At 65.9% G+C, this 56,333-nt stretch carries 49 protein-coding genes and 2 pseudogenes (1 of these 51 running past the window's edge); 31 read left to right on the plus strand and 20 right to left on the minus strand.

What is annotated here, in order from left to right:
• A pseudogene (locus ACP7EY_RS18900) lies at positions 1-318 on the minus strand (NADH-quinone oxidoreductase subunit L); the annotation flags it as partial.
• Between the two features lie 97 nt (positions 319-415).
• Between ACP7EY_RS18900 and ACP7EY_RS18905 the strand changes: the two are divergent.
• Positions 416-1,306, plus strand: a complete 891-nt coding sequence (locus tag ACP7EY_RS18905; protein ID WP_426196348.1) for a LysR family transcriptional regulator — start codon at positions 416-418, stop codon at positions 1,304-1,306.
• 324 nt (positions 1,307-1,630) lie between these two features.
• Here the strand turns inward: ACP7EY_RS18905 and ACP7EY_RS18910 are convergent, their stop codons facing one another.
• Both ACP7EY_RS18910 and ACP7EY_RS18915 read right to left on the minus strand, forming a co-directional pair.
• Positions 1,631-2,410: an EAL domain-containing protein gene (locus ACP7EY_RS18910; protein WP_426196350.1), complete on the minus strand. Its 780-nt coding sequence runs from the start codon at positions 2,408-2,410 to the stop codon at positions 1,631-1,633.
• A gap of 35 nt (positions 2,411-2,445) precedes the next feature.
• The gene (locus ACP7EY_RS18915; protein ID WP_426196351.1) at positions 2,446-2,859 is read right to left on the minus strand and encodes a BLUF domain-containing protein; all 414 of its coding nucleotides are present in this window, start codon (positions 2,857-2,859) and stop codon (positions 2,446-2,448) included.
• Between the two features lie 378 nt (positions 2,860-3,237).
• Here ACP7EY_RS18915 and ACP7EY_RS18920 point away from each other — a divergent pair, with 378 nt between their 5' ends.
• Complete coding sequence (locus tag ACP7EY_RS18920) at positions 3,238-3,804, plus strand: recombinase family protein (protein ID WP_426196353.1); 567 nt, start codon at positions 3,238-3,240, stop codon at positions 3,802-3,804.
• A gap of 34 nt (positions 3,805-3,838) precedes the next feature.
• Here the strand turns inward: ACP7EY_RS18920 and ACP7EY_RS18925 are convergent, their stop codons facing one another.
• On the minus strand, positions 3,839-4,981 hold the full coding sequence (locus ACP7EY_RS18925) for an acyl-CoA dehydrogenase (protein WP_426196355.1): 1,143 nt from the start codon (positions 4,979-4,981) through the stop codon (positions 3,839-3,841).
• Between the two features lie 300 nt (positions 4,982-5,281).
• Here ACP7EY_RS18925 and ACP7EY_RS18930 point away from each other — a divergent pair, with 300 nt between their 5' ends.
• The gene (locus ACP7EY_RS18930) at positions 5,282-7,333 is read left to right on the plus strand and encodes an ATP-binding protein (protein ID WP_426196357.1); all 2,052 of its coding nucleotides are present in this window, start codon (positions 5,282-5,284) and stop codon (positions 7,331-7,333) included.
• Positions 7,334-7,342: 9 nt separating this feature from the next.
• On the opposite strand, the gene ACP7EY_RS18935 is transcribed toward ACP7EY_RS18930, so the two are convergent.
• From ACP7EY_RS18935 to ACP7EY_RS18945, 3 genes are all read right to left on the minus strand, one after another.
• The gene (locus ACP7EY_RS18935; RefSeq protein ID WP_426196358.1) at positions 7,343-8,902 is read right to left on the minus strand and encodes a methyl-accepting chemotaxis protein; all 1,560 of its coding nucleotides are present in this window, start codon (positions 8,900-8,902) and stop codon (positions 7,343-7,345) included.
• Positions 8,903-9,092: 190 nt separating this feature from the next.
• Positions 9,093-9,530 (minus strand): NUDIX hydrolase, encoded by a 438-nt coding sequence (locus tag ACP7EY_RS18940; protein ID WP_426196359.1) that lies wholly within the window; start codon positions 9,528-9,530, stop codon positions 9,093-9,095.
• Positions 9,527-13,177: a PAS domain-containing protein gene (locus ACP7EY_RS18945; protein ID WP_426196360.1), complete on the minus strand. Its 3,651-nt coding sequence runs from the start codon at positions 13,175-13,177 to the stop codon at positions 9,527-9,529. The genes ACP7EY_RS18940 and ACP7EY_RS18945 overlap by 4 nt, the downstream gene beginning before the upstream one ends.
• 257 nt (positions 13,178-13,434) lie before the next feature.
• On the opposite strand from ACP7EY_RS18945, the gene ACP7EY_RS18950 reads away from it, so the two are divergent.
• Both ACP7EY_RS18950 and ACP7EY_RS18955 read left to right on the plus strand, forming a co-directional pair.
• Positions 13,435-14,481: a methyltransferase gene (locus ACP7EY_RS18950; RefSeq protein WP_426196361.1), complete on the plus strand. Its 1,047-nt coding sequence runs from the start codon at positions 13,435-13,437 to the stop codon at positions 14,479-14,481.
• A 159-nt stretch (positions 14,482-14,640) separates the two neighbouring features.
• Positions 14,641-15,009: a hypothetical protein gene (locus tag ACP7EY_RS18955; RefSeq protein ID WP_426196362.1), complete on the plus strand. Its 369-nt coding sequence runs from the start codon at positions 14,641-14,643 to the stop codon at positions 15,007-15,009.
• Position 15,010: 1 nt separating this feature from the next.
• Here the strand turns inward: ACP7EY_RS18955 and ACP7EY_RS18960 are convergent, their stop codons facing one another.
• The gene (locus tag ACP7EY_RS18960) at positions 15,011-16,237 is read right to left on the minus strand and encodes a DUF2863 family protein (protein ID WP_426196363.1); all 1,227 of its coding nucleotides are present in this window, start codon (positions 16,235-16,237) and stop codon (positions 15,011-15,013) included.
• A 262-nt stretch (positions 16,238-16,499) separates the two neighbouring features.
• On the opposite strand from ACP7EY_RS18960, the gene ACP7EY_RS18965 reads away from it, so the two are divergent.
• The 11 genes and pseudogenes from ACP7EY_RS18965 to ACP7EY_RS19015 all read left to right on the plus strand — a co-directional run bounded on the left by ACP7EY_RS18965 (position 16,500) and on the right by ACP7EY_RS19015 (position 25,365).
• Positions 16,500-17,999 carry a DUF4331 domain-containing protein gene (locus tag ACP7EY_RS18965; RefSeq protein ID WP_426196364.1) on the plus strand — a complete coding sequence of 500 codons (1,500 nt, stop codon included), beginning with the start codon at positions 16,500-16,502 and terminating at the stop codon, positions 17,997-17,999.
• Positions 18,000-18,033: 34 nt separating this feature from the next.
• The gene (locus tag ACP7EY_RS18970) at positions 18,034-18,303 is read left to right on the plus strand and encodes a hypothetical protein (RefSeq protein WP_426196365.1); all 270 of its coding nucleotides are present in this window, start codon (positions 18,034-18,036) and stop codon (positions 18,301-18,303) included.
• An 86-nt stretch (positions 18,304-18,389) separates the two neighbouring features.
• Complete coding sequence (locus ACP7EY_RS18975) at positions 18,390-19,592, plus strand: hypothetical protein (protein WP_426196366.1); 1,203 nt, start codon at positions 18,390-18,392, stop codon at positions 19,590-19,592.
• Positions 19,589-20,761 (plus strand): HupE/UreJ family protein, encoded by a 1,173-nt coding sequence (locus tag ACP7EY_RS18980; RefSeq protein ID WP_426196368.1) that lies wholly within the window; start codon positions 19,589-19,591, stop codon positions 20,759-20,761. The genes ACP7EY_RS18975 and ACP7EY_RS18980 overlap by 4 nt, the downstream gene beginning before the upstream one ends.
• Positions 20,762-20,948: 187 nt before the next feature.
• Positions 20,949-21,056, plus strand: a pseudogene (locus tag ACP7EY_RS18985) (IS5/IS1182 family transposase); the annotation flags it as partial.
• A gap of 10 nt (positions 21,057-21,066) precedes the next feature.
• The gene (locus ACP7EY_RS18990; RefSeq protein ID WP_426196370.1) at positions 21,067-21,996 is read left to right on the plus strand and encodes a hypothetical protein; all 930 of its coding nucleotides are present in this window, start codon (positions 21,067-21,069) and stop codon (positions 21,994-21,996) included.
• Complete coding sequence (locus tag ACP7EY_RS18995; protein ID WP_426196372.1) at positions 21,920-22,363, plus strand: transposase; 444 nt, start codon at positions 21,920-21,922, stop codon at positions 22,361-22,363. Before ACP7EY_RS18990 ends, ACP7EY_RS18995 begins: the two co-directional genes overlap by 77 nt.
• Before the next feature lie 26 nt (positions 22,364-22,389).
• Entirely contained in the window at positions 22,390-22,596 is a 207-nt protein-coding gene (locus tag ACP7EY_RS19000; RefSeq protein ID WP_426196374.1) for a hypothetical protein, read from the plus strand.
• Between the two features lie 174 nt (positions 22,597-22,770).
• Positions 22,771-23,181: a hypothetical protein gene (locus tag ACP7EY_RS19005; protein ID WP_426196376.1), complete on the plus strand. Its 411-nt coding sequence runs from the start codon at positions 22,771-22,773 to the stop codon at positions 23,179-23,181.
• 406 nt (positions 23,182-23,587) lie between these two features.
• Entirely contained in the window at positions 23,588-23,869 is a 282-nt protein-coding gene (locus ACP7EY_RS19010; RefSeq protein WP_426196377.1) for a DoxX family protein, read from the plus strand.
• A 203-nt stretch (positions 23,870-24,072) separates the two neighbouring features.
• A complete protein-coding gene (locus ACP7EY_RS19015; protein ID WP_426196379.1) occupies positions 24,073-25,365 on the plus strand; it encodes an NCS2 family permease in 1,293 nt (430 codons plus the stop codon).
• Positions 25,366-25,387: 22 nt separating this feature from the next.
• Here the strand turns inward: ACP7EY_RS19015 and ACP7EY_RS19020 are convergent, their stop codons facing one another.
• Positions 25,388-25,654 carry a thioredoxin family protein gene (locus ACP7EY_RS19020; RefSeq protein ID WP_426196502.1) on the minus strand — a complete coding sequence of 89 codons (267 nt, stop codon included), beginning with the start codon at positions 25,652-25,654 and terminating at the stop codon, positions 25,388-25,390.
• 234 nt (positions 25,655-25,888) lie between these two features.
• Between ACP7EY_RS19020 and ACP7EY_RS19025 the strand changes: the two genes are divergently transcribed.
• Positions 25,889-26,392 carry a MarR family winged helix-turn-helix transcriptional regulator gene (locus ACP7EY_RS19025; protein ID WP_426196381.1) on the plus strand — a complete coding sequence of 168 codons (504 nt, stop codon included), beginning with the start codon at positions 25,889-25,891 and terminating at the stop codon, positions 26,390-26,392.
• Here ACP7EY_RS19025 and ACP7EY_RS19030 read toward each other — a convergent pair.
• From ACP7EY_RS19030 to ACP7EY_RS19055, 6 genes are all read right to left on the minus strand, one after another.
• Positions 26,359-26,706, minus strand: coding sequence for an antibiotic biosynthesis monooxygenase family protein (locus ACP7EY_RS19030; RefSeq protein ID WP_426196383.1), 348 nt, complete (start codon positions 26,704-26,706; stop codon positions 26,359-26,361). The two genes, ACP7EY_RS19025 and ACP7EY_RS19030, sit on opposite strands and share 34 nt — an antisense overlap.
• A gap of 61 nt (positions 26,707-26,767) precedes the next feature.
• Positions 26,768-27,535: an SCO family protein gene (locus ACP7EY_RS19035; protein WP_426196385.1), complete on the minus strand. Its 768-nt coding sequence runs from the start codon at positions 27,533-27,535 to the stop codon at positions 26,768-26,770.
• A gap of 182 nt (positions 27,536-27,717) precedes the next feature.
• On the minus strand, positions 27,718-28,893 hold the full coding sequence (locus ACP7EY_RS19040; protein WP_426196387.1) for a selenium-binding protein SBP56-related protein: 1,176 nt from the start codon (positions 28,891-28,893) through the stop codon (positions 27,718-27,720).
• A 145-nt stretch (positions 28,894-29,038) separates the two neighbouring features.
• Positions 29,039-29,812, minus strand: a complete 774-nt coding sequence (xth, locus tag ACP7EY_RS19045; RefSeq protein ID WP_426196388.1) for an exodeoxyribonuclease III — start codon at positions 29,810-29,812, stop codon at positions 29,039-29,041.
• A 68-nt stretch (positions 29,813-29,880) separates the two neighbouring features.
• A complete protein-coding gene (locus ACP7EY_RS19050) occupies positions 29,881-32,667 on the minus strand; it encodes an EAL domain-containing protein (protein ID WP_426196390.1) in 2,787 nt (928 codons plus the stop codon).
• Positions 32,664-33,044 carry an Hpt domain-containing protein gene (locus tag ACP7EY_RS19055; protein ID WP_426196392.1) on the minus strand — a complete coding sequence of 127 codons (381 nt, stop codon included), beginning with the start codon at positions 33,042-33,044 and terminating at the stop codon, positions 32,664-32,666. The genes ACP7EY_RS19050 and ACP7EY_RS19055 overlap by 4 nt, the downstream gene beginning before the upstream one ends.
• 278 nt (positions 33,045-33,322) lie before the next feature.
• On the opposite strand from ACP7EY_RS19055, the gene ACP7EY_RS19060 reads away from it, so the two are divergent.
• The 7 genes from ACP7EY_RS19060 (at position 33,323) to ACP7EY_RS19090 (ending at position 41,157) form a co-directional block, all read left to right on the plus strand.
• Entirely contained in the window at positions 33,323-33,697 is a 375-nt protein-coding gene (locus ACP7EY_RS19060) for a BlaI/MecI/CopY family transcriptional regulator (RefSeq protein ID WP_426196394.1), read from the plus strand.
• Positions 33,694-35,274 carry a M56 family metallopeptidase gene (locus ACP7EY_RS19065; protein ID WP_426196396.1) on the plus strand — a complete coding sequence of 527 codons (1,581 nt, stop codon included), beginning with the start codon at positions 33,694-33,696 and terminating at the stop codon, positions 35,272-35,274. The genes ACP7EY_RS19060 and ACP7EY_RS19065 overlap by 4 nt, the downstream gene beginning before the upstream one ends.
• A 313-nt stretch (positions 35,275-35,587) precedes the next feature.
• On the plus strand, positions 35,588-36,826 hold the full coding sequence (locus tag ACP7EY_RS19070) for a 3-methyl-2-oxobutanoate dehydrogenase (2-methylpropanoyl-transferring) subunit alpha (RefSeq protein ID WP_426196398.1): 1,239 nt from the start codon (positions 35,588-35,590) through the stop codon (positions 36,824-36,826).
• Between the two features lie 35 nt (positions 36,827-36,861).
• Complete coding sequence (locus ACP7EY_RS19075; protein ID WP_426196504.1) at positions 36,862-37,866, plus strand: alpha-ketoacid dehydrogenase subunit beta; 1,005 nt, start codon at positions 36,862-36,864, stop codon at positions 37,864-37,866.
• A gap of 2 nt (positions 37,867-37,868) precedes the next feature.
• On the plus strand, positions 37,869-39,179 hold the full coding sequence (locus tag ACP7EY_RS19080; RefSeq protein WP_426196399.1) for a dihydrolipoamide acetyltransferase family protein: 1,311 nt from the start codon (positions 37,869-37,871) through the stop codon (positions 39,177-39,179).
• Positions 39,180-39,182: 3 nt separating this feature from the next.
• On the plus strand, positions 39,183-40,583 hold the full coding sequence (gene lpdA, locus ACP7EY_RS19085) for a dihydrolipoyl dehydrogenase (RefSeq protein ID WP_426196401.1): 1,401 nt from the start codon (positions 39,183-39,185) through the stop codon (positions 40,581-40,583).
• A gap of 265 nt (positions 40,584-40,848) precedes the next feature.
• The gene (locus tag ACP7EY_RS19090) at positions 40,849-41,157 is read left to right on the plus strand and encodes a hypothetical protein (RefSeq protein ID WP_426196403.1); all 309 of its coding nucleotides are present in this window, start codon (positions 40,849-40,851) and stop codon (positions 41,155-41,157) included.
• On the opposite strand, the gene ACP7EY_RS19095 is transcribed toward ACP7EY_RS19090, so the two are convergent.
• Both ACP7EY_RS19095 and ACP7EY_RS19100 read right to left on the minus strand, forming a co-directional pair.
• Entirely contained in the window at positions 41,154-42,470 is a 1,317-nt protein-coding gene (locus tag ACP7EY_RS19095) for a glucoamylase family protein (RefSeq protein ID WP_426196405.1), read from the minus strand. The genes ACP7EY_RS19090 and ACP7EY_RS19095 overlap by 4 nt on opposite strands.
• Before the next feature lie 139 nt (positions 42,471-42,609).
• Positions 42,610-43,953 (minus strand): MFS transporter, encoded by a 1,344-nt coding sequence (locus ACP7EY_RS19100; RefSeq protein ID WP_426196406.1) that lies wholly within the window; start codon positions 43,951-43,953, stop codon positions 42,610-42,612.
• A 168-nt stretch (positions 43,954-44,121) separates the two neighbouring features.
• On the opposite strand from ACP7EY_RS19100, the gene cyoA reads away from it, so the two are divergent.
• Genes cyoA through ACP7EY_RS19135 form a run of 7 tightly spaced genes read left to right on the plus strand, consistent with a single transcriptional unit; the run spans position 44,122 to position 50,800 of the window.
• On the plus strand, positions 44,122-45,147 hold the full coding sequence (gene cyoA, locus ACP7EY_RS19105; protein WP_426196408.1) for a ubiquinol oxidase subunit II: 1,026 nt from the start codon (positions 44,122-44,124) through the stop codon (positions 45,145-45,147).
• Entirely contained in the window at positions 45,147-47,141 is a 1,995-nt protein-coding gene (gene cyoB / locus ACP7EY_RS19110; RefSeq protein WP_426196410.1) for a cytochrome o ubiquinol oxidase subunit I, read from the plus strand. The genes cyoA and cyoB overlap by 1 nt, the downstream gene beginning before the upstream one ends.
• On the plus strand, positions 47,134-47,769 hold the full coding sequence (gene cyoC, locus ACP7EY_RS19115; protein WP_426196412.1) for a cytochrome o ubiquinol oxidase subunit III: 636 nt from the start codon (positions 47,134-47,136) through the stop codon (positions 47,767-47,769). The genes cyoB and cyoC overlap by 8 nt, the downstream gene beginning before the upstream one ends.
• The gene (gene cyoD / locus ACP7EY_RS19120) at positions 47,766-48,185 is read left to right on the plus strand and encodes a cytochrome o ubiquinol oxidase subunit IV (RefSeq protein WP_426196414.1); all 420 of its coding nucleotides are present in this window, start codon (positions 47,766-47,768) and stop codon (positions 48,183-48,185) included. The genes cyoC and cyoD overlap by 4 nt, the downstream gene beginning before the upstream one ends.
• Entirely contained in the window at positions 48,182-48,961 is a 780-nt protein-coding gene (locus tag ACP7EY_RS19125) for an SURF1 family protein (RefSeq protein WP_426196416.1), read from the plus strand. The genes cyoD and ACP7EY_RS19125 overlap by 4 nt, the downstream gene beginning before the upstream one ends.
• Positions 48,958-50,274 (plus strand): ATP-binding protein, encoded by a 1,317-nt coding sequence (locus tag ACP7EY_RS19130; RefSeq protein WP_426196418.1) that lies wholly within the window; start codon positions 48,958-48,960, stop codon positions 50,272-50,274. Before ACP7EY_RS19125 ends, ACP7EY_RS19130 begins: the two co-directional genes overlap by 4 nt.
• Entirely contained in the window at positions 50,264-50,800 is a 537-nt protein-coding gene (locus ACP7EY_RS19135) for a response regulator transcription factor (RefSeq protein ID WP_426196420.1), read from the plus strand. Before ACP7EY_RS19130 ends, ACP7EY_RS19135 begins: the two co-directional genes overlap by 11 nt.
• Positions 50,801-50,839: 39 nt before the next feature.
• On the opposite strand, the gene ACP7EY_RS19140 is transcribed toward ACP7EY_RS19135, so the two are convergent.
• The 3 genes from ACP7EY_RS19140 to ACP7EY_RS19150 form a co-directional block, all read right to left on the minus strand.
• Positions 50,840-52,669, minus strand: coding sequence for an ATP-binding protein (locus ACP7EY_RS19140; RefSeq protein ID WP_426196422.1), 1,830 nt, complete (start codon positions 52,667-52,669; stop codon positions 50,840-50,842).
• A 105-nt stretch (positions 52,670-52,774) separates the two neighbouring features.
• Entirely contained in the window at positions 52,775-54,901 is a 2,127-nt protein-coding gene (gene fusA / locus ACP7EY_RS19145; RefSeq protein WP_426196424.1) for an elongation factor G, read from the minus strand.
• Positions 54,902-54,976: 75 nt separating this feature from the next.
• Positions 54,977-56,333, minus strand: the 3' portion of a protein-coding gene (locus ACP7EY_RS19150) for a peptide MFS transporter (protein ID WP_426196426.1). The gene runs 173 nt beyond the window's last position; only the last 1,357 of its 1,530 coding nucleotides appear in the window; the start codon falls outside the window, past its right edge — the gene reads right to left on this strand; its stop codon occupies positions 54,977-54,979.

Below are 56,333 nucleotides of genomic sequence, written 5' to 3' on the forward strand. Positions count from 1 at the left end.
TACATAGCGGCGCTGGCCGACTTCCCCCTCCAAATAGCGGGCAGAAAACGCGCCAATTACCGTGCCAAGCAGCTGTACCAGCAAAGCTAGGATCAGGCTCAAAGATGTTGCCATCACAGTGCTTGGCCAAGCTACGCCATTTGCACCCACCAAAAGCGACATACCGATGAATGCCAGCGCGCAAATCGAAACAGCCTGAAATTGGCGCCACAGTTCCGGCGTCGAGATCCAGTGAAGTCGGGTCAGTCCGGCCAACGCAGCCATCAAAACTACCGGTGCCAAAGCAAAAGTTAAATACAAAACCTGAGAAATATCCATCGTAAAACCCTTTTTATTGGATTGCGAGGATGATGCTAGTAAAATATACTTCTGTAAAATAGATTAAAACGAACAATTTCATATCTAAAAAAGAACGATGAAACTTAATCAACTCAATTTCCATCACCTATTTTATTTCTGGCGGGTTGCCAAGCTCGGACACCTGACCAGGGCTGCTGAGGAGCTACACACCTCGCAATCAGCAGTTTCGGTTCAGATTCGCCAGTTGGAGGGGTGGATTGGCGAGGACTTGTTTATTCGCGAAGGCCGCCGACTAATACTGACCGACGCGGGGCAACTTGTGCAGGCGTATGCCGACAACATCTTCGGTCTCGGCGAGGAAATGGTGGGACGCTTAGAAGGCCGCTCAGCAGGCATTGCCCGCCTTCGTGTGGGTAGCGTAGCCACTCTGTCACGCAACTATCAGGAAAACTGGATTCGACCTGTGCTTACAAACCCCGCCGTGGTGTTGACACTGGAGTCTGGGCTGTTGGAGGGCCTGCTGGCACGGCTGGTAGAGCACCAGTTAGATGTGGTACTAGCCAATGAGACCGTTCCGGCTGATCCTGATCGCCCATTGCACTGCCGGTTTTTGGGCAGCCAGCTGATTTCGCTGGTAGGTCCTGCGAGCAATTGGGCATCGCAAGGTCTGCGCATTCCGGAAGACCTCAATGGCTTGGACATTGCGTTGCCAGGCCCCCGGCATGCCTTGCGAGCCCAATTCGACGCACTATGTGCAACGTCAGGTGTTAGCCCCAAACTACGAGCCGAGGTGGATGACATGGCCATGCTTCGCCTAATTGCGCGCGATAGTGGCTGGCTGACATTGTTGCCCGAAGTGGTGGTTCAGGATGAGCTGCGTTCCGGAATCCTCGTCGTCGTGGGCCAGTCAACAGCCCTGATGGAACGCTTCTACGCCATCACGACGCCGCGTCGGCACCGCATCGAAGTGCTTGAGCAGTTGCTTACTGGTGCGCCCGCAACCTAATCGCACAATAAATGCTTCAAGCCGATAGGTGAAGGTTTACACAATAAGTTATTATTATTTTACCTTTCGGTTACCGCGACAACCGAATCGCTTGGTTAGCAACTGAGTTTTGCTAAACCGTTAATATTATCTGTGGTTGCGGCAGGTGCGATAAGCCTTAGTTTTTTTCTGTCATCACTAATGCTCAGGTTTTCTTACTTAGCGTAGTGGCGACTGTTGTACGAACTTAGCGCGCAAGTGAACATTAGTGTGAACTTTTTCGTCACACAAATTTCATTTCCGCATTGACGAATAAAATAAATAAGAATCAATTTTTGCTAAACGTCACCATGATTTTGGACTTACCGTCCCAATAGCCATTAGTGTTGGTCGACAAAATAAATATCCTTGCATGAGATCTATACCAATTTCGTGCAAACAATCGCGTTCAGCATTTGTCTCTATGCCTTCTGCCAAGACCTCTATTTTTAATTCTTTACAAATAGAGGCAATTCCCTTCACAATCGCGCGCTTCGCAGCGCTTAGCTCAATACCTCTAACGAGTTCCATATCAATTTTTACTATATGCGGCTGATACTCCGAAAGCAGAGTTAGCCCTGCGTAGCCGGCGCCAAAATCGTCAATAGCAGTTTGAAAGCCAAATTTACGATACTCATGAAATATATTTACAAGGTGGGACCTGTTCCGAACCTCCTCGCCTTCTGTGACCTCGAAAATTATACGATTTATTGAAAAATTGTATTTTTTAGCTGCTGCAAACGTCGCCTGAATACATGCCTCTGGCCTGTAAACAGCATTGGGGAGAAAGTTAATGGAAAGGAATTCCTTGATGCCTAACTCGGCTGCTCCTCTTATGGCACCCACCCGACAGGCTTGGTCGAATTTGTATCGATTCTCGTCATTGACTTGTGACAAGACGGAGAATGCTGATTCGCCATTCGGCCCTCGTACAAGGGCCTCATGTCCGAAAATTGTCCTTGATGATAACTTTATGATCGGTTGATATGCAAATGTAAAGTCGAATCCCAACGGTTCCGCCAGTCGACACTGAATACATGATATCGGCTGTTTAGAGATTTCGAATGTTTCTGTTATTAGCGTCATCTCGTGTTAGATCCCGGAGTGAATGATCTTCAAAATTAGCTGGCGAAAATTTTCAGCAATGCGACTGCGGGTGACACCGACCCGATTCGGCGATTTGCCTGAGCTGCTTCCAATACCTCAACTAGCTCATCGTACTTATCAGCCTGTCGGTCATTTAGGTTTGTCATGTTCATGCTCCACCGTGGGAAAGTACGGAATTTGGCGGGCTCATTATAGAGAACACGCGAATTCTTATGCCGAGGATCAATCTCGATTTTGTCGTAAAGTTTGCTTAACGTCGCTGGAGGACCTTCTAAAACTTGCAAAAACCATCCGCCATTGTAAAATAAACTTCCGGTCACATCTAGTGGTGCATTATTCTTCTTTGCGGTTTCTTGGATCGCAGATAGATCGATAGGAGACATTTTGCGCGTCGCTTGGCTGATATATACAAGTTGATTGATTGACATTTAATTATTTTCTTATATTGATCGAGTTGTTAACTATACCTTGCAGTGGAGAAAAGTGCGCTAGAAAAATGGTTCTTGTGGGAAATTTACATCGTTTCGTGGTAATGTTTGTGTGCTCACCTCCCTCCGATGGCGTCCACCAGGTGCCAACATGCGCTTGTTTCCGACGTGGCTAAGTCTCGTTTGATAAACCTAATGCTCCACGTTAAGGGTATGGCGACGAAAAACATGTTTACTGTCAAGTTGAGCTATACCCTAACCTGATGTCAGACGACCCCGACGCAATCCGTCAGGATAGGGTTGGTATCGCAATTACTTGACATGTGCCTTGAACGGTCATAGAGTCTTTCCTGACACATCTTGTTAAGGAGGCACGTTTTGCGAGGTCAACGTATCGGTTATGTCCGGGTCAGCAGTTTCGACCAGAATCCAGAGCGTCAGCTCGACCAGGTCCAAGTGGACAAGCTGTTCACCGACAAGGCCTCGGGCAAGGACACCCAGCGGCCGCAGCTCGACGCTTTGCTTTCGTTTGCCCGCGAAGGCGACACGGTAGTCGTACACAGCATGGACCGTCTGGCGCGCAACCTGGACGATCTGCGCCGGCTGGTGCAGACGTTAACCAAGCGCGGGATACGAATCGAATTCGTCAAGGAATGCCTGAGCTTCACCGGCGAGGATTCGCCAATGGCGAACCTGCTACTGTCGGTCATGGGAGCATTCGCAGAGTTTGAGCGGGCCTTAATTGGCGAGCGACAGCGCGAAGGCATTGCATTGGCCAAGCTGCGCGGCGCCTACCGAGGTCGCAAGAAAGCACTGGTGGACAACCAGGTTGTCGAGCTGCGCCGCCGCGCCGGTGCCGGCGAGCCAAAAGCCACGCTCGCGCGGGAGTTCGGCATCAGTCGAGAGACTCTTTATCAATATCTAAAAGTAGCCCCAGCGGCTTAACCCGGTTTTCCGTTCCACTGCACCTCAAACCCCTTTAAAGCGCGAGCGCCGGCCCGGGCAGCATCAGGCTGTGCTGGGTGGCCGTGTGAAAGTCGCGCCACACCCGGTTCAGCTCGCTGTCTTCGGCCGCCGCCGCCAGGCCGCAGAAGGGATACAGGCCGTCGACGCCGGCGCGGGCCGCCTCGACCAGGGCCAGTGCGCACGCGCGCAGCGCAGCGCAGTCGGGCTCGGCCAGCGTGTCGCCGGCCGCTACCTGCGCCCAGGCCTGGTCGAGCAGCGCGTAAAATGCCGCGCGCGCCGTCGCCAGCGCAGCGTGCGCGCCATCGAGACGCGCGCGCACGCCGGGCGCCTCGATCAGCGAAGCGCCGCTGGCGCCGTGATGGCGCCGGCCGATCGCCGGCCCCGCCAGTGCCAGGAAATGGGCCGCCATGCCAGCCAGGTTGGCCGCCAGGGTGACGTAGGCCAGCGCCATGAAGGGAAAGCGGTACAGGGGGCCGGCGGTGCTGGCGTAACGCGGGTCGATGCAAAAGCCGTGGCCGCCGTCGATCACGGCGCCGTCGATGCGGTAGCTGTGCGAAGCGCTGGCGCGCAGGCCGATGCTGCGCCAGGACGGCTGCAAGGTGACGACGGCGGCCGGCACGATGAAGGCGCGGATGCGCGGCTTGCCGGCCCCGTCAAGTAGCACCTGGCCATGCTGGCGCAGCACCGCGTTGAGCGTGAAATGGCTCGCCAGCGGCGCGCCGCTGGCGTAATCCCAGCGCCCGCTGATGGTAAAGGAGGCGCCGCGCGCGTCGGCGCAGCCGGCAGCGCCATCGACGCCGGGGCCGACGTCGGCGAACCCGGTGGGCGCGCCGCTGCCCGCCACGCACAGGCGCGGCGTGCCGACGATTGCCCGCGCCAGCTGGGGCGGCAGGAAGCCGGCGAACCAGCCGGCGCCGGCGCACAAGGTCAGCACCCAGGCCATGCTGCCATCGATGGCGGCGACGGCTTCCTCGAGCCGGACGGCGGCCGGCAGGGCCAGTTCAAGGCCGCCGGCAGCGCGCGGCGCCAGCATGCGCAGCCAGCCGCGCCGGTGCAGCAGCGCCTGCTGGCGCCGCGTCAGCGCGCCGCCGCTGTCGGCGGCGGCGGCGTCATGGGCGATACGGCGTGCATCGGCTGGCAGAAGGATTTGATTCATGTCAAAAAATCGCAAAATTAAAGGGGTGCGCCAGCAGGATTGCCACGCTCGACGACGGTCGAATCGGCAATATAGCAGGCGCGGTGCCAGCGATCCTGCAGGGGCACAGGCTGGTGGCGCAGGCCGGTGTGCAAGGCTGCTGCACCGGAACCGATATAATCGCCACGTATATTGCTGTTTTTCTAATTGATTCGCGCCTGGCGTGAGACGGTCCCTGGCCTGTTTTGCGCCGGGTTTCATCTTGACGGTCGATCCCATGATCCCTTCCACCCGCCTGCCGGCCTCGCGACGGATGCTGCCGTGCTGAACCATGCTGCCAGCGCGCCTGCTTGCCGCGTCATCCTGCTCGAGCTTGCCGGCGCCGGCGCCGATGGCGTGTCCGCCCTGGCCAGCGTCAACGGCGCCGCGCTGCTGCGTGCCGGCTCGCTTGCCGAGACGCGCCTGCTGGCGGCCGACGGCGCCACGGCGCTGGTGCTGCTGGCCGGCGCCAACGGCGACGAGCAGGCCGCCCCGGCCGCGGTGGCGGCGCTGGCCGCCGCCCTGCCCAACGTGCCCGTGCTGGTGCTGGCGCCGGACAGCACCGCCCATGCCGGCGCAGCCGCGTTTCCCGTCGCCGCCTGTTACCGCGCCGGCGCCGCCGATGTGCTCGACGCCAGCCTGGCGCCGCTGGCGCTGCCGGCCAAGGTGGCCCGCTTCGTCGCGCTCGCCCGCGGTCGCCTCCATCATGCGGGTACCGAACTGGCGCTGCACGACGCCCGCGGCCTGCTCGATACGAGCGCCGCGGCCGCTGGCCTGGCCCGGCAGGCGCTCGACGACTCCGAGGAGCGCTACCGCACCCTGTTCGAAGCGGTCGACGAAGGCGTCTGCGTGATCGAAATGATCCGCGACGCCGACGGCGTGCCGGTCGACTACCGCTTCCTCGAAGCGAACCAGGCCTTTTTCCGTCACACGGGCCTGGCCGACGCGGTCGGCAAGACCATCCTCGAGATGGTGCCGGGCCACGACCCCTGCTGGATGACCCTGTATGGCGACATCGCCCGCACGGGCCAGCCGGTCCGCTACGAAAACGACAGCGCCGGCGCGATGGGCCGCTGGTTCGATGTCTACGCCACCCGCGTGGGCGGCCCCGGCAGCGACAAGGTGGCGGTGCTGTTTACCGACATCAGCGAACGCAAGCAGGCCCGCCTGCAGCTCGAACGGCTCGCCGCCGACCTGACCGAAGCGAACCGCCGCAAGAACGAATTCATCGCCACCCTGGCGCACGAACTGCGCAATCCGCTGGCGCCCCTGCGCAGCGGCCTGCCGCTGTTGCGCCTGGCCGGCGACGATCCGCAGGTGCGCCAGCGGGTGCTGGGGACGATGGAGCGCCAATTGAGCCACATGGTCGAACTGGTCGACGACCTGCTCGACGTCGGCCGCATCACCCACGGCCAGATCGCCTTGAAACGCGCCGTCGTCGACCTCGCCGCGGTGCTTGACGCCGCCGTCGAAGCGTCGCTGCCGGCGATCCAGGCGCGCCACCACCGCCTGGACATCGACATCGACGCGGCTGTCCAGGCCGGCGGCGCGGCCGCGCTGCTGGTATCGGGCGACGCCACCCGCCTGATCCAGGTGCTCAGCAACCTGCTCGGCAACGCCGCCAAGTACACCCCCGATGGCGGCGTCCTGCGGCTGACGCTGCGCCGCGACGACGGCGATGACGGCGCCAGCGCCATCATCACCGTGAGCGACAACGGCGCCGGCATCAGCGCCGCCGACCTGGCCGCCGTGTTCGAACTGTTCAACCAGGTGGGACGCGAACGCTTTCCCGGCGAGGCGGGACTGGGCATCGGCCTGTCGCTGGTGCGCAGCCTGGTCGAACTGCACGGCGGCAGCGTGCAGGCAGCCAGCGCCGGCGCCGGCCACGGCAGCACCTTCACGGTGCGCCTGCCGCTGGCGCTGGCGCTGCAGGCGGCGCCGGCGCCGCCTGCAGGGACCGGTCCGGCGCGCGGCCACCCGGTGCGCGTACTCGTGGTAGACGACAACAGCGACGCCGCCGCCACGCTGGCCGAACTGCTGCAGATGCTGGGCCACTCGGCCCAGGTGGCGCACGACGGCGTCAGCGCGCTCGAGGCGATGCAGGATTTCCGCCCGCAAGTGGTGCTGCTCGACCTGGGCATGCCGGGCATGAATGGCTACCAGGTGGCCGAAGCGATCCGCAACGACCGCCGGTTCGACCAGCCGCTGCTGGCCGCGCTGACCGGCTGGGGCGGCCAGCAGGACCGCGACCAGACGCGCGCGGCCGGCTTCGACCTGCACCTGACCAAGCCGGTCGACCTGGCGGTAATCGAACAGGTGCTGGCCGGCGTCTGACCGGCCCCCTCAGGCCGGCGCCATCGAGCGGTAGCCGACCCGAAAACCACCCCAGTGCTGGCCGTCGACCATGATCGGCGCCGACAGATCGTGCATCACCTCCCCCGTGTCGCGCTTGTAGGTCTGCAGCAGGAACGGCCGGGTATTCGAGCCGCAGCGCGCGCCCGTGCGGTCGTTGAAGATGCGCTTGGTGCGGTTGTTGACCATGTCGATGGCGTAGTCGCCCGTGAGCGGCTGGGAAAACTTCTTGTTGTGGGTCGGAAAATAGCCGTTGTTGTCGACCGCGCCGCAATAGGCCAGTTGCGGCATCGACGCCAGCAGCGCTTCCTGGATGGGCGGCAGCACGCGGTCGGTGAAGCCGTCGAAACGGGTGCTGTGCTTTTGCGGATTGGTGTTCGGCAGCGGCTTGTAGCGGCGGTCGAACAAGGCTTCGCGGGTGATCTGGCCGTCGCGGATGGCATCGCTGAAGAGCTGGCCGACCGCGCGGGCCGCCGTGCGCGCCGCCGCGCCAATGGCATCGTGGGCGGTGGCCACGCCCGACTCCGACAGCGCCGCCGCGATCGACTCGGCCCGCTCGGACAGCGCCATCGCCGCCTGGGCCGCCTGCGGCAAGGCCTGGTCGGTCGAGAGCAGGCTGTCGCGCACCGTCGTGAGCGACTGCAGGATGGCGCCGGTGGTATCGACGTGCGCGCGCGCGCTGTGGGCGATGGCGCCGATTTCCTGCTCGGCGACGATCGACGACTGCTCGATATTGGTCAGCATCTGCTGGACCCGCCCGACATTGCCGGTGGCCGCTTCGACCGCCGCCGTCAGTGCCCCCATCGCCTCGACCGCCTGCGCCGCCTGGCCGTTGATGGCGCCGACCATCACGCTGATTTCATCGGTGGCCGACTTGGTGCGCTGGGCCAGCTGGCGCACTTCACCGGCCACCACGGCGAAACCGCGCCCGTGTTCGCCCGCGCGCGCCGCTTCGATGGCCGCGTTCAGGGCCAGCAGGTTGGTGCGCGCCGAAATTTCCGCGATCACCTCGGTGAAGCCGGCGATGCCCGCCGACTGCTGGCGCAGCGCGGCCATGCCGGCGGCCGCCTCGACCGCCTGGCGGCCGGCGCTGCCGATGCGCTGCAGGCCATCGTCGGCCTCGGCGCGCCCGCTCACGCTCTCGCTGCGCACGCGGGTGGCGACGATGGCGGCGCGGGCGGCATTGGCGGCGATCTGGCCTGTACTGCGCGCCACCTCGCCGGCGTCCACCACCATCGTCTCGACGGCGCCGACATCGACATCGATCTTGTGTTTGACGCTGTCGACGAAATACGCCGTTTCGGCCGCGCCGATCATCACCGCGTCGACCGAGCCGCCGACCACCTCGAACAGGCGCGCCTGCGCGGTCTGGCCAGGAGCGCCGCGCCGGCGCGCCAGCGCTCCGCCAGCGACGCCGATCAGGGCGCCTGCGGCGGCCAGCGCCCACGGCGGCGCCAGCGACTCCATCAAAGCACCAAGCAGCGCCGCCGCCGCCACCAGCGCCGCGCCCGTGCCCAGCGCGCGCCAACCATTCCCGTTCAGCCCAGCCATGTCTACCCCGTCTCTTGTGTTCAATCGCCACGCTCGCCGGCGTGGTTGCGCCCGTCGCCGCCGCGCCCCGGTCCCGGTGGACGTGTGCGCATGCGGCATGCATCGGTCGAAGGTACAGCAAGGCCGGCGCGGGCTCAATCGGCAAGGCCGATTGTGTATCTATCAAGCAACAAAAAGCGGCTTGCTGGCGCTACCAGTGCAGCGCCAGCAGGCGCGCCGCCATCCGTGGCCAGCACAAGCGGGCCAGTTCGCGCCGCGCCGCCCAGCGGTAGCCGTCCGCTTCCGGGGTGGCCACGCCGGTGACGGGGTGGGAAAAAAAGCTGGTGCAGGCGAGCTCGCCGAGGTCGGGCAACGCGTCCCCGCTGTACACCCGGTACAGGTGCAGGCGCTTGTCGGGCCGGTAGTCGAACTGGCCCAGGTCGATGAAGCGTTCGGCGCCGAAGCGCGTGATGCCCGCTTCCTCGCGCAGCTCGCGCATCGCCGCCTCGAGCGTGCTCTCGCCCGGGTCCTGCATGCCTTTCGGGATGTCCCACCTGGCGGTGCCGGTGACGTGGCACAGCAGCAGTTGCCCGGCCCGGTTGACGATCAGGGTGCCGCACGAGACCGGCAAGGGGCCGGCCGCCTTCACCGCGCCGCCCCCGCCTGCAGGGCTGCCGTCAGCGCCGCGAGGCTGACCGGCTTGGTCAGATGGAGGTCGAAGCCGGCGCTGGCGGCCAGGGCGACGTCGTCAAGCGCGCCCCAGCCCGTCAGCGCCACCAGCGTCACGTGTGCGAGCGCCGCGCTGGCGCGGATCGCGCGCGCCACCTCGTGTCCGTTCATGCCCGGCATGCCGATGTCGAGGATGACCAGGTCGGGCACGCTGCTGTGCGCCAGCGCCAGCCCGGCGGCGCCGCCCAGCGCCACCTGCGGCCGGTGGCCCATCAGCGTGAGCAGCGCCGCCAGGCTGTCGGCGGCGTCAACGTTGTCGTCCACCACCAGCACCCGCAAACCGGCCGGCGCCGCCGTGGTGGCCACCAGCGGCGGGGCCGCTTGTACCGGCGCCACGCCTGCCGGCAGCCGCAAGGTGAAGGTGCTGCCCGCGCCGGGGCCGGCGCTGGCGGCGCTGATCGAACCGCCGTGCAGCTCGGCCAGCCGGCGCACCAGCGACAGGCCGATGCCCAGGCCGCCGCGGGCCAGGTCGCGCTCGCCGCGCACCTGGGTGAACATGTCGAACACCGTCCCGAGGGCATCGGCGGCGATGCCGATGCCGCTGTCGCGCACCGTCACCACCGCTTCCAGGGCGCCGTCGGCCGCTCCCTCCTGCCAGGCGCGGATCTCGATGCGCCCGCCGGGCGGGGTGTACTTGGCGGCGTTGTTGACCAGGTTGCTGATCACCTGCACCACCCGGGTGCTGTCCACGTCGAGCATCACCGCCTGCTCGGGCAGCAGTACGGTGAGCGCGTGTCCGCTCGCTTCGACCAGCGCCAGATTGGTCTCGAGCGCCATCGCCACCAGCGTATGCAGCGGCGCCGGCGCTTTCTTCAGTTCGATCTTGCCGCGCGTGATGCGGGCGACATCGAGCAGGTCGTCGACCAGGTGGATCAGGTGACCGAGCTGGCGGTCCATCATCGCCGTCACCCGCGTGCGCGCGGCAGCATCGCCATCTTTCATGCGCAGTAAATCGAGGCCGGTACGGATCGGCGCGAGCGGATTGCGCAGTTCGTGGGCCAGGGTGGCGAGAAACTCCGATTTGCGCAGGTCCGCCTCCGACAGGTCGGCGGCGACCCGGCGCAGGGCGTCCTCGGCGCGTTTTTGCTCGGTGATGTCACGGGTGACCGTGGCCAGGCCAATGATGGCGCCCCGTTCGTCGACCACCGCGAAGCCCTTGAAGTACACGGGCACCACGGCGCCCGTGTCGAGCCGGGCGAAGCGCAGCTCGCCCTCCCAGCGGCCGGCCGCGCCGGTCAGCGCGGGCAATACCTGCTCGAGCACCAGCGCGCGGCTTTCGGCGGCGAAAAAGTCGTCCAGCCGGTAGTCGGACATGGTGGCGCCGTCGGCCATGCCGGACAGGCGGCGCCCGGCCGGATTGAGAAACATGCCGACCGTGTCGGGGGTGGCGATGCCGATGAAGTCGGGCGACTGCTCGGCCACCGCGGCCAGCCGGCGGATGCCCTCCTGGGCCATGCGCCGCTCGGTCTCGTCGCGAAAGTACAGGGCGATGCCGCCATCCGGGGTGGGATAGCAGTTGATCTCGAGCCAGCCGCCCAGCGGGTCGTACCAGGCGTCGAACTTGACGGCGACGCGCTCGCGCGCGCAGCGGCGCAGGCCGTCCTCGATGGGCGTGCCGGCCATCGGCCCGAACGACTGCCAGAAGCCGGAGCCGGTCAGCACCTCGCGCGCCAGTTGCGTCACCTGTTCGGCGGCCTGGTTGGCAAACGTGATCACCCAATCGGCGTCGATGGCGATAAAACCTTCGCTGATGCTCTCGAGGATATCGTGTGCGCGTTCCTCGGCGGCGACCCGTTCGAGCGCCTCCTGGCGCTGACCGATCACCAGCGAGGCGGTATTGGCCAGCATCAGCAGCGCCGCGTGCTCGTCCTGGCTGGGCGCGCGCAGCTCGCGGTAGTACCAGCAGAACACCCCCAGCACGCGGCCCGACGGCGCCACCACCGGCATCGCGCGGCAGGCGCGCAGGCCCCAGGCACGCGCCAGCGCGCGAAACGCCGGCCAGCGGTCATCGCCGTCGATATCGTCGACCGTCACCGTTTCGGCACTGGCCGCGGCCAGCGCGCCGGGGCTGCTGTCGATGGCCGGATCGAGCGCGTCGAGGGCGTCGAGAAATCCGTCGGAGAGCGACGGCGCCGCCACGTGGCGCAGGCGCAGGCCGGCGCGCTCGCCGCTGGCCAGGCGGATCGCCGCCAGCCCGGCGCCGCCGGCGTAGTCTTCCGCGGCGTGGGCCAGCACCTCGAGCACGTCGGCCAGCGGGGCGTCCGACACCGCCAGTTCGAGCGCGCTGCGCTGGCCCAGCGCCAGCAGGCTGGCCTGGGTGCGCTCGGTGACGTCGATGCCGTGCACCAGTACGCCCGAGATGGCGCCGTCGGCTTCGCGCAGCGCCGTGTAGACCACGTCGACGTAACGGGGCTCGAGCAGCTTGCCGCTGTGGCGGCGCAGCAGCAAGCGCTCGGCGTAACGCTCGCGCGGCTGGCCGTCGGCGTAGACGGCGTCGAGCTGCTCGAAAAAATCCTGGCCGGCCAGTTCCGGCAGCGCCACGCGGGCGTCGCGCCCGAGCAGCTCGCGCTGGCCCACCAGGTGGCTGAAGCGCTGGTTGAGGAACTCGAAGCGGTGCTGCGGCGAGCGCACCACGCACATGAAGGCGGGAGCGCGCTGAAAAATGTCGACCAGCCGCGCGCTGGCCGCCTCGACTTCGGCGAACAGGCGCTCGCGCTCGGCCTCGATGCGGTCGATCTGTTCGGCCGCGAGGCGCTCGCCGGTGGCGTCGCGGAAGATCTTGGCGTAGCCGCGCAAGGTGCCAGCCTCGTCGCGCATCGGCACCAGCACGCCGTCGGCGAAAAAACGCTCGCCGTTGGCGCGCACGTGCCAGCGCTTGTCGATGGCGCGCCCGCTGTCGAGGGCGCGCGCCATTTCCAGCTCGGGCTGGCCATCGGCGCGGTCCTGCGCCGTGAAGATCATCGCCGCGCTCCGGCCGCGCGCGTAGGCGCTGTCGCAGCCGACAATGTCGGCGGCGCCGCCGGCCCACTCGGTAATGACGCCATGCGTGTCGGTACCGATGAAGGCGTAGTCGCGTGCGCTGTCGAGGATCAGGCGGATGCGGGCGTCGCGCGCGCGCAGGTCGGCCTGGTGACGCACTTCGCGGTGTTCGGCGATGGCCGCCGTCTTGCGGTACAGGTCGATGAACACGGCCACGCGGGCGCGCAGCACCACCGGGTTGACCGGCTTGGCCACGTAGTCGACGGCGCCCAGCGCGTACGCCGCATCGACGGGAAAATCGGCGACATCTTCGCCGGTGAGAAAAATGATCGGCACCGCCTGCGCGCGCGGATAGCGGCGCAGCTGGGCCGCGGTGGCCATGGCGTCCCGGGCCGGCGCACGAACGTCGAGCACGATCACGGCCACGTCGTGTTCGAAGGCCGCCTGCAGCACGGCGTCGCGCGAGCCGACCGCGATGATCTCCTCGCCCAGCCCGGCAAACAGCGCCGCCAGCAGGGCCAGGCTGGCCGGATTTTCATCGACCAGCAGAATTTTCACCCTGGCGGGCGACTCGACCGGATTTTTCATAAGTGTGACAGGGTGGGATTGCGTGCATCCTGGCGCCGGCGCCGGCGCGCCGCCGCCGATCGCACTGTTCAACATCGTGCGACTGCCATTGTACGCACGGCGTCCGGCATCAACGATATAGCAAAAATCACATTGTAGGATGAATCTTACAGTTATGCAGGCTGGCAGCCTCTTTCAGTGGAGCATCTTTTTTTGCACACTAGAAAAAGTCCACCCCGGACCCAGCTTGAGCAACATTTATGATGTAAAACCGCCACATGACGCCCAATTTTGCCACCCTGCCAGCCACCGCGCCGCCGCCAGTCGATCACCGCATGAGCGCCGCCGGCACCGACGGCAGCGCCCATCACGCCTTGCTGGCGCTCGGCCGTTACCTGGCCAACGCCGGCTACCGCCACACGGCCATCAGCGCCGCCTCGCACCAGAGCGTGGTGCGGCGCGTCGCCAGCGCGCCGGCCCGGGCGCTCACCCTTAACGACATCTTCGGCCTGTCGCTGCAGTTTAGCGCCGACACGCTGCACCAGTCCGTCTGGGGCGCCATGAACCAGGCCGGCATCGTGCGCCGCGACGGCGCCGGCTGGCGCAGCACGCTGCGGGTGGCCAGCGCCGCCGGCCACGCCGGCAGCGGCGGCCACGGAGGCGCCAGGCCCCTGCTGTTTTTTCACTCGGCCTATCCGACCCTGGACGACGACGCCGTGTTCTTCGACCCCGACAGCTACCGCTTCCTGCGCGCCCTGCGCCCGGCGCTGAGCCAGGCGCCGGTGCGGCGCGCCATCGACATCGGCTGCGGCGCCGGCGCCGGCGCGATTGCCATCGCGCGCCGCTGGCCCGAGGCGCAGGTGCTGGCGGCGGACCTGAACGAGAAGGCGCGCACCCTCACCGCCGTCAACGCCGACCTGGCCGGTGCCCGCCACGTGCGCACCGTCCACAGCGACGGCCTGGCCAGCGTCGACGGCGACTTCGACCTGATCGTCGCCCATCGGCCGTATCTGCTCGACCCGTGCGGGCGCACGCTGCGCCACGGCGGCGGCCTGCAGGGCGAGACCGGCTGCGTCGAGATCGTCCGCGCTGCCATCGGCCGGCTGGCCCCGGGCGGCCGCCTGCTGCTCTACACGGGCGTGGCGATGGTGGGCGGGGTCGATCCCCTGCTGGCGCGGCTGGCACCCCTGCTCGACGGCGCCGGCCTGGCCTGGCGCTACGAAGAGATCGATACCGACATCCACGGCGAGGAACTGGCCGAGGTGGGCTACGAACAGGCCGACCGCATCGCCGCCGTCTGGCTCGAAGCGCGCCGCACGGCCTGACGCCGGCACTGTGCCGTTTTTGCCACAGGAGCACAAGTAGCCGCTTCAGCGGCGCCGGCCATGCGTGCGCACAGCGCAGGGACTGCGCCCTGCGGTATATTGGAAGCCGGTTGCGCCGGCGTCGCCGGGGCTTCCGCCTTTGCAGAGCGAGGTGTGCCCATGGCCGCAACGAACCCAAGCCGCAAGCAGACGCACAGCACGGACCCGGCCCGGCTGCGCTTTCGCACGCTGCTGTACCGCTTCATGTTCTTCGAATGGATGTTTGCCGACATCAGCGCGGCCAGCAATCTGTACGAGCGCCACGCGGCCGTGCGCCACAACCGCTACATGAGCCGCTATCTGCCCGTCTACCTGCGGCGCTGGTCGGTCCTGACCGCCTTCGACTTCATGCTGGGCGTGCTGCTCGAGCGTGGCTTGCAGGCCAGCGTCCTGTCGGCCTGGTTCTTCACCTGGTCGTGCGTGAGCCTGACGGCGATGGTGGTCATTTCCGTCGCCTGGCTGATGCTGTCGAGCTCGCGCCTGCCTTGATTTAATCGGGCTGGTAAGGGCGCAGGCCCTGCGGCAGGCCATCGGCGCCGAAGCGGGCCGCCGTCGACAGGCTGCCAATGCCCATACTATGCAAAATCTCGCATAATTCATCGACGCTGCCCTGCAAATCCTCGGCCAGGTCGAAGGCCAGTTCGACGTTCGCCAGCGGCGCGGCGTCGCCGTTGCGGTACAGCGCCACCCGCAGGGCGACGTCGGCGTCGAGCGCCACCGCCCCCACCACCGCGCCCGCCTGGGCCGGATCGAGCGCGTGGTCGGCCATCGCTTCGCTCAGTTGCGACATCAGCAGCAGGATTTCGCCCTCGGCCATGGCCTGGCGCCGCGCGGCAAAAAACTGGTTCTGGTACAGGAAATTGATGGCGACGCTGGCGGGATCGGCCGCCAGGCAGGCGCGCAACAGGGGGTCCGCTTCCAGCGTCCACTGGCGGTAGCGTTCCAGGCGGGCGTCGAACCAGGCGTTGGCGCCGTCTTCGTCGGCGGCGATCGCATAGAACGGGTCGTCCAGGCGGCGCCGCACGAAGCCCAGCAGGAAGCGCAATTCGGTGGCGCGTTCGCCAGTGCCGGGCGCCGGCACGCTGGCATCGGCGTCAGGGGCGGCGATGCTGTTGCTCAGCGCTGGCGTCGCCACCAGCTTTTTCTCGCCCATGGTGGCGGCCACTTCGCGCAGCATTTCATTGAGTTCGCAGTAACTGATGCGATCGATCTCATCGACGTCGTACAGGTGGCTGATCAGGACCACGGTGGCCGATTCGGCCTCCAGCCCCGCCTGCTGAAAGCTGGCGCGCAGCAATTCGAAGCCGGCGGCGTCCTGGAACCCTTCCGCGCGCACCAGGCCGCCGTCCGAGTTGACGAACATGGGCACCAGGAAGGCGTCGATTTCTTCGGCCGGCTTGCCGGCCGCGCGCAGCACGATGGAGGCGGCGGCCTCCTCGATCTGGCCGCGCAACAACACATACGCGTCGACATCGTCGAAGCGGGCATGCTCGATGGCGCCGTAGAGCACCTCGTCCTGCTTCTTGCGCAAGGCGTTGCGTACCATTTTTTGCAACTCGTCGCGCTGCTGCGCCAGCGCTGCCGGATCGGCTTCTTCCTGTTCGGACACTGCCAAGGCCAGCACGGCGAGGTCTTCGACCAGTTCGTCGGTGCGATCGACCGTGGGTGCGGGGCGGGGGCCCGGGGTGCGACGGACAGGCGGCTTGTTTTTGGGCATGGTGGACTTTGTACGGTAAGGGGAACGCCCGGCAGGCGCCTTTTCGCCATCATAACAAATGCGCCGGTCCCGCCGGCAGCGGCAACGACCATCGACAAACCTCGACTCCAATTCCGGAGCGCAAGTCTAGTGTGAAAATTATGAAACAATTACTTGCAGATCTGCTGATCGAAAGTCATCTGTGCGACACATAACATAGCGCGCCCGACCTCCTTGTTATCTTGGCAGCTCGATATAACAATTTAAAACAGGAACGCAGACCATGACTACTTCGAAGCGCAAGAATCTTTGGCTTGCCACCACCATCTCGACGCTGGTGCTAGCAGGAGCATTCGCCCCAGCCCAGGCGTCGAGCCACCGCGAGGCGCCATTCATCACCAAATCGCCCAAGGTCGACGGTACCGACTTCTACATGTTCCGCAGCTACGCGCCCAATCGCGACGGCTTCGTCACCATGATCGCCAACTACCAGCCCTTCCAGGATCCCCAGGGCGGGCCGAACTTCTACCAGTTCGACGAAAATGCATTGTATGAAATTCACATCGACAATACCGGCGACGGCAAGGACGATCTGACATTTCAGTTCCGTTTCAAGAGCACGTCGAAAAAAACCGCCCTGACCATCGGCGGCAAATCGGTGCTGATCCCGCTGATTAACTCGTCGACCATCTCCGGCGTCAATCCAGCCGCGCTCAATGTGCGCGAGACCTTCACGGTCGACATAGTCAAGGGCGACCGCCGCGGCGGCGTGCGCACCCGCCTGTCGTCGACCAGCGGCGGTGTCACCGAATTCGACAAGCCCGTCGACAACATCGGCAACAAGACCTTCGGCGGCGCTGCCGGCTACGAGACCTATGCCAACAGCCATATCTATGACGTGTCCTTCGGCAGCTGCGGCGCCGGCCGGGTGTTCGTCGGCCAGCGCAAGGAGCCGTTTTATATTGCAGTCGGAAAAATCTTCGACCTGTTCAACCTCAATCCGCTGGGCGCTGAATCGGCCGGCAATACCAACGATCTCGAAGGCAAGAACGTCAGCTCGATCGCCATTGAAGCGCCGATCGCCTGCCTGACCAATGGCACCGAGCCCGTCATTGGCGGCTACGCCACCGCCAGCCTGCGCCAGGCCCGCCTGATCAATGGCGCGCCCGCGACCGGCTTGAACAATGCCAGCAAGGAAGGCGGCGCCTGGGCCCAGGTGTCGCGCGTGGGCATGCCGCTGGTCAATGAAGTGATCATCGGCCTGGACGACAAGGACAAGTTCAACGCCTCCAAGCCCGTCAACGACGCCCAGTTCCTCAGTTATGTCACCAACCCCGTGCTGCCGGCCGTGGTCGAGACCTTGTTCCCCACCGCCAAGGCGCCCACCAACTTTCCCCGCACCGACCTGGTCGCCGCCTTCCTGACGGGTATCGCCGGCGTCAACCAGCCAAAAACGGTCTCGCCGTCGGAAATGCTGCGCCTGAACACGTCGATCGCACCGACCGCCGCCGCCGCCCAGCTCGCCCTCGGCGTGGCCGCTGGCGACAATGCAGGCTTCCCGAATGGCCGCCGGCCAGGCGATGACGTCGTCGATGTCTCGCTGCGGGTGGCGATGGGCGCCCTGTGCGTGCTCACTGGCAGCGCCGACAGCCTGAAAGTGGGCTGCAAACCGGCCGACGCGCCAGCCGGTGCGGCCAAGCTGACCGATGGCGTGCGCAAGAGCGCGGCCGACTTCAAGCCGGGCTTTCCTTATCTGAACACGCCGCTGCCAGGCAGCCAGTGATATTTTCCACCCACGACTATCCCCAGGAGCATGCATGAAACTTCGATCCACTAAGGGGCGCCAGCGCGCTGCCCTGGTTGGCGCCGCCGTGCTGGCGGCCGCCGTCCTGGCCGCCTGCGGCGGCAGCAGCAACCATGGCACGCCGCTCACGGGCGGCCCCGGCCAGGTCGACCCGGTCGACGCTTTTTTCGCCCTGGTCCAGGGCCAGGTGTCGCTGGTGGCCGAAACCATCACCGAGCCGGTCGACATCGACGGCCTCACCGCCACCTCCAATGAAGACAAGGAACCGACAGCGCTGCCGTAAGGCTGGCGCCGCCGTGTGAGCTGCCGTTCGCGGCAGTCGCTGGAATCGTGCTTGCGCAGGTTCCAGCTTTTTTTTGCAAGGACCGCATGAATTTCCGTATCAATCGCCGCCTGCCGGCATTGCCCGTGTTGCTGTTAGTGGCGGGATTGCTCGCCTGCTGCGCCGACGCCGTGGCAATACCGCATATCCCCACCGACGGCAAGCAGGTCGTCGAACGCCTGCCCGGCCGCACCGACCCGGCCCAGCGCGAGCTGCTGCGCCTGCGCGCCGCGCTGGCGGCCAATCCGACCGAGCTGGCCGCCGCCGCCCGGCTGGCGCGCCGCTACATCGAACAGGCGCGCACCGACGGCGACCCCCGCTATCTCGGTTACGCGCAGGCGGCCTTGCAGCCGTGGTGGAACGCGCCGGCGCCGCCCGACGAGGCGCTGGTGCTGCGCGCCACGCTGCGCCAGAGCACCCACCAGTTCGCGCTGGCCCTGCAGGACCTCGATATCGTGGTGCGACGCGACAGCGATAATGTGCAGGCCTGGCTGACCCGCGCCACGGTGCAACTGGTCACCGGCGACCACGCCGGCGCCCGCGCCAGCTGCATGCGCCTGCATTCTCGTGCGAGCGCGCTGGTGATCGAGACCTGCCTGGCCAACATCGCCAGCGTCAGCGGCCAGGCCCGTGCCAGCTACGTGCGCCTGAAGGGGGCGCTGGCCACCGCCAGCGGCGCCGATCCGGCCATCAAGCGCTGGGTCGAGACGCTGCTGGCGGAAATGGCCGAGCGGGCCGGCCAGGACGCCGAGGCAGAAGCGTATTACAGGAAAGCGCTGGCCGAGCCGGCGCCAGACAGCTACCTGCTGGGCGCCTGGTGCGACTTCCTGCTCGACCGTGGCCGCGCCCCGGAGGTCATCACGCTGCTCAAGGACCGGACCCGCGTCGACGCCCTGCTGCTGCGCTACGCGCTGGCCCTGAAGGCCGTGGGCGCGCCCACGGCGCAGGCGCAGGCGGCGGTCCTGGCCAGCCGCTTCGAGGCCGCCATGCTGCGCGGCGACACCGTGCACCAGCGCGAGCAGGCCCGCTTCGAGCTGGCCTTGCGCGGCGACGCCACCAGGGCCACCCGGCTGGCGCTGCTGAACTGGGCGGTACAGAAAGAGCCTGCCGACCTGCGCATCCTGGTCGAAAGCGCCGCCGCCAGCGGCGACCGGCTGGCCGCCAGCACGGCTGGCGAATGGATCGCGCGCACCGGCATCGAAGAACGCGCCATCACGGCGCTGCTGCCGGCATTGCGGGGGCGGCCATGATGTGCGCTCAGTGGCGCGCGCAGTGGCGCGGTTTGAAGGGCGCGCTGGCACTGGCGCTGCTGCTCTCGTCGACGCTGGCGGCGCCGCCCGCGCTGGCGCACAAGCCAAGCGACAGTTATCTGATCCTGAAGGTACAGGGCACGCAGGTGACGGGCCAGTGGGACATCGCCCTGCGCGACCTCGACATGGCGATCGGCCTCGATGCCGACGGCAACGGCGAGCTGACCTGGGACGAGGTCAAGGCGCGCCATCCGGCCATCGCCGCCTATGCGCTCTCGCGCCTGGCGGTGGGTGTCGACCAGGGCGCCGCCTGCACCATGCGGGTGAGCGAACAACTGCTCGACGATCACAGCGACGGCGCCTACGCGGTGCTGCGCCTGGCCGGCGCCTGCCCGGCCGCGCCCGCTGCCATCGTGGTCGATTACCGGCTGCTGTTCGATATCGATCCGCAGCACAAGGGCCTGCTACGGCTCGAGCACGATGCCAGCACCTCTACCGCCATCTTCGCCGCCGACACACCGCGCCAGGTGCTCACGCTGGCCGGCGCCTCGCGCTGGCGCCAGTTCGGCGACTACGTCCGGCACGGGGTCTGGCACATCTGGATCGGTTTCGACCACATCCTGTTCCTGCTGGCGCTGCTGCTGCCGGCCGTACTGGTGTTCAGGGACGGCGCCTGGCAGGGCGGCGCCAGCGCCCGGGCCGCTGCCGTGGACGTGCTGAAAATCGTCACCGCGTTCACGCTGGCCCATTCGATCACCCTGAGCCTGGCGGTGCTGGGGGTGCTGGCGCTACCCTCGCGGCTGGTGGAAGCGGCGATCGCCCTGTCGGTGCTGCTGGCGGCCCTGAACAACCTGTGGCCCGTGTTCCAGCGTCGCCGCGCGGCGGCCGCCTTCGCCTTCGGCCTGCTCCACGGCTTCGGCTTTGCCAGCGTGCTGCTCGACCTGGGATTGCCGGTGTCGAACCTGCTGCTGTCACTGGTGGGTTTTAATGTGGGAGTAGAACTGGGCCAACTGGCCATCGTGGCGCTGTTCCTGCCGCTCGCCTTCGCCGTCAGGAACAGCGCCGCCTACCGCAAGCTGGTGCTGGCGGGCGGCTCGGCGCTGATCGCCGTCGTCGCGACGGTGTGGCTGCTCGAGCGCGTGCTGGACCTGAAAATCATCAGCCCATGAGCCATCAGCCCATGCGTCATCAGCCCATGCGTCATCAGCCCATGCGCGCGCTCACGGGGTTTCAGCTGCAGTGGAACGGAAAACCGGCTTAAGCCCTTGGGGAGCCGCTGATTTATTCGGCGGCTCCAGTTCCAGCCAGTGCCATGACCTGAGACCATAGCGTTACGTTCTCTGCCTGCCACCGATGATGCAAAAAAGCGTCTCCGACCTCGGATACGCCGCCAAGAAAAAGCGCACGCGGCGCGACCGACTCCTCGCTGAAATTGACAGCGTGACGCCGTGGGGCAAGCTGCACGTTTAACTCGATGGCGGATTTTCCCGTCACCACGCTGACCAAAGCCAATCCATCTTACAACGCCTTCAATACCGGCGGCGTGGAAGCATTGCGCGCATCGGCGAGCCGGGACACCGCGGCTGCCGTGAATCGAGGCACCGATGCTACTGGCGGCGGTCCCATCTTTCGCCTCCCACGCAATGAGGTCTGGCTGCTGCCGCCCCTGGTGACTGACCGTTTTGGCAACTCGGTCCCTTATACCTGCGATCCGGCGCATCCGGGCAAGCTGATGTCGATCACGAGCAGTCAATCGCCATCCAGAACCATCACGCTCACTCATGCGGGGCCCGATGCCAACGGCTTCATGCGGTGCAGACGGTCAGCGACGGCAGCCGAACCTGCAGCGCGTCTGGCGCCGGTCAATCAGCGCATCACCAGCCAGCAGGGCGCGACCTTCACCTGGACGGCTGGCGAGTTCGACGAATATGCGCATCCGAGACTGGTGACCCGTACCAGCAGCCTGAACCCTGGCCGGAGCGAGCGCACCGTTTTCGACAACCACATCGGCCGTTGGATACCAGGCCAAACGACCTCCGTCACCGAGATCAACACCAACAAGGTGATGGTCTTGAACGTCATCAACGCAAGCACGGGCTTGATCGAGTCGGTCTCGCAGTTTGGACACCTGAACCAATCGATGACATACAACACCGACGGCACCTTGCTCACAAAATCGGACGGCTTGCAACATGCCACCAGGTTTGACAACTGGAAGCGCGGCATTCCGCGATCGGCGCGACGCCATCGACTACGAGTGCCCGGCGACGGCACAAACGGTGCGCCTGGTGCGTCACATCGCCAGCACCGGCAAGGTGCGCGTACTGATGACCAATCTACTCGACCCGGCGGCGTTTCCGGCCCACGAGTTTGGCGACCTGTACCACCAACGCTGGCGCATTGAGGAGGCCTTCAAACGCCTCAAGCACCGGCTCAATCTCGAGCACGTCTCCGGCCTGTCGCAGCAGGCGGCGTTGCACGACTTCGACGCCAAGATCGTTTGCGACAACCTGCAGTCCCTGGCGACAGAAACGGCGCTGCGCGAGGCGGCGTTGCCGCCGACCCGGCGCATTAACCGCGCCGCCGCCCACTCCATTCTCAAACCACTACTGCCTGCGCTGCTGCTTGGCGCCGACATCGCCACGCGGCTGGGCGAGGCGCTACGATTGATCGCGGGCCGCACCTACTCGCACCGCCCTGGCATCATCAAATCGACGCCTCGGGTCCCACGTCCGAAATCGCACAAGTTCATGAGCCAGAAGCCGTGCTGAGGCGCGGCGCTGCTAAGTTCAGTGGATTGATCACCGACCCGATGGGCCTGCGCACCACCCTGTACTATGACAGCGGCGGCCGTCTGAACCGTATCGTCTATCCCGTTGCGCCGGGAGAGTCCGGCTGGAATGACACGACCCTGACGCTTAGCCAGATCAATGGCAGCGAGTTTGACCTGCCGCGCTTTCAACGTACTTCTTTCCGAAGTTGGTGGTCAACCGAAGGAAACTGATCTGGTTATAGTGACGAAGAAAGACGGTAACAAGGTCGCGGCTGAGTAAGGTTATAAAGATGCGCATGATGCAAAAGACGGATGGGGAGATAGTAAGGTCAATATCTATACCGACAAAACCACTGGTCGACGGTGGCTTTGGAATGGAGCAAGGGGTAGTCAAAAGGATCCATGATGAAAAATGACACCGGTAGAGCAAAATGTGTATCGCTGACGATAAGAGGCTTCACCAGTCAAGCGCAGGAGGTTGCTGATTTGATTGGTGTACAAAGTTCGCACCAAGGAAATGTGGGCGAACTTGTGCGGCCTTATGTCAAAACCTTATTAACTCGTTCTTATGTTCAATATACTATTGAATATTCGAACGAGGTTGCTTTGTCTGAGATGCTGGCGCCGTTGATTCAAAAGTTGGGCGGAACACAGAACTTGATTGATGTACAAGGCAAAGTTAAGGCGGAATTTCTAGAATTACATTTTGATTTGCCTTCGATATCGTCCGAATTTCCGCAAGATGGCTATTTTTCAAATTCTGATATTCAGATTTGCTCTGAGCTAAATACTTCTATTTCACTCGGCTTTTTTTAAGGAGGGCTATCTGGCATTCGAGGGAGTAACTGATTTTTAGAGCAACCAACGGGGTCAGTGCCTAAATTCACGCACGAGCTAAGCGATTCGCAGTCAGTACAAAATGGTTTTCTCCTATTTTGTACTGACATGTTGGTGCTGTCCTCGTTGCTTTGCGGAACTACTCTCAGGCGCTGGCGCGCAGGCCATAGAAACCGCGAGTCATGCGCACTGGGCGCGCTCATGCCTCGGTTGCTGCCGCGCTACGTTGGCCATCACACCACCCCCAGCAACCACAACCCTCCCCCCACCATTAACTATTAGGCAAACAAACGCTTGCCTCGCGCGCACCCGAGCCAAAATCGCGTCTGGGAAAAATTTCGCTCTTTACACACCGTCAGCCAGGGAAAACCCGCGCTAGGTCAGGGTGCCGTCCCGGCTCCCCCTTAACCCGGGTTTCCGTTCCACTGCACCTCCCCCCCTCACCCGGCGCCGGCGCCTGCTGGCGGCCCTGTTCGTCGCCACCGGCCTGCTCCACTTCATCGCGCCGCGCAGCTACCAGGCGGTGGCGCCGGCCTGGCTGCCCTGGCATGCGGCGCTGATGGCCGTGAGCGGCGCCGCTGAAATCGCCGGTGGCCTGGGCGTGCTGGTGGCGCCATTGCGGCGCGCGGCCGGCTGGGGCCTGATCGCCCTGTCGATCGCGGTGTAGCCGGCCAATGTGCAGATGTTGCAGGACGGCCTGGCCGCGGGCCACCCGGCCTGGCAGCTTGCCTTGCTGGCGCGGCGCTGCCGCTGCAGGCGGTGCTGGTGTGGTGGATCTGGCGGGTGGCCGCACGCCGCCGCTGAGCGCGGTTTATACTGGCAGGCCCGCATCGACACCTTGCACGATGCTTGGCCCAGCAGGAGAGTGCCTTGTCCTTCGAATCGTTTTTCCAGTTAAAAGAGCACGGCAGCACGATCCGCACCGAACTGCTGGCGGGCCTGACCACCTTCCTGACGATGGCCTACATCATCTTCGTCAACCCCGCCATCCTGCACGACGCCGGCATGCCGCGCGAAGCGGTGTTTGTCGCCACCTGCCTGGCGGCGGCCATCGGTAGCGCCGTCATGGGCCTGTACGCCAACTACCCGATCGGGATGGCGCCCGGGATGGGCCTGAACGCCTATTTTGCCTATACGGTGGTGCTGGGCAGCGGGGTGGCGTGGCAGGCGGCGCTGGGCGCGGTGTTCATGTCCGGCTGCCTGTTTGTGCTGGTGAGCGTGCTGGGACTGCGCGGCATGATCGTGCGCGGCATCGCGCCGTCCCTGCGCACCGCCATCGGCGTGGGCATCGGCCTGTTCCTGGGCCTGATCGCCCTGAAAAACGCGGGCCTGGTGGTGGCCAACCCGGCCACCATGGTCGCCGCCGGCAATCTGCACCAGCCGCAGGTACTGATGGCGGTGTTCGGTTTTCTGCTGATCGTCACGCTCGACCACCTGCGCGTGCGCGGCGCCATCCTGATCGGCATCATCGCCGTCACCCTGCTCAGCTTTGTCTTTGGCGGCAACCATTACCAGGGCCTGTTCGCCGCGCCGCCGTCGCTGGCGCCGACGTTCCTGCAGATGGACCTGCAAGGCGCGCTGTCGATGGGGGTGGTCAACGTGGTGCTGGTGTTTTTCCTCGTCGAGCTGTTCGACGCCACCGGCACCCTGATGGGGGTCGCGGCGCGCGCCGGCTTGCTCACCGAAGGCAAGATGGCCCGCCTGAACCGCGCCCTGCTGGCCGACAGCGCGGCCATTGTCGCCGGCGCCGCGCTGGGCACCTCGAGCACCACGGCGTTCGCCGAAAGCGCCGCCGGCGTGCAGGCGGGCGGGCGCACGGGGCTGACCGCCGTCACGGTGGCGCTGCTGTTCCTGGCTTGCCTGTTCATCGCGCCGCTGGCCGGCGTGGTGCCGGCCTATGCCACCGCGCCCGCCCTGCTGTTCGTGGCCTGCCTGATGCTGCGCGAACTGGGCGAGATCGACTGGCAGGACACCACCGAGGCGGTGCCGGCGGCGATCACGGCCATCTCGATCCCGTTCACGTATTCGATCGCCGAGGGCATCGGTTTTGGCTTCATCACCTACGCGGTCTTGAAGCTTTGCACGGGACGCGCCCGCGCTGTGGCGCCCGTGGTGTGGGTCATCGCCGCCGTATTCGCCGCACGCTTCGCCTGGCTGGCCTGAACCGCGCGCCGGCGCCCGGCCGTCAGGATGCTGCAGCGAGCGCCGCCGCCACCGCCACCTGGTCGGCCGGCCGCACCACGCGCGCCACTTCGACGCCGTCCTTGAGCACCACCACGGTGGGCCACAGCTTGACCTTGAACGAGCGCCCCAGCGGCCGCCCGCTGCCATCTTCCACCTTGAGATGGCGCACCCCGGCGCTGGCGCCGATGGCCCCTGCAATCGCCGCCGCCGCGCCCTTGCAGTAGCCGCACCAGTCGGTGCCGAAATCGAGCGCGGTGACGCCCGCCATGGCATCGATATCGCCGCGCAGCGGCTGTTGGCTCGAATATGGTTTGTCCAAGATGGTTCCCTTTATCTATTGATCGATCAATCAAACCTCAGGATACGCCATCATGCGCCAGCGTCCCTCCTTGTTGCGTGCGACCAGCGGCGCCGGGTTTGCCTGACCGGCATGCCGCAAAAGTTGGTATTTACTTTTTCCCGATTGCTTTATATTAGACCAGTACCCAATCACCGTCCTGCCATGACCGCCATCCCCTCCCCGCCCGCCGCCGCGCTGGCCGATCTGCAGGCCCGCTTCTCGGCTGCCCTGCACAGCACCAGCCGCGCCTGGCGCCTGGCGATCGACCAACGCCTCAAGGACCTGGGCGTATCGCAGGCGGCGTGGATGACCATCGCCATGGTGGCCCGCAGCGCCACGCCGCCGTCGCAGAAGCAGCTGGCCGACCTGCTGGGGGTGGAGGGGCCGACCGTTGTCGCCATGGTCGACCGGCTGGTAAAAGCGGGCCTGGTGCTGCGGGTGGCGTCGCCGCACGACCGCCGCGTCAAGCTGATCGAGCTGACGGCGCCGGGTCAGGCCATGTACGCCCAGGTCAAGCAGCGCGCCGACGTGTTTCGCGCCGACCTGCTGGCCCAGTGCGATCCGGCCGCGCTGCTGGCCGCGTCGGCCCTGCTCGAACAACTGCAGGCGGCGCTGGGCGCGGTGGCCGATGTTCAGGCCGATGCGTCCGCGCGCGCAAAACCGTAGTCGCGTTCGACCCGGCAGATGCGCACCATGTAATGGTCGTACCAGTGCTGGCGCCCCAGTTGCTGGGCCAGCAGGTGCTCGCTGTCCTGCTTCCAGCGGGCGATCGCCTCCAGGCTGGACCAGTACGACACCGTGATGCCGACCTGCTCGCGCGCCGATTCGACGCCCAGGTAGCCCTGCTGGCGGGCGGCGCTGTGCAGCATCAGCGCGGCCATGGTGGCGTAAGCGTCATCGGCGGCGTCCGTGTCAGCATGGCGCAGGGACGTGAAAATCACCGCGTAGTACGGTGCAGCGGGCGTGGCGGCGATGGTCATGGGAATAAATCAATGCAAGAAAGCATGAATGCACGGTTCGGCCGGCCATTTTGCGCCTAGGCTAGCGCCTTGGCAACGGCGGCGCCAGCGCGCCGGCCTCGGCCGCCAGCGTGCGTATGTCGTTGAGCATCGTGGCGGGCTGCAAAAAGGCGGGGCTGTAGATTTCGCGCACCTGGCCGCGGGCGTCGAGCAGGTAGATTTTGAGCAGGTGACTGAGCAGGGGCCGTTCGCCGGCGCCATTCGTTGCGGCGGCCAGCGCCGCCCCGCCCGCCTGGGCCACCCGCACATCCTGGCCGAAGCCGGCCAGCACGGGCGCCAATTGGCGCGATGACTGGCAAGTGAGGAAATACCAGCGCGGCGACGCACTGCTGCGGGCGTCCTGGCCACCGTAGCTGCGCATCACGGGCGGGGTGTCGTAGTCGGGGTCGAAACTCATGCTGACCAGGCGCACCTGCCCGCGCAGCGCGGCATCGGCGGCGATGGCCGCCTTCAGGGTGTGCATGGTGGCCATCGCCAACGGGCAGCCGCGGGCGTCGCTGCAGGCCGTATAGACAAAGGAGAACAGGGTGATGCGCCCGGTGGTGAACTCGGCCAGCCGGTGCGCGCTGCCGTCGCTGTCCTGCACGAGGCCCTGGGGCGCCGCCATGATGCGGTCGAGCGTGTAGCTGCCCGGCGCGGGCAGCGCGAGACCGGCCTGCGTGGTGCTGGCGGCGGTGGCAGGCGTAAATGTGGGAGTGAAGGACGCCGTCAAAGCAGCAGTCAAGGCAGCAGCGGGCGCGAAGCCGGCCAGCCCAGCCAGCGCCAGCGCCAATAGGGCCCAGGCGCGCATCGCCGTGCTCAGCGCGCCGCCAGCGGCACCGGCGGGCCCAGCGCGGCGGCCGCTGCCGGCCTGGCCGGTGCGCTTGCCGCGCCCAGTTTCATGTGATGGGCACGCCCCAGCTTTTCCTTGTAAAAATCGACTTTCCAGGTTTCCGTCAGGGCCTTGCCATCCCAGGCGAAGCGCTTGACGAACTATTCGTCGTCGGCACCCTTCTTGTCCCATTTGCTCAGCAGCGAAGAGCTGACGTAGAGCCGGCTGCCATCCCAGCTTTGCGACACCATGTTCACTTGCGAGCCCGTGTGCAGGGCGTAGGTTTGCCTGGGCGCTTCCGGGTTGGACAGGTCGAAGCGGCGCGTCATGCCGTCCATGAAGGTGTTGACCCACAGGGACTTGCCATCGGCGCTGATGGAAATATCCACCGGCAGCGGGATTTTGGCGGGATCGCCGATGGTGCCCACCGACCTGGCCTGCCACTGGCCGGCGCCGTTTTTCTTCACCAGCCACAGCGTCGACGTGAGCGCGCTGGCGGTAATGGCCCAGTCGTCGCCTTCGTGCAGCGACCAGCGGATTTCCAGCGGTGCGCCAGGCACCTCGAAAATCTGCACCGGCTGCATGGACTTGAGGTTCCACAGCACCATGGTGGCGCCAAACTGCTTCATGGCGGCGGGGTCTTTCATCAGCTCGCCCAGGTCGCGCATGTAGTTGTGGTAGCCCGTGAAACTGGAGGTGAGCATGGCGTTGCGCGCGGGGTTGATGGCGATGTCGTAGCCGTAGCCGTCGCCGCCGCCGCTGGTGGGCATGGCGATGGTGCGCAGGAAGCTGCCGTCGTTGTTGTAGAGCGCCATGCCCGTATGACCGCCGCGGTCCTTGCTGTTCGACAAGGCCCCGATCAGCATGCGCCCCGGCAAGGCATAAAAGGTATGCGGCCCCACCAGCCCCGCGCGGCTGGCGAAGTCGGTGATGGTGCGCACCAGTTTCGGCCTGGCCGGGTCGGTGTGCACGTCGAACACATCGATGCGGCTGTCGGCGAGGCCGCCTGCCCACAGGAAGCGGCGGTCGTCGGTAAATCCAACGTGGTGCGCCTCCCCTCGCCGCCCCACCGACGTTTGCGCGATCACCTTGCCATAGCGCTTCGAGGCGGGATTGACGTCGAGCGTGACGAGCTTGTCGAAGCCGTCGCCCAGCCCCGGCACCCCCAGCGTCCACACATACAGGTAGTCTTCCTGTCCCTTGATGAGATTGGACATGTACGGCGAATTGCAGGTCTCGTCGGCCGCCACCGGGACGCTCGCGGCCAGCGCGCCCAACAGGGCAACGAGCACGGCGCACCAGCGCCCCGCCACGCGAAATTGCAGAAAAGCAAGCATCGCCCCCCTCCAGGCTGTGGATAAATAATGGCCCACTGTAGTCCGGAACGCAGCGCGATCAGATTGCTTGACGTGGCAAAATGACTAAAGTTTGATCTAAATCAATCGATTAAGCCCGCCCGACGCAGGGCGATGTTGCGCATATTCAAGGTGCCAGTTCGATCCAGGTCGGCACGTGGTCACTGGGTTTCTCGCGGCCCCGCACGGCGTGATCGGTGGCCGCCGCCGTCAGCCGGGGCGCCAGTGCGGGACTGAGCAGCAGGTGGTCGATGCGCAAGCCGGCATTGCGCCCGTAGGCGTTGCGGAAGTAATCGTAGAAGGTGTAGATGGTCTCGTCCGGATGCAGGGTGCGCAGCGAGTCGGTCCAGCCCTGCGCCATCAGGCGCTCGAAGGCGGCCCGCGTTTCGCTGCGAAACAGGGCATCGTCGACCCAGCGCTCGGGCTTGTAGACGTCGCGCCCGGTGGGAATGACGTTGAAGTCGCCCGCCAGCACCACCGGCGCACCGCTGTCGATCAGTCCGGCGGCGTGGCTGATCAGGCGCTCCATCCAGGCCAGCTTGTAGTCGTACTTGGGACCGGGCGCCGGGTTGCCGTTGGGCAGGTACAAGCAGCATACGAGGATGCCGTCGACCAGCGCTTCGAGATAACGGCTTTGTTCGTCCGCCGCGTCGCCCGGCAAGCCGCGTCCCACCTCCAGCGGCAATTGGCCGCGCGCCAGGATGGCCACGCCGTTCCAGGCTTTCTGGCCGTGCCAGACAGCCTGGTAACCCGCTTGCGCCAGTTCGGCCTGGGGAAAGCGTTCGCCCGGGGCCTTGAGCTCCTGCAGGCAGGCGACGTCCGGCTGGGTCTCCTGCAGCCATTGCAACAGGGCCGGCAGGCGGCTGCTGATGCCGTTGACGTTAAAGGTGGCGATGCGCATGCGGGCTCCGGAAGAATTGTTCGAGCCGCCATTGTCGCCGCAATCGGCCGGCGCGTCCGCGCGCGCCGTCAGCGCCGGATGAAGTGGGGCATATGGGCCGCCATCAGCGCCGCGCAGGCGCTGCCGCCGATCGGCCGGCTCAGGTAATAACCCTGCACCTCGTCGACCCCGTTGGCGGCCAGCAGTTCGAGCTGCTCGACCGTTTCGACGCCCTCGGCGATCACCGTCAGGCCCAGGCCATGGCCCATGGCGATGACGGCGCGCGCGATCGACAGGTCGTGCTGGTCGGTGGTGATGTCGCGCACGAAGGACTGGTCGATCTTGAGCTTGTCGACGGGGAAGCGTTTCAGGTAGCTCAGGTTCGAATAGCCGGTGCCGAAATCGTCGATCGCCACCTTCACGCCCATCGCCTTGATGCGGCGTAAAATTTCGATGGTCTTCTCCGGGTCTGCCATCGAGGCGCTCTCGGTCAGCTCCAGTTCGAGCAGGTGGCCGTCGAGCCCCGTTTCGGCGAGGATGCGCTCGACCATCGCCACCGCGTGCGCCGAGAACTGGCGCGCCGACAGGTTGACCGACACCGGCACCGGCGCCAGTCCCTGGCGCTGCCAGGCCATCGCCTGCTCGCAGGCGCAGCGCAGCACCCACTCGCCGATCGCCATGATCATGCCGGTCTCCTCGGCCAGCGCGATGAACAGGCCGGGCCCGATCAGGCCCTGCTGCGGATGCTGCCAGCGCACCAGTGATTCGACGCCGATGATCTCGCCCGTGCGCACGCTTGCCTGCACCTGGTAGTGCAGCACCAGTTCGTGCCGTTCGATGGCGCCGCGCAGGGCCGTTTCAAACTGGAAGCGGGCCTGGGCGTCCTGGTTGAGCGAGGGCTTGTAAAACTCGTAGCGCTCGTCCACGCTGCTCATGGCGCGCCGCATGGCGGCGTCGGCGCCCCGGTAGATGGCGTCATAGTCCTCGCCGTCGGTCGGGTAGACGGCGATGCCGATGGCCGGATCGAGATGCAGCTCCTGCGTGCCCAGCAAAAACGGCAGCCCCAGTTCGGCCAGCACCTGGCGCGCCATGTCGGCGAAGTCGTCCCCTTTACCCGCCATGGCGATGGCGAAGGTGCGCTCGCTGACACGGCCCACGTTGACGCCGTTGCGCTGGCGGTGGCCCAGCCGCGCGGCCGCCTGGCGCAGCATCGACTGCTCGGCGTCCAGGCCCAGGCTCTCGGCGATCACGCGCAGCCGCTCCGGCTTGATCAATAACAGCCCTACCTGCAGGCGACCGGCGACGACACCGTCCTGCTGCTGCAACTGGCGCACGCGATCGCGCATGACCAGGCTGTTCGGCAAACCCGTCAGGTGGTCGAAGCGGCTCATGTAATGGAGCTTTTCTTCGGCGCCGCGCAGTTCGGTGACATCGACGCCCGTGCACACCAGGTAGTCGATGCTGCCATCGTCGCTGCCCAGCCAGGTGGCCGACCAGATGATGGCGCGCAGGCCGCCGTCGCGCGCGCGCCACTGGCCGCTGAACTGCGCCGCCTCGCCCGGCTCGGGCGGATTGGCGCACAGGCGCGCCAGCCCGCCGCTCTTGGGGTCATCGTCCTGCAGCACCTCGCCGCAGTGGCGGCCGATGGCGTCGGCCCCGCTCCAGCCCAGCGCCGCCTCGCAGGCGGGGTTGAACAAACGGATGATGCAGTCGCTGTCGATCAGGCACACCAGCGCGCCGCTGGTGTCGACCACGGCCGCGAGCAGCTTGCGTTCGCCCTGCCAGGCGGCGGTGCGCTGCTTGACCTGGGTTTCCATGCTGCCGTACAGGCGCGCGCGCTCGACCGCCACGGCGATCTGGTTGCCGACGGTGGTGAGCAACTGCCACTGCTCTTCGCCGAGGCGGTCGTCGGTGGTCGTCAGGCACAGCATGCCGCGCACGGCGGCGCCGCTCGAGACGGGAATGCAGGCATGCGGTTGGCCGCTGTGCTCGCACGACACCATCTGCGGCCCGTTCAGGGCGCCGGCCAGCAGCAGGTGCTCGCACTGGCGGCAAGGCGAGGCCGGGCCGGCGGCGTTGTCGGGCCCCCCGTCCGGCACCGGGCGCAGGCGGCCATCGGCATCGATCAGCTTGAGCGAGGCGCCCAGCACGCCGGGAAAATCGAGCAGCAGCTCGAGCGCCAGCGCGCCCACCGCCTGCTCGGTGAGGGCGGGATTTAAGGCCTCGGCGATTTTATACAGGCCTTCGAGCGACTGGTAGCTATTGGTGATGCGCAGCTGCTGGGCCTTGAGCTGCTCGGTCATCTGGATCGCTTCTTCGTAGGTCGAGATCAGCAGATCGAAAATCTGCTGGCGCTCGGCGGTGATGAAGTGGGTCTGGCCGCCCAGGTTGATGCGCATGCCCATCTGCACGCGCTCGCTGGCGCGCACGGCGCGGTTGGCCAGGATGTAGTGAATGCGGTCGATCAGGTACTGGTTGTCGAAGGGCTTGCGCAAAAAATTATCGGCGCCGCAGTCGAGGCCGCGGATGACGTCATACAGGCTGGTAAGCGACGTCAGCAGGATCACCGGCACATCGTGCAGGGCGGCGTCCCTCTTGACTTCCTGGCACAGGGTAAAGCCGTCCATTTCCGGCATCGCGATATCGCTCACGATCAGCGTGGGCGGCGCCGCGCGCGCCGCCGCGAGACCTTCGCGGCCATTCACGGCCAGCCGCACCCGGAAGCCCGCGTGCTCGAGAACCTGCGCCAGGTACTGGGCCTGGGTGGCGCTGTCCTCAACGACCAGGATATCGATGGCGCCATTGCCGCCCTGCTGGTGGCCGGGCGCGCCGGGGCTGTGCGGCAAACTGGCGCTCGCTGCCGGCAGCGTGTTCATGGCCGCGCCCCGCTGGCGGCGCCGCAGCGCGATACCAGCAACAGCATCTGGTTGCGCGTCCGTCCGCCCGGCGCCGCCACCAGTTGGGCAATCAGGGCAATGGCGGCGCCGGCCAGCTCGCGCCGCCCGCCGTCGACGCCGTCGACGCAGTCGCCAAGCGCCCCTTCGACGGCGCGGCACAGGTACTCGACGTCGAGTAGCTCGACCGCGCGGGCGGCGCCGGCCAGCGTATGAAGCCGCTCGCGCAGGCCGCCCAGCGCCGCCGCGTGGTCGCCAGCGCCGCCCAGCGCCGCCAGCTGGGCGCGCATGGCCTCGAGGTGGCCGCGACACTCGGCGTCGAACAGTTCGATCAGTGGCTGCGGTGCTGCATGGTCCATCTCATCCTCCTGGCACCAGCGCGTCCCGGCTGTACCATTCATGGTCGGGCTTGCAATGCTCTAAGCATAGTACTACGAAGACAATAATGGCGTGGCGGAAATTATTCCACGGGCAGGCACGCACCGGCCGTGCCAAAACGTTAAATAAATATTATCGCGAATTTTACCTTTTACGCCCCCCCGTCCGCAGCCGCTCAGCTTGACTACTAAAGATATAGTTGACAGTCGCCGGGGCGCCCCGCTACCATCAACTATCTTATTAGTTGATGGAGCACGCAATGCATATCACCTTTACCGATCGGGAAGCGGACGTCATGCAGGTGCTGTGGGACCACGGCGCCTGCCTGGTGGCGGACGTGCAGGCGCAGTTGGCGGACCAGCTCGCCTACACCACGGTGCTGACCGTGCTGCGCACGCTTGAGAGCAAGCAGTACGTCGGCCACCAGGCCGAAGGCCGCGGCCACCGCTACCACGCGCTGATCGAGCCGCAGCAGGCGCGCAAGAGCGCGCTGCGGCACCTGACTGACAAACTGTTCAAGGGCTCGTCGGAGCTCTTGATGACCCACCTGGTGAGCGACCAGAAGCTCAGCGCCGCCCAGGCCGAGCGCCTGCGCGCCCTGCTGGCCGAGCACGACAAGGGTGAGCAGCCATGAGCGCCGCCTGGATCGTGTATGCGCTGGCGGTGGCGGTGGTGCTCACGCTGGCGGCGCTGGCGGCCGAACAGGGCGCGCGGCTGGCGCGCCGGGCCGGGCGCTGGGTGTGGGCGCTGGCGATGCTGCTGACGGTGGCGCTGCCGCTGCTGGCGCCCGGCCCCGCACCACGGCCAGAGCCGGGCTCACTGGCGGGGCCACTGGCGAACAGCGCGCCCGCCGCCCGCCCCACCCTGGCCGCCGGCGGTTTTCAAGCCACGCCCTCGCTGACCCCGCGCGCCTGGCTGCCCGAGCGCGCCACGCAGGCGGGCGCCATCGACCTCGACGCGGCGGCGCGCCTTGCCTGGCCGGTGGCGTCGGCGCTTGCGCTGGCCGCGCTGGCCGGCGCCGCCATGGCGCTGCGGCGGCGCCAGCGCCAGTGGCGCCCGGCCCGGCTGGCCGGTGCGGACGTACTCGTCAGCGACGACGCCGGCCCGGCGGTGGTGGGGGTGCTGCGTCCGCGCATCGTCGTGCCGGCGTGGTTGCTGGACGCGCCGCCCCGGCGCCAGGCGCTGGTGCTGGCCCATGAGCAGTCCCACATCGATGCCGGCGACCAGCGCCTGCTGGCGGCGGTGGCCCTGCTGCTGGTGGCGATGCCGTGGAACCTGCCCCTGTGGTTCCAGCTGCGACGGCTGCGCCGCGCCATCGAGGTCGACTGCGACGCCCGCGTGCTGGCGGCCGGCCACCCGCTGGCCGACTACGGCGCGACCCTGATCGATGTCGGTGCGCGCGGGCAGCGCGCGCACCCGCCCATGCCATTTTTAGTGGCGATGGCGGCGCCGGTGCCGTTCCTGGAACAGCGCCTGCGCCTGATGACGCGCCGGCCGGCATTCTGGCAGCGCCTGCTCGCGCCCCTGCTGCTGCTGCTGTCGATCGACATCGGCGTCGCTGCCGCCCGCATCGCCCCGCCGCCCGCTGTCGCCGTCGCCGCGGCCACGGCGCCGGCCGGTCGCGCCGCCCTGGCCGGCTACTACCAGTTGGGCGCCAACCGGGTCGCCGTCGTTACCGTCAGCGCGGCCGGTCTCACCATGAAAACCAACCTGGAGCCGGCATGGCCGCTGCTGGCCGAGTCGGACGATGCTTATTTTGTGCCGGGTACCGACCTGCGCGTGCGCTTTGACCGCGCCGCCGCCACCCTGACGCTGAGCCTGTCCGGCGCCGCCGCCGATCCGGCGCCGCGCACCGACAGCGCCGCCGTCGAACGGGCCGACGCGTACGTGGCGGCGCGCATCGCCAGCGGGCAGCCGCGCGCCGGGGGCGATGTTATCGTTCGCCGCAACGTGGGCGCGCGCCAGCTGGGGCAGTTGCACGCGGCCGATTTCACGCCGGGCCTGCTGCGCCAGGCCAGCGCGCTGATGCCCCTGCAGCGCCATCGCAACGAGGCCATGGGCAGCGTGCAGCAGGTCGACTTCGACGGCGTCGACCGCTTGGGCTGGGACCGCTACAAGGTGCGCTATGCCAACGGCACGCTCAATTGGGCGATCTGGCTCGACGCCGATGGCCGCCTTGCCGCGGCCACGCTGGCCCCGCCGCTGCGCTGAAGCGGGATGGGCCTGTGCCGGGGACGCCCTTGACGCGTGAAAGTTGCGTCAAGATGCTTGACGCCAGCGAAGCCATTACATAGACAAGGCCGTGTTATGCCGCTCCGTGTCAATGTCGGCGCACGCAATGCTCGAAGCTGACGGGGCATTCGGGTAAATCAATTCCCGCAGGCAGCACCAACACCTCACGGTGAAAGCCCCGTATTTTTGATTTTTTCGACTGGCAAGGCACATAGTTGCATTGTCGGCAACGCGGTATTGCTCAGACTTTGCTATCCTTCGGGCGCACATCACCTTACAAAGGGGAAGTAAAATGAGACAGAGCAATCCTCTGACACTCCACGTACCAGAGCCCACCGGCCGACCTGGTTGTCAAACTGATTTTTCGTACTTGCGCCTGAACCCAGCCGGTTCCGTCCGCAAGCCGCCGATCGACGTCGCTTTTGGCGACACCGCCGATCTGGCCAACACCCTCATTCGCGTGCTCGACGACGACGGCAATGCCGTCGGTCCGTGGGCGGCCGACGCGGAAAGCGACACCGAGCTGCTGCGCTTCGGCCTGCGCACGATGATGAAAACGCGGATCTTCGATGCGCGCATGGTCATCGCCCAGCGCCAGAAGAAAATGTCGTTCTATATGACCTCGCTGGGCGAAGAGGCGATCGGCACGGCGCACGCGCTGGCGCTGCGCCCGGGCGACATGAACTTCCCCACCTACCGTCAGCAAAGCCTGCTGATGGCCAACCAGGTCTCGCTGGTCGACATGATCTGCCAGTTGCTCTCGAACGAGCGCGACCCCATGAAAGGGCGCCAGCTGCCGGTCATGTACTCGGTGCGCCAGGCGGGTTTTTTCACCATCTCGGGCAACCTGGCGACCCAGTTCGTGCAGGCGGTCGGCTGGGCAATGGCCTCGGCCATCAAGGGCGACACGAAGATCGCCTCGGCCTGGATCGGCGACGGCGCCACCGCCGAATCGGACTTCAACACCGCCCTCACCTTTGCCAATGTGTACAAGGCGCCGGTGATCCTCAACGTGGTCAACAACCAGTGGGCCATCTCGAGCTACCAGGGCATCGCCGGCGGCGAGAGCGTCACCTTTGCCGCCCGCGGCGTCGGTAGCGGCATCGCTTCGCTGCGCGTCGACGGCAACGATTTCCTGGCCGTGTATGCGGCCTCGAAGTGGGCTGCCGAGCGCGCCCGCGGCAATCTTGGGCCCACCCTGATCGAATGGGTGACCTACCGCGCCGGCCCCCACTCCACCTCCGACGACCCGTCCAAGTACCGGCCTGCCGACGACTGGAGCCACTTCCCGCTGGGCGACCCGATCGCCCGCCTGCGCCGCCACCTGACCAGGCGCGGCTTGTGGTCGGACGACGAGCACACGGCGCTCGAAGCATCACTGGAAGCGGAAATCATCGCCGCCCAAAAGGAAGCCGAAACCTACGGCACCCTGGCCAACGGCCGGGTGCCCAGCGCCGCATCGATGTTCGAGGACGTCTATAAAGAGATGCCCGAGCATTTGCGCCGTCAACGCCAGGAACTGGGAGTGTGAACGTGAAGCGAGACCTGCAAACCAAAACCACGCCGATGACCATGATCCAGGCCTTGCGCTCGGCCATGGACGTCATGCTCGAGCGCGACCCGAACGTGGTCATTTACGGCCAGGACGTCGGCTACTTCGGCGGCGTATTTCGCTGCACCGACGGCCTGCAAGTCAAATACGGCAAGAACCGCGTATTCGACGCCCCCATCTCCGAGGGCGGCATCGTCGGCACCGCCGTCGGCATGGCCGCCTACGGCCTGCGTCCCGTCGTCGAGATCCAGTTCGCCGATTACTTCTACCCGGCCTCCGACCAGATCGTCTCGGAAGCGGCGCGCCTGCGCTACCGCTCGGCCGGCGAATTCACCGCCTCGATGGTGATCCGCATGCCTTGCGGCGGCGGCATCTACGGCGGCCAGACCCACAGCCAGAGCCCGGAAGCGATGTTCACCCACGTGTGCGGCCTGCGCACCGTCATGCCCTCGAACCCCTACGACGCCAAGGGCCTGCTGATCGCCTCGATCGAAAACGACGACCCCGTGATCTTCCTCGAACCGAAGCGCCTGTATAACGGTCCGTTCGACGGCCACCATGACCAGCCGGTGGTGCCATGGTCGAAGCACCCGATGGGCGAAGTCCCGGACGGCTATTACACCGTACCCCTCGATAAGGCCTCCGTGTTCCGCGAAGGCACGGCGCTCACCGTCATCACCTACGGCACCATGGTGTTCGTGGCCGAAGCGGCCGCCAACGAAACCGGCATCGACGCCGAGATCATCGACCTGCGTTCGATCTGGCCGCTGGACCTGGACACCATCGTCAATTCCGTCAAGAAGACCGGCCGCTGCGTCGTCATCCACGAAGCGACCCGCACTTCCGGCTTCGGCGCCGAGCTGACCGCGCTGATACAGGAACACTGCTTTTACCAGCTGGAGGCGCCGATCGAGCGCGTCGCCGGCTGGGACACGCCCTATCCGCACGCCCAGGAATGGGCCTACTTCCCAGGACCCGACCGGGTCGGGGCAGCCTTCAAACGCGCGATGGGAGCATAACGATGGGCGTACATATCATTAAAATGCCCGATCTGGGCGAAGGCATTGCCGAAGTCGAAGTGGTCGCCTGGCGCGTCAAGGTGGGCGACCGCATCGTCGAAGACCAGGTGCTGGCCGACGTCATGACCGACAAGGCGACGGTCGAAATTCCCTCGCCCGTGCATGGCACCGTGACCGCCCTGGGCGGCGCGCTGGGCCAGGCGCTGGCGGTGGGCGCCGAGCTGATACGCCTCGAGGTCGAGGGCGAAGGCAATGAGCACCTGTCGCCCAAGGCGCCGGCACGGGCGCCGGTCGCGGCGAAGGCCGAGGCCCGGGTAGACGCGGTGGCGTCGGCGCCGGTGCCAGCACCAGTGGTGCCGGCGAAAGCGGCGGCGCCCTCGCAGCAGCAGCAGCAGCAGCAAGCCGCCGTCGCGCCGACCCTGCGCGCCGCCGGTGAAAAACCGCTGGCGCCGCCGGCGGTGCGCCAGCGCGCCTGGGACCTGGGCATTGAACTGCAATTCGTCCATGGCAGCGGCCCGGCCGGGCGCATCACCCACGCCGATCTCGATGCCTACGCCGCCCAGCGCGGCAACGGCGGCGGTGCCGGCGGCGGCGACAACCGTTACGCCCAGCGCAACGGTGAACACGCGGTGCCCGTCATCGGCCTGCGCCGGAAAATCGCCGAGAAAATGCAGGACGCCAAGCGGCGCATCCCGCACTTCAGCTACGTCGAAGAGATCGACGTCACCGAACTCGAAGCCCTGCGCGCCCAGCTCAATGCCGGCTACGGCACTGAACGCGGCAAGCTCACCTTGCTGCCGCTGCTGATGCGCGCGGTGGTGCTGGCCGCGCGCCGCTACCCCACCGTCAACGCGCGCTACGACGACGAGGCGGGCATCGTCACCCGTTACGATGCCGTCCACATCGGCATCGCCACCCAGACCGAGCCCGGCCTGATGGTGCCGGTGGTGAAGAACGCCGAGGCGCGCAACCCCTGGTCGAACGCCGCCGAAGTGGCGCGCCTGGCCGAGGCGGCGCGCCAGGGCAAGGCGCTGCGCGAAGAGCTCTCCGGCTCGACCATCACCATCACCAGCCTGGGCGCGCTGGGCGGCATCGTCACCACGCCGGTCATCAATGCGCCGGAAGTGGCCATCGTCGGCGTCAACAAGATGGTCGAGCGGCCGATGGTGCGCGACGGCCAGATCGCCATTCGCAAGATGATGAATCTGTCGTCTTCCTTCGATCACCGGGTCGTCGACGGCATGGTCGCGGCCCAGTTCATCCAGGCCATCCGGGGCTATCTCGAATGCCCGGCCACCCTGTTCGTGGAGTAATCAATGCGTAGTCAATCAACAACTCTGCTCATCATCGGCGGCGGGCCGGGCGGCTATGTCGCTGCCATCCGCGCCGGCCAGCTGGGCATCCCCACCATCGTCGTCGAGGGCGAACGCCTGGGCGGCACCTGCCTCAATGTCGGCTGCATTCCATCGAAGGCGCTGATCCACGCCGCCGAGGAGTTCGACAAGGTGCGCCACTACGCCGACGGCGCCACGCTGGGCATCACCGCCACCGGTGCGCACATCGACATCGCCCGCACGGTGGCCTGGAAGGACGGCATCGTCAAGCGCCTCACCGGCGGCGTCGGCGCCCTGCTCAAAAAGCACGGCGTGCAAGTGATCAAGGGCTGGGCCCGCGTCATCGACGGCAAGACGGTCGAGGTGCTCGAAGCGGGCGACGATGAGCCCATTCGCATCAGCTGCGAGCACCTGCTGCTGGCCACGGGTTCGCAGGCGGTCGAGCTGCCCTTCATGCCCTTCGGCGGCAACGTCGTCTCGGCCACCGAAGCCTTGTCGCCGGCCACCCTGCCGCGCCGCATGGTGGTGGTCGGCGCCGGCTACATTGGCCTCGAACTGGGCACCGCCTACCGGAAACTGGGGGTGGACGTCACCGTCGTCGAAGCGCTCGACCGGGTGCTGCCCGCCTACGACGCCGAACTGGTGCGCCCCGTCGCCACCGCCCTGGCCCACCTGGGCATCGAGGTGCGCCTGGCCACCAGTGTGCTCGGGCTGAGCCACGACGGCCAGGCCGTGCGCGTGCGTAACAGCGCCGGCGAGGAGTCGGCCATCGAAGCGGACCGCGTGCTGGTGGCGGTGGGCCGCAAGCCGGCCACCGCCGGCTGGGGGCTCGAATCGCTGCTGCTGGACATGAACGGGCGCGCCATCAAGATCGACGACCAGTGCCGCACCTCGATGCGCAACGTGTGGGCGATCGGCGACCTGGCGGGCGAGCCGATGCTGGCGCACCGGGCGATGGCGCAGGGCGAGATGGTGGCCGACATCATCGCCGGCAAGAAGCGGCACTTCGCGCCGGCGGCCATGCCGGCCGTGTGCTTTACCGATCCGGAAGTGGTGGTGGTGGGCCTGTGCCCGCCGGACGCACTGGCGGCGGGCCTCGACTGCATCGTCGCCAGCTTCCCGTTCGCCGCCAATGGCCGCGCCATGACAATCGAGAGCACCGATGGTTTCGTGCGCGTGGTGGCACGACGCGACAATCACCTGATCGTCGGCTGGCAGGCGGTGGGCCGGGGCGTGTCGGAACTGTCGGCGGCGTTCTCGCAGTCGATCGAACTGGGCGCCTTGCTCGAAGACGTGGCCGGCACCATCCATGCCCATCCCACCCTCGGTGAAGCGGTGCAGGAAGCGGCCTTGCGGGCGCTGGGGCACGCGCTGCATATCTAAGCGGTCAGGCGCGCTGCGCGCTGCTTGTCCACCATCCCGGCCGCACGAACTTCGTCGTGGCCGGGATCGTCTCCCCCGCATTGACGCGTCGATTTGCTGCCATCCGGGCCCGCTTCGTTGGGCATGGCGTTCTCCCGCATCAACGATGGCGCGTGGCGCCCGGCAGGCCCTGCGCACTTGTCCTATGCAGATGGTATAAAATTAACAATAACAGTTGTGACAACTCCCGCGCAGGAGTACCTTGGCATTTTCAGCGGAGGACACCATGAACGAAGCTGTCGGCATGCCGGTACCGGTCGCTTACGACCCCAACCATTTTATTGATCAGCTGGCCAAGCGGCTACGGGCCAAGAACGACGCCGCCCTGTGCCGCATGCTGGGCGTCGAGCCGCCCCTGCTGAGCAAGATCCGCCACCGCCGGCTGGCAGTCGGTGCGCCGCTCCTGATCCGCGTGCACGAGGTCACCGGCATGGCCATCGCCGACCTGCGCCAGTTGCTGGGCGACCGCCGCCGCACCTACCGCATCGGCGAAGGGCTGGGCAACAAGGCGCTGGTGCGCGCCAACCTGGTCTAAAGCCCAGCGAGCCAGCCGCCCTTGAAACCGGCCCGGCGCAGCCCGCTTTGCACGTGGGCGCAGCCGCGCATCAGGCCCCAGATGAAGTCGCTGCGGTGATTGTCGATCATCACCACCGTCGGCCCTTCGTTGATGCCGAAGTGATAGGCGGACACCCAGCCGATGTCGCTGTCGGCCTCGTCGTGCTGAAACGTGGCGGAAAACGAGGCCTTGAAGCCGTAGGGATTGACGGCGCGTAGCTTGAGCTTGCAAAAGGCCTCGATGGTGGGGATCACGATTTCCGGGGCGAATGGCAGCGAGGCGACCACCGCCCACGGCGCCAGCGTGCCGTCGTCGGGGCCGTAGGGCACGCCACGCGCAATATAGTCGTAAAACACGCGCTGCTCGCCGGCGATGGTTTTCTTGACGGGCCCGGGCCCGTCGCTGGCCGTCACGCCCCAACTCCACTGGCCGTAACGCTCGAAATGGTAGGGATTGTGGATGGCGTAGCGCTGCTGCACATGGGTGGCGCGGCGGCTGTTTTCGAAATAATCGATGCCGCGCGCGGCCATGAAGCTGTCCTGGATGCCCCGGAAATCGATCCACACGTGCGACAACTGGTGAATGAACAGGGGGCCGGCGTACACGTATTCGATGCCGTACACGGTTTTCCACTGGTAGCCGGTCAGCCAGGCCTCGTAACTGGCGGGGTCGATCGGGTAGGTCGGTGAGCCGAGCGCGAGGATGTACAGGATCAGCGCTTCGTCGTAGCCTTTCCAGTGATACGGCAAGAAACCGCTTCGCGGCTTCCAGCCGTGGCACAGCAGGGGCGGATTGCCGGGCGCCGCATCGCGCATCCACTGCCAGTCGACGCGCCGGTACAACATCTCGGCCAGCGTGCGAATTTCCGTCTCGGCGGCGTCCTCTCCCGTGAAATAGGCGGCCGCCGTCAGCACGCCCGCCATCAGCAGCGCCGTGTCGACGCTCGACAGTTCGCTGTTAAACGCGCGCTCGCCGCTCTCCATATCGAGGAAGTGGTAATAGAAACCCTTGTAGCCGCTGTCCTTCAGGCCCCTGCCCTGGCGGCTGCCGGCAAAGAAGCGCAAGGTGGCCAGCGTGCGCGCCCTCGCATGGGTGCGAGACATCATGGCGCGCTCGACGCCGATGGGATAAATGGTCAGCGCCAGGCCCACCGCGGCGATGCTGGCCGGCCAGTCGGGCGCCGTCTTGTCGCGCACCAGGCCGTTGGCCTCGTTCGCTTCAACGAGAAAATAGGCGAACGATTCCTGTTGCAGGCTCGTCAGCAGTTCGTCGTGGCCGGCGTCAAGGGGCATCGGCCCGCCACGGTTGCGGGTAGAAAGTAGGCATCGCGCTCAGAAAGAATATGCAGCCACCAAAATAACAGGGGCCGGCGGCCCCAGCTGTTCGCTAACGAACAGTGGGAGCGCCGGCCCCTGCTATTTATCGCGGTGCTCAGTCGCGGATGTCGAGCGCGCGGTTCAGGCTCAGTGCGCCCAGCGAGCAGGCGGCGCCCGACAGCAGGTACAGGCCCACATACACGAGGCCGAAGTGCGCTGCCAGGCCCAGCGCCACCAGCGGGGCGAAACCGGCACCCACCAGCCACGACAGGTCGGAGGTGTAGGCCGCGCCCGAATAGCGGAACCGGGTGGGAAAATTCGACGTGACGGCGCCCGCGGCCTGGCCATACGACAGGCCCAGCAGCAGGAAACCGATCAGCACGAAGGTGTTTTCGCCCGATTCGCCGCCACCCATCATCGATGGCACGAAGAAGCTGAACACGGCGATGAGCGCCGCGAGCGTGCCCAGCGTGGTGCGCCGGCCGACTTTGTCGGCGATCAGGCCGGAGGCGACGATGCCGACGGCGGCCAGGACCGCGCCGAACATTTGCAGTTGCAGGAAGTCGGTAATCGAGCGGGGCGAAAACAGGCGGATCCACGACAGCGGGAACACGGTGACGACGTGGAACAGCGCGTAACTGGCCAGGGCTGCCAGCGCGCCGATGACGACATTGCGGCCTTGCGAGCGCGACAGTTCGCCAAACGGGGTCGGCTGCAATTCACGGTCTTCCAGCAAATGCGAGTATTCATTGGTGGCCACCAGGCGCAAGCGGGCAAACAGCGCGACGACGTTGATGGCGAAAGCAACATAGAACGGATAGCGCCAGCCCCAGTCAAGAAATTCGCCCATGCTGACGGTCGAGAGCAAGTACCAGAACACGCCGGCGGCGATGACGAAGCCGACCGGGGCGCCCAACTGGCCCAGCATGGCGTACCAGCCGCGCCGGTCGGCCGGGGCGTTCAGTGCCAGCAGCGACGGCAAGCCGTCCCACGAGCCGCCCAGGGCCAGGCCCTGGCCCACCCGCAGCAGGGCCAGCAGGACGATGGCGGTGCTGCCCTGCTGGGCATAGGTCGGCAGCAGCGCGATGCCGCAGGTGGACACGCCCAGCAACAGCAGCGCGCCGGTCAGCTTGGCTTCGCGCCCCATGCGGCGCTGCACGGCCATCGAGATGGCGGTGCCGATGGGACGGGCGATGAAGGCCAGCGCGAACACGGCGAACGCGTACAAGGTGCCCTGCAGCGGATCGACGAAAGGGAAAAACACGGCGGGAAACACCAGCACCGAGGCGATGGCGTAGACGAAAAAGTCAAAATACTCGGAGGCGCGGCCGATCACCACGCCGACGGCGATTTCACCGGGCGAAATGTGGGAATGGTCATCGTGATCGTTGCGCTCGATCTGGTGAGGCGCAGGATTGAGGGCAGTGACGGCGCCCTGGGGGGTGTTAATGGTAGACATGAATGATCTCCTGCGAAGGGTTATGTTACTTTCATACTACAACGCCTGATCGCCAGCATAGCGCACTCCACCGCGCTGTCAACAAAATAGGACAATTTGTCCTATCGCAAGGATCATCCGAAACGGGTACAGTGGCATCTTCCGCTCACTCCATTTGCCCACTACCGCATGTTTATAAGCTCGATACCCAAAGCAAGCTCGACAAAAGGCCTGGCCCGTCGCGCGCTGCTGTTGCTGCCCCTGTCCTTACTGTCGGCATGTAACACCATCGTCATGAACCCGGCCGGTGACATCGCCAACCAGCAGGCTGACCTGATCGTGGTCTCGACCTTGCTGATGTCGTTGATCATCGTTCCGGTCATTGCGCTGATCATCATTTTTGCCTGGCGTTATCGCCGGAGCAATACCAGCGCGCCGTACAAGCCGGAGTGGGACCATTCGACCCGTCTCGAACTGGTGATCTGGGGCGCGCCCCTGCTGATCATCATCGCGCTGGGCCTGATCACCTGGATCAGCACCCACCTGCTCGACCCGTACCGGCCGCTGCACCGCCTCGACGCGCAGCGCCCCATCGCCGCCAACACCAAGGTACTGGAAGTGCAAGTGGTGGCGCTCGACTGGAAATGGCTGTTCATCTATCCGGAACTGGGCATCGCCACCGTCAACGAGCTGGCCACCCCCATCGACGTGCCGGTGCGCTTCAAGATCACCGCTTCGACCGTCATGAACTCGTTCTACATCCCCGCCATGGCCGGCCAGATCTACGCCATGCCGTCGATGCAGACCACCCTGAACGCGGTGATGAACAAGCCCGGCGTGTACGACGGCTTCTCGGCCAACTACAGCGGCGCGGGTTTTTCGAACATGCGCTTCAAGCTCCATTCGATGGACCAGGCCGGCTTCGACGCCTGGGTCGCGAAAGTAAAAAGCGAGGCCAGCCCGCTCGACCGCGCGACCTACCTGGCGCTGGAAAAACCCACCGTCAAGGACGCCGTGCGCCATTTCAACAGCGTTGAAACGAATCTGTTCGACGCCGTCGTCAACCGTTGCGTGGAACCTGGCAGCATCTGCATGAGCCAGCAAATGCATGCCGACGCCCACCGTCACCCCGGCGCTACCGTCGAACACCAGCTGGCCGTCGCCAGCAAAGCGGAAATTTGCACTACGCCAACTAACCCAGTGAAGACAAACTAATGCAACAACCTACCTCTCTGCTGCTGGGACGGCTGTCCTGGGAAGCGATTCCTTTCCACGAGCCGATCCTGATCGCTACCTTCGGCATGGTCGCCCTCGGTGGCCTCGCCATGCTGGCGCTGATGACCAAATTCCGCCTGTGGGGCCCCTTGTGGCGCGACTGGGTGACCAGCATCGACCACAAAAAAATCGGCATCATGTACATGATTCTCGGTTTCATCATGCTCTTGCGCGGCTTTGCCGACGCCCTGATGATGCGCGCCCAACAGGCCATGGCCTTCGGCGACAACGCCGGCTTCCTGCCGCCGCACCACTATGACCAGGTGTTCACCGCCCACGGCGTGATCATGATTTTCTTCGTCGCCATGCCATTCGTGACGGGCCTGATGAACTACATGGTGCCGCTGCAAATCGGCGCCCGTGACGTCGCCTTCCCCTTCCTGAACAATTTCTCGTTCTGGATGACCACCTTCGGCGGCATGCTGACGATGGTGTCCCTGTTCATCGGCGAATTCGCCAAGACGGGCTGGCTCGCCTATCCACCGCTGTCGGGCATCATGGCCAGTCCCGATGTGGGGGTCGACTATTACATATGGTCACTGCAGATTGCGGGGGTAGGCACACTACTGTCGGGCGTGAACCTGGTCGCCACCATCGTCAAGATGCGCGCGCCGGGCATGACCATGATGAAGATGCCGATTTTCACCTGGACCGCCCTGTGCACCAACGTGCTGATCATCTGCGCCTTCCCGGTACTGACCGCCGTCCTGGCCATGCTGTCGATGGACCGCACGGTCGGCACCCACTTCTTTACCAATGACCTGGGCGGCAACGCCATGATGTATGTCAACCTGATCTGGATCTGGGGCCACCCCGAGGTCTACATCCTGGTGCTGCCCGTGTTCGGCATCTTCTCGGAGATCGTCGCCACCTTCTCGAGCAAGCGCCTGTTCGGTTACACCTCGATGGTCTATGCCACCGTCGTCATCACCATCCTGTCCTACCTGGTCTGGCTGCACCACTTCTTCACCATGGGTTCGGGCGCGTCGGTCAACTCGTTCTTCGGCATCACCACGATGATCATTTCGATCCCGACGGGCGCGAAGATCTTCAACTGGCTCTTCACCATGTACCACGGCCGCATCCGCTACGAGCTGCCGATGATGTGGACCATCGCCTTCATGATCACCTTCGTCATCGGTGGCATGACCGGCGTGCTGCTGGCGGTGCCGGCGGCCGACTTCGTGCTGCACAATTCGCTGTTCCTGATCGCCCACTTCCACAACGTCATCATTGGCGGCGTGGTGTTCGGGGTGTTCGCCGGCATCCAGTTCTGGTTCCCGAAAGCGTTCGGCTACAAGCTCGACGAATTCTGGGGCAAGATGGCCTTCTGGTTCTGGACCATCGGTTTCTACCTGGCCTTCATGCCCCTGTACGTCCTGGGCCTGATGGGTGTGACGCGCCGCATGAGCCATTTCGACGACAAGTCGCTGCAGATCTGGTTCGTCATCGCCGCCATCGGCGCCGTGTTTGTCGCCATCGGTATCGCTTCGATGATCATCCAGTTCGTCGTCAGCTACCTGCGCCGCGAACAGTACCGCGACGTCACGGGCGATCCATGGAACGGCCGTACGCTCGAATGGTCGACCTCGTCGCCACCGCCGGACTACAACTTTGCCTTCACGCCCCGCGTGTACGACAACGATACCTGGGCCGACATGAAAGCGCTGGGCTACCAGCGTCCCCGTGATGGCTTCGTCGACATCCACATGCCGAAGAACACCGGCGCCGGCTTCATCATCGCCGCCCTGTCCTTCGTGCTCGGCTTTGCCATCGTCTGGCAAATCTGGTGGCTCGCTGCCGTTGGCCTGCTGGCGACCCTGGTTGCCATCATCGTCCACACGTTTAACTACAAGCGCGATTACTACATTCCTGCGGCTGAAGTGATCCGCACGGAAAACGCCCGTTCCCTTTTGATCGATAGCCATGCCTGATCTGACTACTTCACCCAACGCCGCCAGCGGCGTCGACCAAAGCGCACGTTTCTACGTGAAGCACCACCATCCGGAGAACGGCACCTTGCTGGGCTTCTGGATGTACCTGATGAGCGATTGCCTGATCTTCGCTTGCCTGTTCGCCACTTACGCCGTGCTGGGCCGCAACTACGCAGGCGGCCCCACCGGCGCCGAGCTGTTCGACCTGCCCCTGGTGGCGCTCAACACCTCGCTGCTGCTGCTGTCGTCGATCACCTACGGCTTCGCCATGCTCGAGATGCAAAAGAGCAAGGTCAAGGCCGTCATGGTCTGGCTGGCCATCACCGGCCTGCTCGGTTGCGGCTTCATCGGCCTCGAGCTGTACGAGTTCATTCACCTGATCCACGAAGGCGCCGGTCCCCAGCGCAGCGGCTTCCTGACCGCCTTCTTCTCGCTGGTGGCCACCCACGGTCTGCACGTGACCTTCGGTATCATCTGGCTGGTCACGTTGATGGTGCAACTGAGCAAACACGGCCTGACCACCGAGAACACCCGTCGCCTGATGTGCCTGTCGATGTTCTGGCACTTCCTGGACGTGGTCTGGATCGGCGTCTTCACCTTTGTTTACCTGATGGGAGTGCTGCCATGAGCGCGCATGCCGACAACCACGGCCACCCGGCCCACGATTCACACGATGCGCACGCTGGCCACGATCACCACGACAGCGGGGCGCCCCACTCGACCCTGAAGGGTTACGCCACCGGCTTCATCCTGGCCGTCATCCTCACCGCCATTCCGTTCTGGCTGGTGATGGGCGACGTGATGAAAGATCCCGGCACCCTCGGCCTGGTCCTGATGGGCTTCGCCGGCGTCCAGATCGTCGTGCACATGATTTATTTCCTGCACATGAACTCGAAGGTCGAGCAAGGCTGGTCGATGCTGGCGCTGGTGTTTACCATGATGTTGTTGGTAATCATGCTGGCCGGTTCGATCTGGGTCATGTACCACATGAACCACAACATGATGCCTGGCATGATGAACGAGATCATCAAACAGGCGCCATGATGCACCCCGCGGGCGCATCCCCGGCGCCCCGTTCTTCCCGCGCACGGTGGCTCGCCGCCACCGCCGCGCTGCTGATGTGCCTGGGCTTTGTTGCCCTGGGCACATGGCAAATCTACCGACTGCAATGGAAACTGGCCCTGATCGAACGGGTCGAGCAGCGCGTGCACGCCACCCCGGCGGCGGCGCCCCCGTCCGCTGCCTGGGCGGCGGTGTCGCGCGAACGTGACGAGTACCGCCACGTGTTCGTGCAAGGCCATTACCTGGACGGCGCCGACGCGCTGGTGCAGGCGACGACGGAACTGGGCGGTGGTTTCTGGCTGCTGACGCCGTTCTGCACGGTCGACGGCGCCACCGTGCTGGTCAACCGCGGCTTCGTCACGCCCGCGCGGCCCAAGCCCGTGCTCCAGGCGGGCGCCGTCTGCCAGCCTGGCGGCGCAGCCACGACCACGACCACGACCACGGTGACCGGTTTATTGCGGCTGCCCGAAACGGGGGGCGGCTACCTGCGCAACAACGATGCCACCGCCAACCGCTGGTTCTCGCGCGACGTCGCCGCCATCGCCACGGCCCGCGCGCTGGGACCGGTGGCGCCGTATTTCATCGACCGCGAGGCCGACGCCGGCACCCCGCCCGCCGGCACCCCCGTCGGCGGCCTGACGGTGCTTGATTTCACCAACAACCACGTGGTGTACGCGCTGACCTGGTACGCACTGGCCTTGCTGGCCGCGGGCGGCGCCTGGCTGCTGCTGCGGCGCGGCGCGGGATCGTCCCGGTGAACACAGCATCGGCCATCGGCACGCCCGGCCACACGCCAGCGGAGACGGCGGCCGGTTACCGCAATATGCAGCAACTGATCCAGTTGCGCTGGATCGCGGTGATCGGCCAGATCACCACCATCGCCACGGCCAGTCTGCTGCTGGGCATCCACTTGCCCGTGGCCGACATGCTGCGCGTGCTGGCCTGCCTGATCGGCTTTAATATTTTCAGCCACCTGCGCTGGCACGAACAGCGCGTGGTCGACAACCGCCAACTGTTCCTGGCACTGCTGGTGGACGTGTTCAGCCTGACCTTCCAGCTTTATTTGTCGGGCGGCATGGCCAACCCCTTCGTGTTCCTCTACATGCTGCAGGTGATCCTGGCGGCGGTGCTGCTCGAACCATGGTCGAGCTGGACCATTGTCGGCATCACCGGCGTGTGCGCGGTGCTGCTGGCGGCCTTTGCCCAGCCGCTGTCGCTGCCGCTCGACTACGCCGAAGGCATGTCCAGCCTGTACGTCGAGGGGATCTTCATCAGCTTCATCGTCAATGCGGCGCTGCTGGTGGTGTTTATCACCCGGATTACCCAGAACGTGCGCAAGGGCGACGCCGCCCTGGCCGACCTGCGCCAGCGCGCCGCCGAAGAAGAGCACATCGTCCGCATGGGCCTGCTTGCCTCGGGCGCCGCCCACGAACTGGGCACGCCGCTGGCCACCCTGGCCGTGATCCTGGGCGACTGGCGCCGCATGGCCGAGTTCAGGGAAAACCCCGAACTGCTGGCCGAACTGGGCGAGATGCAGGTGCAGATCGGGCGCTGCAAGGCCATCGTCAGCGGCATCCTGATGTCGGCCGGCGAGGCGCGCGGCGAATCGTCCGTCAAGACCACCATCAAGGTCTTCCTCGACGAGCTCGCGGCCGAGTGGCGTGCCAGTCGCACCCTGCTGGTATTCGAGTACGATAACGGCATCGAACAGGATCTCGCCGTGGTGTCGGACTCGACGCTCAAACAGATGATTGCCAATGTGCTCGACAATGCGCTGGAAGCCTCGCCGGGCTGGCTGCGCCTGGTTGCCAGCCGCGACGGCGACGACCTGATCCTGGAAGTGCTCGACGCGGGCCCCGGCTTTGCCCCTGGGATGCTGGCCCAATTCGGCAAACCGTATCAGTCGACCAAGGGCCAGCCGGGGCGCGGCCTGGGCCTGTTCCTGGTCGTCAACGTGGCGCGCACCCTCGGCGGCAGCGTTGCCGCCAGCAACCGCGACGCCGGCGGCGCCGCCGTCAGACTCACCCTGCCGATGTCGGCGATCGCCCTGGAAGCACCGCATGGACACTAGCCGCAGCCTGATCCTCATCGAAGACGACGCCGCCTTTGCGCGCACGCTGGGCAAGTCCTTCGAGCGGCGCGGCTACAGCGTGATGCTGGCCACCAGTTTTGAAGAGGCGCGGGTGCTGCTCGAGACGCGCAATCCCCGCTTCGCCGTGGTCGACCTGAAACTGTCCGGCCATTCGTCGGGCCTGGCCTGCGTGCAAATGCTGCACGAGCACGATGCGGACATGCTCATCGTCGTGCTGACGGGCTTTGCCAGCATTGGCACGGCGGTCGAAGCGATCAAGCTGGGCGCCTGCCAGTACCTGGCCAAGCCCTCTAACACGGACGACATCGAAGCCGCGTTCGGCCACCTGGCGGGCAATGTCGACCACGAGTTGCCGGAACGCGCCACCTCGATCAAGACGCTCGAGTGGGAAACCATCCACGGCGTGCTGGCGGAAACGGATTTCAATATTTCCGAAGCGGCCAGGCGACTGGGCATGCACCGCCGCACGCTGGCGCGCAAGCTGGAAAAACAGCGCGTCAAATAGGCAAGCGTGGTGCGGCGCGCCGCCGCTACCGCTGCCGCCTCAGCGCGGGCGCGCCAGTTCCGGCAACACCACCGTGAAGGTGCTGCCCTGCCCCGGTCCCGCGCTGTCGGCCTTGACCAGGCCGCCATGCAACTGCACCAGGTTCTTCACCAGCGCCAGTCCCAGCCCCAGCCCGCCGTGCGACCGGTCGGCGGTGCGCACGGCCTGGGTGTGCAGGTCGAACACCTGCGGCACCAGTTCCGGCGCCATGCCGATGCCGTCGTCGCTGACCGTCAGCAGCACCCTGCCCTCGGCGCTGGCCAGGCGCAGCGCCAGGTGGCCGTCTTGCGCCGTGTAGCGCGAGGCATTGCCCAGCAGATTGCCGACCACCTGTACCAGCCGCTTGTGGTCGCCCTCGACCATGCACGGCGCGGGCGGCAGGTGCACCTCGAGCCGCTGCTGCCTGGCCGCGCACTGGGGGGTGATCTGCTCGCACGCCTGTTCGACGACCCCGCGCAGGTCGAGCGGCGCGCGGGCAATTTCAATCAAGCCGCGCGCCACCCGCGAGACGTCCAGCAGATCGTCGACCAGGCGGCTCATGTGGTCGGCCTGGCGGCCGATCATCGCCGCCGTGCGCGTCACCGCCACCGGGTCGCTCGCCTGCATGGTCAGCAGGCGGGCGCCGGTGATGATGGGAGAGAGCGGGTTGCGCAACTCGTGCCCCAGCAGAGCGAGAAACTCATCCTTGCGCTGGTCGGCCGTGAGCAGGCGCGCCGCCACCGCATCGCGTTCGGCGCTGCGCTGTTCGAGCGAGGCGGCCATGCGGTCGAGCGCATGGGCCAGTTCACCGATTTCCTCGCCGCCATGGCGCATGCCCGTGCGGGTGGCCAGTTCACCCGAGGCGATGCGGTCGGCGGTGGCCGCGATCAGGCGCACGCGCTTGACGATGAGCACATCGCCCACCCACCAGGCGACGACCGCGGCCAGCGCCAGGGTCGCCAGCAAGCCGCCCAGCAAGAGCAACTGGTCGCGCCACACCGCGTCGAGCACCGCCGCTTCCGGCACCCCGATCAGCACCGTGTAATTCGACAGGATGAGTGGGCCCACCTTGCTCGATGCATACAGGCGCTTGATGCCGTCGGCGTCGAGCACGCTCAGGGGCGCGCCGTCGGTGCGGGTGGCGCGGCTGGCCGGCAAGGGGATTTTTTTGCCCAGCATGCCAGCGGCGGCGGGCCGGTGCGAGATGACGGTGCCCTCCTCGTCCAGCGTCCACAGCACGGCATTGGCGGGCAGTTGCACGCTGTCGACGAACTTGTCCAGTTCGACCAGGTCGAGAGCGGCGAACAGCACGCCCACCACCTGATCGCCCTTGATCACGGGCAAAGTGAGGTTGACCGTGTGCTTTTGCACCACGCGGCCGAACACATAATTGCCGGCAATAAAGCGCCGCTCGGCCACGGCCCGGCGGAAATGGGCGCGGTCGCCCAGATTGACGGGCACCAGCGCCGGCACGGCGCTGCAGACCACCTCGCCACTGATGGCAATCAGGCCGAAATTGACGTAATCGCGGTTCTTTTGCAGGATATCGGCCAGTACGGCCGGGCATTCGGCGCGGTGTTCCACCACCGTCGGCACGCTCGAGAGGTCACGCAGGATTTGCATGGCCGACTCGATCGACTGCGCCTCGTTGGCGGCGGCCAGGTTCACCAGGCGCTGCAGATTGTCGCGCGCGGTGCTGATCGCCGTGGCGCGCTCGCGCACCCCGACGGCGATCGTCATCGCCACCAGCGGCATCAGCGACAGGGCGACGAGCAGCATCAGGCGCCAGCGCAAGCTGTGAAAGGTTGCCCGCCAGGGCAGGCGCGGGCGTGGCAGGGCTGCGTCGCTCATGATTGATTACAGCAAAATGTCGGGCCGCCACTGTAGCGCAAAATCGGCCCGGTCAGCAAAGCGCTGGCGTGCGAAACTGAGGAAAATGAGACACCGGCGACCCGCTCAGGGGTGGCCGCCGGGGGCTGGGCCGCTCGGGGTTGCGCCGCTCAGCTGCGCCTGCACCTGCCTGGGCACGGCCGCGTACTGGCGCAATTGCATGCTGTAACTGGCGCGGCCCTGCGTGAGCGAACGCAAGGTGGTGGCGTAGCCGAACATGTCGGCCAGCGGCACCAGCGCGCGCACCAGTTTGCCGCCGCCGGCCTGGTCTTCCAGGCCCTGCACGATGCCGCGGCGCGCCGTCAGGTCGCCCATCACGTGGCCCATGAAGGGCTCGGGGGTTTCCACCTCGACCTGCATGAGTGGTTCGAGCAGCACGGGCGCACCCTGGCGCAGGGCCTGGCGCACAGCCAGCGCCGCCGCCATGCGGTAGGCGTGTTCGTTCGAATCGACCTCGTGGTAAGTGCCGAACGTCAGGGTGGCGCGCACATCGACCACCGGGTAGCCGGCCAGCACGCCGCTGCGCAGGCTCTCCTCGATGCCCTTGTCGACGGCGGGAATGAACTGGCGGGGAATGGCGCCGCCCTTGACGGCGTCGACGAACTGGTAGCCCTGCCCCGCGGCGGCCGGTTCGAGGCTGAGCACCACGTGGCCGTACTGGCCCCGTCCGCCCGTTTGCTTGATGTACTTACCTTCGACATCGACCACCTTCCTGCCGATGGTTTCGCGGTAGGCCACCTGCGGCTTGCCCACCGTGGCCTCGACGGCAAATTCGCGGCGCAGGCGTTCGACCAGGATTTCCAGGTGCAATTCGCCCATGCCCGAGATGATGGTCTGGCCTGTTTCAGGGTCGGTGTGGACCCGGAACGACGGGTCTTCCTGCACCAGGCGGTCAAGCGCCGCGCCCATTTTTTCCTGGTCGGCGTGGGTTTTCGGCTCGACCGCCTGCCAGATGACCGGTTCCGGGAACAGCATTTTTTCCAGCACGATGACGTGCCCGGGCGCGCACAGGGTGTCGCCCGTGGTGACGCCCTTGAGGCCGACGGCGGCGGCGATGTCGCCTGCGCCGACCTCGCCGATTTCCTGGCGATCGTTGGCGTGCATCTGCAGCAGCCGTCCCAGCCGCTCGCGCTCGCCGCGGCGGGGGTTGTAGACGCTGTCGCCGGCCCTTGCCCGTCCCGAGTAGACGCGCACATAACAGAGCTTGCCCACGAACGGGTCGCTCATGATTTTAAATGCCAGCGCGGCGAACGGGGCGTCGTCGGCGGGGGCGCGCCAGGCGGGCATGTCGTGCTCGTCGGTGCCGCCGATGGCGGGCAGGTCCAGCGGCGACGGCAGGTAATCGATGACGGCGTCGAGCAGCGCCTGCACGCCCCGGTTCTTGAAGGCGCTGCCGGCCAGCAGGGGCACGATTTCGTTGCGGATGGTGCGTGCGCGCAAGCCCTGGCGGATCTCGGCATCGGTCAGGGTGGCGCCGTCCAGGTATTTTTCTGTCAGCGCCGGGCTGGCCTCGGCGGCCGCTTCCACCATCTTCTCGCGCCAGTCGTGCGCCGTCGCCTGCAGGGCGGCGGGGATGGCCTGGTAGCTGAACACGGTGCCCTGGGTGGCGTCATCCCAGACGATCGCGCGCATGCCGATGAGATCGACGACGCCATGGAAGTCGTCCTCGGCGCCCAGCGGCAACTGCACCGGCACCGCCAGCCCGTTGAGACGGCTGGCAATCTGCTCGCGCACGCGGAAAAAATCGGCGCCCACCCGGTCCATCTTGTTCACAAACGCAATGCGGGGCACATGGTATTTGTTTGCCTGGCGCCACACGGTTTCCGACTGCGACTGCACCCCGCCGACGGCGTCGTAGACCATCACCACGCCGTCGAGCACGCGCATGGCGCGCTCGACTTCGATGGTGAAATCGACGTGACCGGGGGTATCGATGAGATTGATGCGGTGTTCGGCGGCGGTGCCGTCCATGCCGCGCCAGAAGGCGGTGGTGGCGGCCGCGGTGATGGTGATGCCGCGCTCCTGCTCCTGCGCCATCCAGTCCATGGTGGCGGCGCCCTTGTCGACTTCACCGAGTTTGTGGTTGACACCCGTGTAAAACAGGATGCGCTCGGTGGTGGTGGTCTTGCCGGCGTCGATGTGGGCGCTGATGCCGATGTTGCGATAGCGCTCGATGGGGGTTCTGCGGGTCATCACTAGCTCCTGGTGGAATTCGGACGGGCGACGCTTGCACCTCCATCTTAGACCTGTCGCGCGCGCGCGCGCCGATCAAGCGTGCGCGTGATGGGTGGCGGTGAGCCGGCGCATCAGGGGCAGCGCCGCCAGCGCGATCAGGGTGCAGGCGATGGCGCCGATGCCCAGCTTGTTGAACAGGCTCGTGTAGATCGGCAGGGTCAGCAGGGGATCGACCATGTCGCGCGGCACGCTGGCCAGGTTGGCGACCACGCCGCCCAGGTACTGGGAAATGCCGACGGCGACAAAATAGGCGCCCATCATGAAGCCGCCCATGCGCGCCGGCACGTAGCGGGCGATCATCGCCAGCCCCAGGCCCGACACCAGCAGTTCACCCAGCGAATAGCAGCCGTAGCCGATGATCATCACCCACGACGAGGTCTTGCCGCCGACGGCGAACTGGCCGGCGATGCCGTACACAAAAAAGCCCACCGCCACCATGGCGAAGCCGAGGGCGAACTTGGCGGCGATCGACAAGTCGCGGCCGCTGCGGCCGGCGACGCTGTACAAGCCTGCCAGCACGGGGCTGAGCAACATGATCCAGATCGCGTTCAAGGCCTGGAACTGGGCCGGCGACCAGGTCCACAAGTGCGAACCGAACACGGCAAAGTCCAGGTCGACATTGCGCAGCGCGAACAGCGACAGCGAGGTCGACATTTGCTGGTAGAAAATGAAGAAGAACACCGTCTGCAGCGTCAGCACGAGGGCGGCGATCAGGCCGGCCCGTTCGTTCGGCTCGCTCTTGCGGATCAGGTGGATGAAAATGCCCAGCACCACGATGCCGGCGATGTACACGAAGGCGCGGGCGATGGCCTGGTATTGCAAGATGACGGCCGAGGCGCCCACCGCCAGCACGCCGGCGCCCAGCACCATGAGGAGCTTGTCCACGCGCAGCGGCAACTGGTCGGGGGCCGAGCCGATATGGGCGATGGTGCGGCGGGTGAAACTGACGTTGATCAGGCCCACCACCAGCCCCACCGCACAGACGGCGAAGGCAGCGTGCCAGCCGAAGCCGTCGCCGTAGTTGGCGTTGACGTAGTCCTTGATCATGGGCGTGGCCAGCATCGACACGGTCGAGCCCACATTGACGGCCATGTAGTACAGGGTGAAGGCACTGTCGATTTTCGAATCGTCGCCTTCATAGATCTTGCGCACCATGTTGGCGGTGTTCGGCTTGAACAGGCCGTTGCCGACCACCACCACGCCCAGCGCGGAAAAGATGAACCAGGTGTTTTGCGTGGGCACCGCCATCAGCGCATAGCCCAGCGCGAGGATCATGGCACCGATGTGCATGCAGCGGCGCGTGCCCAGCACCTTGTCGCCGATCCAGCCGCCGATGGCGGGCGAGACATAGATCAGCGCCGCGCAGGCGCTCCACACGAGATTGGCGCGG

The sequence above is a fragment of the Massilia sp. DWR3-1-1 genome (assembly GCF_049898325.1).
GTDB lineage: Bacteria > Pseudomonadota > Gammaproteobacteria > Burkholderiales > Burkholderiaceae_D > JAFCUW01.

What these genes read in the sequence shown, in the direction of transcription:
- ACP7EY_RS18905 (WP_426196348.1), top strand. Translation starts at nt 416, where the DNA reads ATGAAACTTAATCAACTCAATTTCCATCACCTATTTTATTTCTGGCGG.
- ACP7EY_RS18910 (WP_426196350.1), bottom strand. Translation starts at nt 2,410, where the DNA reads ATGACGCTAATAACAGAAACATTCGAAATCTCTAAACAGCCGATATCA.
- ACP7EY_RS18915 (WP_426196351.1), bottom strand. Translation starts at nt 2,859, where the DNA reads ATGTCAATCAATCAACTTGTATATATCAGCCAAGCGACGCGCAAAATG.
- ACP7EY_RS18925 (WP_426196355.1), bottom strand. Translation starts at nt 4,981, where the DNA reads ATGAATCAAATCCTTCTGCCAGCCGATGCACGCCGTATCGCCCATGAC.
- ACP7EY_RS18935 (WP_426196358.1), bottom strand. Translation starts at nt 8,902, where the DNA reads ATGGCTGGGCTGAACGGGAATGGTTGGCGCGCGCTGGGCACGGGCGCG.
- ACP7EY_RS18945 (WP_426196360.1), bottom strand. Translation starts at nt 13,177, where the DNA reads ATGAAAAATCCGGTCGAGTCGCCCGCCAGGGTGAAAATTCTGCTGGTC.
- ACP7EY_RS18950 (WP_426196361.1), top strand. Translation starts at nt 13,435, where the DNA reads ATGACGCCCAATTTTGCCACCCTGCCAGCCACCGCGCCGCCGCCAGTC.
- ACP7EY_RS18955 (WP_426196362.1), top strand. Translation starts at nt 14,641, where the DNA reads ATGGCCGCAACGAACCCAAGCCGCAAGCAGACGCACAGCACGGACCCG.
- ACP7EY_RS18960 (WP_426196363.1), bottom strand. Translation starts at nt 16,237, where the DNA reads ATGCCCAAAAACAAGCCGCCTGTCCGTCGCACCCCGGGCCCCCGCCCC.
- ACP7EY_RS18965 (WP_426196364.1), top strand. Translation starts at nt 16,500, where the DNA reads ATGACTACTTCGAAGCGCAAGAATCTTTGGCTTGCCACCACCATCTCG.
- ACP7EY_RS18970 (WP_426196365.1), top strand. Translation starts at nt 18,034, where the DNA reads ATGAAACTTCGATCCACTAAGGGGCGCCAGCGCGCTGCCCTGGTTGGC.
- ACP7EY_RS18975 (WP_426196366.1), top strand. Translation starts at nt 18,390, where the DNA reads ATGAATTTCCGTATCAATCGCCGCCTGCCGGCATTGCCCGTGTTGCTG.
- ACP7EY_RS18980 (WP_426196368.1), top strand. Translation starts at nt 19,589, where the DNA reads ATGATGTGCGCTCAGTGGCGCGCGCAGTGGCGCGGTTTGAAGGGCGCG.
- ACP7EY_RS18990 (WP_426196370.1), top strand. Translation starts at nt 21,067, where the DNA reads ATGGCGGATTTTCCCGTCACCACGCTGACCAAAGCCAATCCATCTTAC.
- ACP7EY_RS18995 (WP_426196372.1), top strand. Translation starts at nt 21,920, where the DNA reads ATGACCAATCTACTCGACCCGGCGGCGTTTCCGGCCCACGAGTTTGGC.
- ACP7EY_RS19005 (WP_426196376.1), top strand. Translation starts at nt 22,771, where the DNA reads ATGAAAAATGACACCGGTAGAGCAAAATGTGTATCGCTGACGATAAGA.
- ACP7EY_RS19020 (WP_426196502.1), bottom strand. Translation starts at nt 25,654, where the DNA reads ATGGCGGGCGTCACCGCGCTCGATTTCGGCACCGACTGGTGCGGCTAC.
- ACP7EY_RS19025 (WP_426196381.1), top strand. Translation starts at nt 25,889, where the DNA reads ATGACCGCCATCCCCTCCCCGCCCGCCGCCGCGCTGGCCGATCTGCAG.
- ACP7EY_RS19030 (WP_426196383.1), bottom strand. Translation starts at nt 26,706, where the DNA reads ATGACCATCGCCGCCACGCCCGCTGCACCGTACTACGCGGTGATTTTC.
- ACP7EY_RS19035 (WP_426196385.1), bottom strand. Translation starts at nt 27,535, where the DNA reads ATGCGCGCCTGGGCCCTATTGGCGCTGGCGCTGGCTGGGCTGGCCGGC.
- ACP7EY_RS19040 (WP_426196387.1), bottom strand. Translation starts at nt 28,893, where the DNA reads ATGCTTGCTTTTCTGCAATTTCGCGTGGCGGGGCGCTGGTGCGCCGTG.
- xth (WP_426196388.1), bottom strand. Translation starts at nt 29,812, where the DNA reads ATGCGCATCGCCACCTTTAACGTCAACGGCATCAGCAGCCGCCTGCCG.
- ACP7EY_RS19050 (WP_426196390.1), bottom strand. Translation starts at nt 32,667, where the DNA reads ATGAACACGCTGCCGGCAGCGAGCGCCAGTTTGCCGCACAGCCCCGGC.
- ACP7EY_RS19055 (WP_426196392.1), bottom strand. Translation starts at nt 33,044, where the DNA reads ATGGACCATGCAGCACCGCAGCCACTGATCGAACTGTTCGACGCCGAG.
- ACP7EY_RS19060 (WP_426196394.1), top strand. Translation starts at nt 33,323, where the DNA reads ATGCATATCACCTTTACCGATCGGGAAGCGGACGTCATGCAGGTGCTG.
- ACP7EY_RS19065 (WP_426196396.1), top strand. Translation starts at nt 33,694, where the DNA reads ATGAGCGCCGCCTGGATCGTGTATGCGCTGGCGGTGGCGGTGGTGCTC.
- ACP7EY_RS19070 (WP_426196398.1), top strand. Translation starts at nt 35,588, where the DNA reads ATGAGACAGAGCAATCCTCTGACACTCCACGTACCAGAGCCCACCGGC.
- ACP7EY_RS19075 (WP_426196504.1), top strand. Translation starts at nt 36,862, where the DNA reads ATGACCATGATCCAGGCCTTGCGCTCGGCCATGGACGTCATGCTCGAG.
- ACP7EY_RS19080 (WP_426196399.1), top strand. Translation starts at nt 37,869, where the DNA reads ATGGGCGTACATATCATTAAAATGCCCGATCTGGGCGAAGGCATTGCC.
- lpdA (WP_426196401.1), top strand. Translation starts at nt 39,183, where the DNA reads ATGCGTAGTCAATCAACAACTCTGCTCATCATCGGCGGCGGGCCGGGC.
- ACP7EY_RS19090 (WP_426196403.1), top strand. Translation starts at nt 40,849, where the DNA reads ATGAACGAAGCTGTCGGCATGCCGGTACCGGTCGCTTACGACCCCAAC.
- ACP7EY_RS19095 (WP_426196405.1), bottom strand. Translation starts at nt 42,470, where the DNA reads ATGCCCCTTGACGCCGGCCACGACGAACTGCTGACGAGCCTGCAACAG.
- ACP7EY_RS19100 (WP_426196406.1), bottom strand. Translation starts at nt 43,953, where the DNA reads ATGTCTACCATTAACACCCCCCAGGGCGCCGTCACTGCCCTCAATCCT.
- cyoA (WP_426196408.1), top strand. Translation starts at nt 44,122, where the DNA reads ATGTTTATAAGCTCGATACCCAAAGCAAGCTCGACAAAAGGCCTGGCC.
- cyoB (WP_426196410.1), top strand. Translation starts at nt 45,147, where the DNA reads ATGCAACAACCTACCTCTCTGCTGCTGGGACGGCTGTCCTGGGAAGCG.
- cyoC (WP_426196412.1), top strand. Translation starts at nt 47,134, where the DNA reads ATGCCTGATCTGACTACTTCACCCAACGCCGCCAGCGGCGTCGACCAA.
- cyoD (WP_426196414.1), top strand. Translation starts at nt 47,766, where the DNA reads ATGAGCGCGCATGCCGACAACCACGGCCACCCGGCCCACGATTCACAC.
- ACP7EY_RS19125 (WP_426196416.1), top strand. Translation starts at nt 48,182, where the DNA reads ATGATGCACCCCGCGGGCGCATCCCCGGCGCCCCGTTCTTCCCGCGCA.
- ACP7EY_RS19135 (WP_426196420.1), top strand. Translation starts at nt 50,264, where the DNA reads ATGGACACTAGCCGCAGCCTGATCCTCATCGAAGACGACGCCGCCTTT.
- ACP7EY_RS19140 (WP_426196422.1), bottom strand. Translation starts at nt 52,669, where the DNA reads ATGAGCGACGCAGCCCTGCCACGCCCGCGCCTGCCCTGGCGGGCAACC.
- fusA (WP_426196424.1), bottom strand. Translation starts at nt 54,901, where the DNA reads ATGACCCGCAGAACCCCCATCGAGCGCTATCGCAACATCGGCATCAGC.